The 57,671-nt window shown below is 60.4% G+C and carries 48 protein-coding genes and 3 pseudogenes (1 of these 51 running past the window's edge); 23 read left to right on the forward strand and 28 right to left on the reverse strand.

Annotated features, from left to right (window positions below):
- Positions 1-192 precede the first annotated feature (192 nt).
- From NKI35_RS25075 to NKI35_RS25125, 11 genes and pseudogenes are all read right to left on the reverse strand, one after another.
- Positions 193-1,449 (reverse strand): type II toxin-antitoxin system HipA family toxin, encoded by a 1,257-nt coding sequence (locus NKI35_RS25075; RefSeq protein ID WP_352741717.1) that lies wholly within the window; start codon positions 1,447-1,449, stop codon positions 193-195.
- Entirely contained in the window at positions 1,424-1,750 is a 327-nt protein-coding gene (locus tag NKI35_RS25080; protein ID WP_352500667.1) for a helix-turn-helix domain-containing protein, read from the reverse strand. The genes NKI35_RS25075 and NKI35_RS25080 overlap by 26 nt, the downstream gene beginning before the upstream one ends.
- Positions 1,751-2,329: 579 nt before the next feature.
- On the reverse strand, positions 2,330-3,433 hold the full coding sequence (gene fni, locus NKI35_RS25085; protein WP_502897170.1) for a type 2 isopentenyl-diphosphate Delta-isomerase: 1,104 nt from the start codon (positions 3,431-3,433) through the stop codon (positions 2,330-2,332).
- Between the two features lie 28 nt (positions 3,434-3,461).
- A complete protein-coding gene (locus NKI35_RS25090; protein ID WP_352463354.1) occupies positions 3,462-4,364 on the reverse strand; it encodes a terpene synthase family protein in 903 nt (300 codons plus the stop codon).
- Entirely contained in the window at positions 4,361-5,911 is a 1,551-nt protein-coding gene (locus NKI35_RS25095; RefSeq protein WP_352741718.1) for a hypothetical protein, read from the reverse strand. The genes NKI35_RS25090 and NKI35_RS25095 overlap by 4 nt, the downstream gene beginning before the upstream one ends.
- A 146-nt stretch (positions 5,912-6,057) precedes the next feature.
- Positions 6,058-7,059, reverse strand: a complete 1,002-nt coding sequence (locus NKI35_RS25100) for a polyprenyl synthetase family protein (protein WP_352741719.1) — start codon at positions 7,057-7,059, stop codon at positions 6,058-6,060.
- 121 nt (positions 7,060-7,180) lie between these two features.
- Positions 7,181-8,524, reverse strand: coding sequence for a cytochrome P450 (locus NKI35_RS25105; protein ID WP_023687321.1), 1,344 nt, complete (start codon positions 8,522-8,524; stop codon positions 7,181-7,183).
- The gene (locus NKI35_RS25110; protein WP_023687322.1) at positions 8,524-9,366 is read right to left on the reverse strand and encodes an SDR family oxidoreductase; all 843 of its coding nucleotides are present in this window, start codon (positions 9,364-9,366) and stop codon (positions 8,524-8,526) included. Before NKI35_RS25110 ends, NKI35_RS25105 begins: the two co-directional genes overlap by 1 nt.
- Positions 9,367-9,534: 168 nt before the next feature.
- Positions 9,535-9,660, reverse strand: a pseudogene (locus NKI35_RS25115) (ferredoxin); the annotation flags it as partial.
- A 1-nt stretch (position 9,661) separates the two neighbouring features.
- Positions 9,662-10,951, reverse strand: a complete 1,290-nt coding sequence (locus NKI35_RS25120; protein ID WP_352741720.1) for a cytochrome P450 — start codon at positions 10,949-10,951, stop codon at positions 9,662-9,664.
- Positions 10,952-11,042: 91 nt separating this feature from the next.
- A complete protein-coding gene (locus NKI35_RS25125; RefSeq protein WP_352741721.1) occupies positions 11,043-12,245 on the reverse strand; it encodes a cytochrome P450 in 1,203 nt (400 codons plus the stop codon).
- 1,654 nt (positions 12,246-13,899) lie between these two features.
- On the opposite strand from NKI35_RS25125, the gene NKI35_RS25130 reads away from it, so the two are divergent.
- From NKI35_RS25130 to NKI35_RS25140, 3 genes are all read left to right on the forward strand, one after another.
- On the forward strand, positions 13,900-14,433 hold the full coding sequence (locus NKI35_RS25130; protein ID WP_023698264.1) for a peroxiredoxin: 534 nt from the start codon (positions 13,900-13,902) through the stop codon (positions 14,431-14,433).
- 69 nt (positions 14,434-14,502) lie between these two features.
- On the forward strand, positions 14,503-15,939 hold the full coding sequence (gene rpoN, locus NKI35_RS25135) for an RNA polymerase factor sigma-54 (RefSeq protein WP_352741722.1): 1,437 nt from the start codon (positions 14,503-14,505) through the stop codon (positions 15,937-15,939).
- Positions 15,940-15,996: 57 nt separating this feature from the next.
- The gene (locus tag NKI35_RS25140) at positions 15,997-17,214 is read left to right on the forward strand and encodes an MFS transporter (RefSeq protein WP_352535966.1); all 1,218 of its coding nucleotides are present in this window, start codon (positions 15,997-15,999) and stop codon (positions 17,212-17,214) included.
- Between the two features lie 633 nt (positions 17,215-17,847).
- Here NKI35_RS25140 and NKI35_RS25145 read toward each other — a convergent pair.
- The 4 genes from NKI35_RS25145 to NKI35_RS25160 all read right to left on the reverse strand — a co-directional run bounded on the left by NKI35_RS25145 (position 17,848) and on the right by NKI35_RS25160 (position 28,235).
- Positions 17,848-21,318, reverse strand: a complete 3,471-nt coding sequence (locus tag NKI35_RS25145) for an ATP-binding protein (protein WP_352741723.1) — start codon at positions 21,316-21,318, stop codon at positions 17,848-17,850.
- Positions 21,315-22,574 carry a metallophosphoesterase family protein gene (locus NKI35_RS25150; RefSeq protein ID WP_023835175.1) on the reverse strand — a complete coding sequence of 420 codons (1,260 nt, stop codon included), beginning with the start codon at positions 22,572-22,574 and terminating at the stop codon, positions 21,315-21,317. Before NKI35_RS25150 ends, NKI35_RS25145 begins: the two co-directional genes overlap by 4 nt.
- A 71-nt stretch (positions 22,575-22,645) precedes the next feature.
- Entirely contained in the window at positions 22,646-25,081 is a 2,436-nt protein-coding gene (locus NKI35_RS25155) for a DUF3320 domain-containing protein (RefSeq protein ID WP_352741724.1), read from the reverse strand.
- Positions 25,053-28,235 carry a DUF4011 domain-containing protein gene (locus NKI35_RS25160; protein WP_352741725.1) on the reverse strand — a complete coding sequence of 1,061 codons (3,183 nt, stop codon included), beginning with the start codon at positions 28,233-28,235 and terminating at the stop codon, positions 25,053-25,055. The genes NKI35_RS25155 and NKI35_RS25160 overlap by 29 nt, the downstream gene beginning before the upstream one ends.
- A gap of 476 nt (positions 28,236-28,711) precedes the next feature.
- Between NKI35_RS25160 and NKI35_RS25165 the strand changes: the two genes are divergently transcribed.
- Positions 28,712-29,599 carry a thermonuclease family protein gene (locus tag NKI35_RS25165; RefSeq protein WP_352741726.1) on the forward strand — a complete coding sequence of 296 codons (888 nt, stop codon included), beginning with the start codon at positions 28,712-28,714 and terminating at the stop codon, positions 29,597-29,599.
- A gap of 33 nt (positions 29,600-29,632) precedes the next feature.
- Here the strand turns inward: NKI35_RS25165 and NKI35_RS25170 are convergent, their stop codons facing one another.
- From NKI35_RS25170 to NKI35_RS25195, 6 genes and pseudogenes are all read right to left on the reverse strand, one after another.
- Complete coding sequence (locus NKI35_RS25170) at positions 29,633-30,787, reverse strand: DUF4236 domain-containing protein (protein WP_352741727.1); 1,155 nt, start codon at positions 30,785-30,787, stop codon at positions 29,633-29,635.
- A gap of 59 nt (positions 30,788-30,846) precedes the next feature.
- On the reverse strand, positions 30,847-31,887 hold the full coding sequence (locus NKI35_RS25175) for an OmpA family protein (protein ID WP_031198374.1): 1,041 nt from the start codon (positions 31,885-31,887) through the stop codon (positions 30,847-30,849).
- Positions 31,884-33,197, reverse strand: a complete 1,314-nt coding sequence (locus NKI35_RS25180) for a hypothetical protein (protein ID WP_352741728.1) — start codon at positions 33,195-33,197, stop codon at positions 31,884-31,886. The genes NKI35_RS25175 and NKI35_RS25180 overlap by 4 nt, the downstream gene beginning before the upstream one ends.
- Positions 33,197-34,015 carry a hypothetical protein gene (locus NKI35_RS25185; protein ID WP_023687338.1) on the reverse strand — a complete coding sequence of 273 codons (819 nt, stop codon included), beginning with the start codon at positions 34,013-34,015 and terminating at the stop codon, positions 33,197-33,199. The genes NKI35_RS25180 and NKI35_RS25185 overlap by 1 nt, the downstream gene beginning before the upstream one ends.
- Complete coding sequence (locus tag NKI35_RS25190; protein ID WP_352741739.1) at positions 34,008-35,441, reverse strand: hypothetical protein; 1,434 nt, start codon at positions 35,439-35,441, stop codon at positions 34,008-34,010. The genes NKI35_RS25185 and NKI35_RS25190 overlap by 8 nt, the downstream gene beginning before the upstream one ends.
- Before the next feature lie 299 nt (positions 35,442-35,740).
- Positions 35,741-36,211, reverse strand: a pseudogene (locus NKI35_RS25195) (transposase); the annotation flags it as partial.
- 84 nt (positions 36,212-36,295) lie between these two features.
- Between NKI35_RS25195 and NKI35_RS25200 the strand changes: the two are divergent.
- Both NKI35_RS25200 and NKI35_RS25205 read left to right on the forward strand, forming a co-directional pair.
- Complete coding sequence (locus NKI35_RS25200) at positions 36,296-37,093, forward strand: DUF6471 domain-containing protein (RefSeq protein ID WP_352741729.1); 798 nt, start codon at positions 36,296-36,298, stop codon at positions 37,091-37,093.
- Positions 37,094-37,244: 151 nt separating this feature from the next.
- Positions 37,245-37,487 carry a hypothetical protein gene (locus tag NKI35_RS25205; RefSeq protein WP_023835180.1) on the forward strand — a complete coding sequence of 81 codons (243 nt, stop codon included), beginning with the start codon at positions 37,245-37,247 and terminating at the stop codon, positions 37,485-37,487.
- 269 nt (positions 37,488-37,756) lie between these two features.
- On the opposite strand, the gene NKI35_RS25210 is transcribed toward NKI35_RS25205, so the two are convergent.
- The 6 genes from NKI35_RS25210 to hemP form a co-directional block, all read right to left on the reverse strand.
- Positions 37,757-38,254, reverse strand: coding sequence for a hypothetical protein (locus NKI35_RS25210; RefSeq protein WP_352741730.1), 498 nt, complete (start codon positions 38,252-38,254; stop codon positions 37,757-37,759).
- Positions 38,255-39,256: 1,002 nt separating this feature from the next.
- A complete protein-coding gene (locus tag NKI35_RS25215; protein ID WP_023806333.1) occupies positions 39,257-39,868 on the reverse strand; it encodes a nitrogen fixation protein NifQ in 612 nt (203 codons plus the stop codon).
- A 324-nt stretch (positions 39,869-40,192) separates the two neighbouring features.
- On the reverse strand, positions 40,193-40,393 hold the full coding sequence (locus tag NKI35_RS25220) for a ferredoxin (protein WP_352461019.1): 201 nt from the start codon (positions 40,391-40,393) through the stop codon (positions 40,193-40,195).
- Positions 40,394-40,433: 40 nt separating this feature from the next.
- Positions 40,434-41,651: a cytochrome P450 gene (locus NKI35_RS25225; protein WP_023727121.1), complete on the reverse strand. Its 1,218-nt coding sequence runs from the start codon at positions 41,649-41,651 to the stop codon at positions 40,434-40,436.
- A gap of 843 nt (positions 41,652-42,494) precedes the next feature.
- Positions 42,495-43,586: a hemin-degrading factor gene (locus tag NKI35_RS25230; protein ID WP_023672205.1), complete on the reverse strand. Its 1,092-nt coding sequence runs from the start codon at positions 43,584-43,586 to the stop codon at positions 42,495-42,497.
- 30 nt (positions 43,587-43,616) lie between these two features.
- The gene (gene hemP / locus NKI35_RS25235; RefSeq protein ID WP_352741731.1) at positions 43,617-43,757 is read right to left on the reverse strand and encodes a hemin uptake protein HemP; all 141 of its coding nucleotides are present in this window, start codon (positions 43,755-43,757) and stop codon (positions 43,617-43,619) included.
- Positions 43,758-44,257: 500 nt separating this feature from the next.
- Between hemP and NKI35_RS25240 the strand changes: the two genes are divergently transcribed.
- The 5 genes from NKI35_RS25240 (at position 44,258) to nifW (ending at position 47,798) form a co-directional block, all read left to right on the forward strand.
- Positions 44,258-44,578 (forward strand): HesB/IscA family protein, encoded by a 321-nt coding sequence (locus tag NKI35_RS25240; protein WP_023672207.1) that lies wholly within the window; start codon positions 44,258-44,260, stop codon positions 44,576-44,578.
- A gap of 178 nt (positions 44,579-44,756) precedes the next feature.
- Entirely contained in the window at positions 44,757-44,984 is a 228-nt protein-coding gene (locus NKI35_RS25245; protein WP_023702839.1) for a hypothetical protein, read from the forward strand.
- A 36-nt stretch (positions 44,985-45,020) separates the two neighbouring features.
- Positions 45,021-46,187: a cysteine desulfurase NifS gene (gene nifS, locus NKI35_RS25250; RefSeq protein WP_023706367.1), complete on the forward strand. Its 1,167-nt coding sequence runs from the start codon at positions 45,021-45,023 to the stop codon at positions 46,185-46,187.
- Between the two features lie 25 nt (positions 46,188-46,212).
- A complete protein-coding gene (gene nifV, locus NKI35_RS25255; protein WP_023727119.1) occupies positions 46,213-47,421 on the forward strand; it encodes a homocitrate synthase in 1,209 nt (402 codons plus the stop codon).
- Positions 47,418-47,798 (forward strand): nitrogenase stabilizing/protective protein NifW, encoded by a 381-nt coding sequence (nifW, locus tag NKI35_RS25260; protein ID WP_023806338.1) that lies wholly within the window; start codon positions 47,418-47,420, stop codon positions 47,796-47,798. The genes nifV and nifW overlap by 4 nt, the downstream gene beginning before the upstream one ends.
- 52 nt (positions 47,799-47,850) lie before the next feature.
- Here the strand turns inward: nifW and NKI35_RS25265 are convergent, their stop codons facing one another.
- Positions 47,851-48,060, reverse strand: coding sequence for a hypothetical protein (locus tag NKI35_RS25265; protein ID WP_198029010.1), 210 nt, complete (start codon positions 48,058-48,060; stop codon positions 47,851-47,853).
- On the opposite strand from NKI35_RS25265, the gene NKI35_RS25270 reads away from it, so the two are divergent.
- The 12 genes and pseudogenes from NKI35_RS25270 to NKI35_RS25325 form a co-directional block, all read left to right on the forward strand.
- Positions 47,984-48,835, forward strand: a complete 852-nt coding sequence (locus NKI35_RS25270; RefSeq protein WP_023672212.1) for an electron transfer flavoprotein subunit beta/FixA family protein — start codon at positions 47,984-47,986, stop codon at positions 48,833-48,835. The genes NKI35_RS25265 and NKI35_RS25270 overlap by 77 nt on opposite strands.
- Positions 48,836-48,852: 17 nt before the next feature.
- Positions 48,853-49,962 carry an electron transfer flavoprotein subunit alpha/FixB family protein gene (locus tag NKI35_RS25275; RefSeq protein ID WP_023685019.1) on the forward strand — a complete coding sequence of 370 codons (1,110 nt, stop codon included), beginning with the start codon at positions 48,853-48,855 and terminating at the stop codon, positions 49,960-49,962.
- Positions 49,963-49,972: 10 nt separating this feature from the next.
- Positions 49,973-51,280 carry an FAD-binding protein gene (locus NKI35_RS25280; protein WP_023712672.1) on the forward strand — a complete coding sequence of 436 codons (1,308 nt, stop codon included), beginning with the start codon at positions 49,973-49,975 and terminating at the stop codon, positions 51,278-51,280.
- 11 nt (positions 51,281-51,291) lie between these two features.
- Entirely contained in the window at positions 51,292-51,591 is a 300-nt protein-coding gene (locus NKI35_RS25285) for a ferredoxin family protein (RefSeq protein ID WP_023750031.1), read from the forward strand.
- Between the two features lie 359 nt (positions 51,592-51,950).
- Positions 51,951-52,105 (forward strand): annotated as a pseudogene (locus NKI35_RS25290) (helix-turn-helix domain-containing protein); the annotation flags it as partial.
- A 226-nt stretch (positions 52,106-52,331) separates the two neighbouring features.
- A complete protein-coding gene (gene nifB / locus NKI35_RS25295) occupies positions 52,332-53,810 on the forward strand; it encodes a nitrogenase cofactor biosynthesis protein NifB (protein ID WP_352741732.1) in 1,479 nt (492 codons plus the stop codon).
- A 31-nt stretch (positions 53,811-53,841) separates the two neighbouring features.
- Positions 53,842-54,036 carry a 4Fe-4S dicluster domain-containing protein gene (locus tag NKI35_RS25300; RefSeq protein WP_023672218.1) on the forward strand — a complete coding sequence of 65 codons (195 nt, stop codon included), beginning with the start codon at positions 53,842-53,844 and terminating at the stop codon, positions 54,034-54,036.
- A gap of 98 nt (positions 54,037-54,134) precedes the next feature.
- On the forward strand, positions 54,135-54,455 hold the full coding sequence (locus tag NKI35_RS25305; RefSeq protein WP_352741733.1) for a nitrogen fixation protein NifZ: 321 nt from the start codon (positions 54,135-54,137) through the stop codon (positions 54,453-54,455).
- Positions 54,452-54,664: a putative nitrogen fixation protein NifT gene (nifT, locus tag NKI35_RS25310; RefSeq protein WP_023807985.1), complete on the forward strand. Its 213-nt coding sequence runs from the start codon at positions 54,452-54,454 to the stop codon at positions 54,662-54,664. The genes NKI35_RS25305 and nifT overlap by 4 nt, the downstream gene beginning before the upstream one ends.
- A gap of 32 nt (positions 54,665-54,696) precedes the next feature.
- Entirely contained in the window at positions 54,697-55,590 is an 894-nt protein-coding gene (locus tag NKI35_RS25315; RefSeq protein ID WP_352741734.1) for an SIR2 family NAD-dependent protein deacylase, read from the forward strand.
- 85 nt (positions 55,591-55,675) lie between these two features.
- Entirely contained in the window at positions 55,676-57,544 is a 1,869-nt protein-coding gene (locus NKI35_RS25320) for an ABC transporter ATP-binding protein (protein WP_352741735.1), read from the forward strand.
- On the forward strand, positions 57,544-57,671 hold the beginning of the coding sequence (locus NKI35_RS25325) for an ABC transporter ATP-binding protein (protein ID WP_352741736.1). The gene runs 1,765 nt beyond the window's last position; only the first 128 of its 1,893 coding nucleotides appear in the window; the start codon lies at positions 57,544-57,546; the stop codon falls past the right edge of the window. Before NKI35_RS25320 ends, NKI35_RS25325 begins: the two co-directional genes overlap by 1 nt.

The following is a 57,671-nucleotide window of genomic DNA, read 5'->3' on the forward strand; positions in this document are numbered from 1 at the left end:
TGAATACATCTGCAAAATCTGGACAAAAGAGCCCGAACGATTCAGGCTCGATCCAACCCATCAAACCTTGGGACTAAACATCTAGTGGACACTCCGCCGACTTTGCGCGCGATCCTGGCATACCACCGATCCACGGCCACTCATCGGGGGCCACGGGCGAATAGTTCCGCTATACAACCCGAGGGACTCGGTTCACTTCTCGGCGCAGGAGTTCAGTATCGGCGTCATCGCCTTCACATGTTCGTCGATCCGCTCGAGCACTTTCGCTGCGACAAGGTCGCGCTCAGGCAGATGCCACCAGTGTTCGTTGACGAGTTTGACTGTCTCGACCACTGCCTTCAGGACTGCCGGCTCCGGAAGCCTTGCACGGTTCGCAAATGCTCTCCATCTCGGTGCCGCTAGCGCCTTGAACGAGCGCTCCCCTCCAAGCGACAGCGCCATGGCGTCGGCGGGAATATACGGCACGGTGGACAGGACGTCGTAGATTGGTGCAAGCGCCGGCTTGTCGCCGTTACCGGGATAGATCAAAGACCAGTTCTTCAGGTGCATGTCGCCATTGCCGGTGATGACGGTCAGTGCCAGGCGGCGGACGAACTCGAGAGCCGCCTTAGGCGAGACGGCCACGCCAAGAGCCAGGGCTATGTCGTGATAAGCAGCCCCCTCATATTTGCGCGAGGGGTAGACACCGAAGACCTGAGCGAAATCCTCGATGTGTATCCTCTCGCCACCAGGGCCGCGATCGAAGCGTTTGACGAGAAGGACTTTGCCTTCCGACAGCGTGTTGAATTCTTCGGGAACGCCCTCAAAATCGGATTTCTCGACCAGTTCGCATTCAGGAACGTCCATGCCGATTGCTGCTGCCAGCGCCAGGTTGGCGAATTCGTTTTCGGAAACGCCCGGAAACGCCGTCGACGGGAACTTGGCGATGTACCGGCCCTGCTCGTCGTCCATCGGTAAGGTAAGGCCGCCGCCTTTTCCAATGTTCTTCATGACCGACAGCTTCATCTGCACGCCGGCAAGCGAGAACCGTGCCTTGGGCTGATCCTTTGAAGCACCCTGTGAAACCGCTATCGCGCCGTCACTGGGCAACGCCCGTACGGCTCCCGGCAGATCGGCGCCCAGCGCCGTTAAAAGGTCGAAATCATTGGCTGGCCGCACATTGCCTTCGTGGTGCCTTTCCATCGCCTCGCGCAATTTCTCCTCCGGCAGGAGGTTCGCGAAGAAAGCGGGCAAGGCGCTTGCCAGAGGCTTCGGATCTTTCCGCAATCCTCCCGTCGCTGCCCGGAACGACAGGCTGAGAACCGGAAAGCCGCCCGTCGCGCGGTAGGCCTCATCGAAGTTGAATGCATTGAAATCGCCCGGCGTCCTGACGATTGTGCCGATCTTCACTGCGTTCAAGAGCACGTCCAGCGACGGGATCGTCTTAGGTGCGCGAAAGACTGGGGCCATGATCGTCATCGTCAGGTTGAGAAACAAAGGCGGGCCGATCGTTATCATCATGCGGACGCAATAGAGCCTGGACAGCCGGCACCATGACTTGCGGAACCAGCATCATTTCCAGACCGAGCGCGCGAGCGATATTCATGAGCGTCGTTGCACGCGCGGCCGCGGCTCCCTTTTCGATGTCGCGATATCGGGGACGGGATATACCCGCCAAGTCAGCGACCTGCTCCTGCGTCATGGCAGCGGCCAGCCTCGCCTGCCTGAAAAGCCCACCGATTTCGCGCAGAATTTCCGATTGAGAGTCCATATGATACGTAAACGATCCATTCCAATGCTAGATGATATGGCAGAGTACCTTATCCAGCGATCGAGTCAACACGTCATGATCTGTTCGCGTATCATGCATCAGCTTTATGATACGAAAAGAGATCAATTATCCTGCATTTGGCGCCGCCCGACGATGGCGCCGTCCGAAACGGACGCCCGATCAGCGCTCCGAAATCATCGGACGTTAAATCAAGGCGGTCCGGCAGCTGAAATCGCTCGTCTCTTCTCGTTCATACGGCCGGCCGCGCTGACTGGGGGTCAATGTGGATCGCCACTCCTTCATTGTAATGGATTGCACCATCCGCTCCTGCCGGTCTCCGCCGCAGCTGGTGTTCCGACGCTTTTAGGGGCTCTTCTTCGGCGTGACCGGTCACCCTGATCGAGCATCGAGATAGCCGTCGAATACGCTTTACTCGCGGCTGTCCATATGGCGGAACGCCTCCTTGATCACGAAGCAGCACCCGAAAAACCCCGCGACGAGCGCGAATGGCCCGGCGGTCGGCGATCTTCTCACTCGGCAAGGCTAGGCGCCCGCCGCCACGTGCGGGCTACGCCGGCATCAACCGGCGGGCAGATGCGTCGAGGGCAACAAGCGCGCCTGACGCAACGCCGCCAGATCAGCCGAGCCGGTGCAGAAGCAGGCGACGGCCAACTGGCGGATGACGATCTCGAAATGCGCGACAACCGCCTCGGTGGATACGGTGGCCGCGCGCAGCACGCCGGCTGCCTGCCCCGCGATGTCCGCGCCCAGGCGGATAGCCTTGGCCACGTCGACGCCGTCGCTGACCCCGCCCGACGCGATCAGCTTCACCGCTGGCAGCGCCCGACGTACCGCCTGCACGCTGGCCGGGGTCGGGATCCCCCAATCGGCGAACGCCATCGCAACTGTACGGTCGGCGGCATCGGGGGCCCGCTCGCCCTCCACCGCGGCCCAACTGGTGCCGCCGGCGCCGGCGACATCGATCACCGCCACGCCCGCCTGAACGAGCGCACAAGCCACCGAAGCAGAGAGGCCCGACCCCACTTCCTTGGCCACGATCGGCACCCCCATGCTGCGCGCGGCGCGAGCGATCTGGGCCAGGACGCCGCGCCAGTCGCGGTCGCCCTCCGGCTGTACCGCTTCCTGCAGCGGATTGAGATGGACGATGAGTCCATCGGCCTCCAGTGCATCCACCGCCCGGCGCGCCAGGTCCAGGCCGTCGGCCTCACGCAGTTGCGCGGCGCCGATATTGGCCAGCAAGGGAATGTCTGGGGCCTGGCGGCGCAGCGCGCGCGTCAGCCCTTGGGAGTTGCGGGATTGCAGGCTCACGCGCTGCGAACCGACGCACATGGCGATTCCCAAGGCTTGCGCTGCCTCGCTTAGATGCCGGTTGATGGCCTCGGCGCGTGGCATGCCGCCGGTCATGGAGCTGATCAGCAGAGGCGCGCGCATGGTCTTGCCCAGCAGCGAGGCGCTGAGGTCGATCTGCGTCAGATCCAACTCGGGCAATGCGCAGTGTTCGAAACGGATGTACTCCCAGCCGGCGGCCTTGGCCCGTGCCGTTCGCCGATTCAGCACGATGTCCAGGTGGTCGTCCTTGCGCCGGCTCAACTTGGTGTCGCTGATGCTCGCTCCATCCGCGTCATCGGGCGACGGCGTTGCGTCGGGTCGGACCGACGGCAGCGCGCGCACGCCATCGTTTCCCCCGCGTTCAGGCCGGCGCACGCTGGCCTCCGCCTGCAGCGTCGCTGCGGTAGCGGCTGGTCGAGGTCTCGTAGTACTGCGCGCGGACTGCCGCCATGGCCTCGATCAACGGTCCCCACGGCGCGGGAAAACGTTCTTCCGCCATCACCCGGTGCAGCATGCGTGTGTGGCCGGCCAACTCGTCCTTGAGGAACTCCACCACAGGCATGGCGGGATAGCGCTGCAGCAGCAGGATCGCCGCGTTGTCGGCCTCGCCGGCCGATCTATCCTTTTCGCGTCCATGCAGATCGTTCTGCAAGCGCCCTATTGCGGATATGAGCCGCAGGGCCTGGCGAAACGCCGGACGCGCGCGCAAGGTCGCCATGTCCAGCCCCCACAGCAACGACAGGCAACAGAACACGTTCGTGTAGGCGATCGAATCCACGCCGTTCTGCAAGTACTCGGCGAAGGACCAGCGCTCCTCCCCTGCCGCCTGCGCGTGTCCGGCGCGCAGCGCCGCGCAGTAGCACTGGGTATCCTCGAGAAGCTGGGCATAGTCGCGACGATCGTAGGCGAGCGCGGCGAGCGAAGCGCGCAGCACAGCACAGCCCTCGAATCCTGGTAGCGCGCACGCCACGCCCTGCCCCAGCGCCTGCTCCACCGCGGCGAGCTGCTCCGGCGCGATCAGGTCAAGGTCGTTGCAATCGTCCAGCCAGAACAGCAGCGCCAGTTCGCGATAGAACGCCACGATCAGCGTTTCGTCCAGCGGATCGCGGCCGGTGCGGGCGCTGGTGTCGCGCAGGCTCGGCTGGATGCGCTGCAGGATGTACTGGCCGCCCCGGACTGCTTCCACGGCATGCTCGTCGGCGAACCCGGTCAGGGAACGCCCCCACTCTAGCACCTGCTGCAGCGCGCGATCGGTCGGGATCATGGCCCGGCTCCTGCTCCCTCGGCCGAGACGCGCCGCCCCCAACGAAGCGCCAGCCACAACCCGGCGAGTTCGGCCACGCGCACCACCCGGGTGGGGCAATACAGTTCCTTGCCGATCCACAGCGGCGTCTGGGGCAGTGAATGCGCCGCGTGGCGGGCGAGCATCCACTTCAGCGCCCGCGCCACCGCCTGCGCGATGCCCCGGCGCCGGGTCGGCTCTTCGCTCCCGTCCATCACGTGCAACGCGAACAGCGCATAGGCGGTTTCCTCGAATGTGGACGCGCGACCAGCGCCCCAGCCGCCGTCGTCGCGCTGCGCCTTCAGCAGCCCCGCCAGCGCGCGCTCGTCGCGCCACTGGGGGTTGCCTTGCGCGAGCGCAGCGACCGCATGCGCGGTTGGATACAGCCACGAAACGTGCCATTTTTCGTTGTCCCACAGACCGTGCGGGTTGCGATTGGCCTCGACGTAGGCGCTGGTGCCGGCGGCGGGTTTTCCCAACATTCGCAAAGCATGCAGGGCATGGATGTTGGTCGACACCGAGGCATTGCGCTCACCGGGAAAGGTGACGAAGAGTTCGCCGGTTTCGAACTGGCGCAACGCGTCGGCCGCCGGGTCGCGGCCTGCAAGGCGAAGGACGCACAACGCAACGGCGGTGTCGTCCGCATCGGCCGCGAAGTGCAAGGCAGGGCCCAGACCGCGCACCCCGAGGCGGGCGTCGAGCTGCGCGATGATCACTTGCACCGCCTCGGCGAGCGCGGGATGCGCGAACAGGCCGGCCAGATGCAGGGTGTACAGCGACCAGCATGGCTCGAACACATTGATTGGCCAGACGTTTGGAAGGACACCTTCGATGCCGGTGCGCGTAGCCCGCGATGCCGCCTGCAGATACCCGCCCGTGCGCCCGACGTGCGGCGTTCTTCTCTGTGTCACGGCGTGCGCACGCCACGCGACGGTGGCCGCCGGACTGATGCCGATGCTGCCGTCGTCGTCCGGGCATGCGGTGGCCGGCGACGTCCCCCAGGCTTCCCAGGAGTGCAGCAACGGATGGCCGCTCGGCAACGTCGCCACAGCCCCCAGCTTGACCAGGCGTGCTTGCCGCAACGGCAACAGCGCCGGGTGGCGCGGAAACGACAAGCCGCCCAGCAAGGATGCGGCCTCGTCGCACAACTGCGGCAGGATCAGCTCCGCGCCGATGGGCGCGTCTTCCGGCACCGCATGCGCATAGGGATCGGGCTGGCGCTCGATGAACCGGGTTGCAGCCTGGACTGCGTCGGCAGCCCCGGGAAGAGGATCGGCACGCTGCAACGCCAGCAGCGCCGCCCAGGTAGGCGCATGGCGAAACAGCGGGAAGTCCGCACTTCCCCATCCGCCATCGGCCTGTTGCTGCGCGATGAGCCACGCGTATGCGTCGTGCCGACCGGTGACTTTGCCGTCGAACTGCAGAGCTCGCGCCGTGTCGTATACGGACGGACCCACGCTGCCGCCATCGCTCATCTCGCTCAGCAGGTGGCCCAATTCGGAAAGGATCTGTTCGGACAGCGCGTTCACGCGGGATGTTCCTTCTGCAGAGGGCTAACGAGAACAGAAACGGGCAGACGCCGCGCACGTCACCGCCGACACGGACACAGTGCAGCATGCAGCGCCCGCCGGCCGATCGCAGCAGCACAGCGGCAAGTCCTTACGGCTGGGCACGCTCATGCGTATGGCGCGGACAGATAGACGTTGGCCCGCTGCAGCATCTGCGCCAACCCTTCCGCACGCGCCCCCAGAGGGGCGATGGCCTCCCCGGCGTCGTGCAACAAATACAGGGCGAACTGGCGCGCTGCCTGCAGCCCCATGATCGACGCGCAGGTCGGCTTCTGCGCGGCCGCGTCCTTGCCGGGGGTCTTGCCAAGAGTCGCGGTATTCGCCGTCGCGTCGAGAATGTCGTCCGCCACCTGCAACGCCAGGCCAAAACAGGCGGTGTAGCGATCGAGCGCAGCATACAGCGCAGCGTGCGCGGCATCCTCCGCGATGGAGTATAGCGCGCCCATGCGAACCGACGCGCGCACTAGCGCTCCGGTTTTCATCCGGTGCATCGCCAGGATGCTGTCCAGCCCGGCGTGCTTTCCGACCAGCGACAGATCCATGGCCTGCCCGCCTGCGGCACCCTCGGCGGACACCGCCTGCGCCAGTTCACGCACGAGCGCAATACGATTGTCTCCCGGCGCATCCAGGCTCGCCAGCGTCAGGAAGGCGTGGGCCTGCAGCGCATCGCCGACCAGGATCGCAGTGGCTTCGCCGAACTTTACGTGCACGGTCGGAAGGCCGCGGCGAAGCACGTCGTCGTCCATCGCCGGCAGGTCGTCGTGGACCAGGGTACAGGCGTGCATCATCTCGATGGCGGCGCCGACGTCGTCGAGCATGTGCGCCGGCGTGCCCGCCAGTGCGCCGGCAGCCAGACAGAGCAAGGCTCTGGTGCGCTTCCCGCCACGCAAGGTGGCGTAGCGCATGGCTGCCATCAGCTCTGTCTTACCGTCGTCTTCGGCGCAGAGCAGACGCGCCAGCGCCTGTTCGACCCGCTTTGCGCCGTCCTGCATCCAGATCTCCGGGAGCAGCCCGCCAGATGCGCCGCGCGCCTGCGCGCCCAACCCGCCGAATGCGGAAACGCCAGTTCGGTCGTCGTGTATTGTGGAACCGGTTTGCATGTTGTTCATGTCCTTGTAGCTGAGACGGCCACGGCGAGCGCAAGTCGTCACACGAGTGCGTGCGCCGAGTGCAGCAATGCCGCGCCCCGCCGGCGCCGCTGCCTTGCCACACAGGGCGTCCGACACCAGCTCATGAGAAGCCTATGCGGATTGCCATGGACGGATGTGCGGTCGGGTAATAGCGCCGGCCTTTTTCGACGTCGCTCAGCAACTGCGGCCGCACCCCGGCCTTGTGCATGGTCAGCGCCAAGGCGATGCAGAACTGCACCATTTCCAGCCATACCAGGTGGTAGCCGATGCAGACGTGTGGGCCGGTACCGAACTGCAGCATGTCCACGGGCCGGACCGGTTCTGTGCGTAGCAGCCACCGCGCCAGGCGGAACTGATCAGGCGCCTCGTGCAGCAGCGCCGAGGTCGAGAAATGCAGCAGCGGGATGCATAAGTGGGTGCCCGCGGGAATGCGCCTTTGGCCGAGTTGCAATTCCTGCAGCGCGCGACGCGGCAGGAGCGTGGTCGCCGGATGCAGGCGCAGTGTCTCGCGGAACAGGGCCTCGGCGACCGGACACTGCGCCAGGTCCGCGTGCCGGGTCGGCACCGCGCCCACGCGTTGCGCCTCCTCGACCAGGGCGTCCCACAGCACAGGCTGCCTCGCCAGCTCGATCACGATCCAGGCCATCGTCGAGGCAGTGGTGTCGTGACCGGCAAGCAGCAGCAAGCGAATGTTCGCGACCAGGACGTCATCGGAGAGCGGACCGTCGCTGCTGTCAAAAGCGCTCACCATGTCGTTGATGAACCCGGTGCGCGCGGCATGCGCGCGCGCATCGCGGACGAACCGGCGCAACTGCGCGTCGATCCAGTCGCGGGCGGAGCGGCCGCGCCGCAAAGGCAATCCGGGCAGGTCGACCGGTGGCGCGATGATCAACTGCAGCAATTGCCGGTACTTGCGATGCCATCCCGGCAGGTCCTGCGCGGGGATTCCCATGAGGCTGAAGATGAGCTTCAGCATCAGGTCGCCGGTCTCGCGCAGGATAGTTACCTCGCCGCGGGCGCGCCACGCCTGCACCCGCGCCTGGATGACCGGCGCGAACAGGTCGCCGATCCCGGCCTGGGTCAGCCCCTTGGGCAAGAACGCTGCCTTGATGGCATCGCGCGCCTGCCGGTGCGCGCCGCCGTCCAGGGCAACCAACGTTCCGCCAAGCAATTCGGGCGCGATCTCTTCGATCAGCGCCGAGGACACGTCCTTGTGCTTGAGCAGAGAGAATGCGTCCGGATCCACACAGGTCATCAGATGTCCGGCAGGGCCGAAATCCAGCCAGAAGTGGCTGCCCAGCGTCCGTTCTGCGCGTTGCAGCAGGCGCGGCAGGTCGCAGACAATGGCGGGAAGATGCCCGACCAGGGGGAAAGCGCCGGGCATGACCGGGATGTCGGATCGCAGCCGGTGCCGACGGTTGAGTGGGTTGAGCAGTATGTCCATCAGCAGCGCGCCGCCGTCGCCGATTCGGTGTCGCCGGCAGGGCGCGCGGCGCAGCTGTTGCCACCGTCGGCGTATGTCGGCACATGCGCCAGCATGCCGCCATCGATGCACACGACCTGGCCGGTGATGAACGCAGCATCGGCGGAGAGCAGGAACGCCACGAGCGCGGCCACGTCCTCGGGGCGGCCGACGCGCTGCAGGAGCTGGTGCCGGCGCAGATGCCGTTGCATGCACTCGTCCAGCTTGGCGAGGAGACGCTCGGTCATGATAAGACCCGGCGCAACCGCGTTGCAGCGAATCTGCGCATGACCGTACTGGGTGGCGAGCGAAGCCGAGAGCATGTTCATCGCCGCCTTCGACGCGCCGTAGGACGTCTGCCCCTTGTCACCGCTGAGCCCTTGGCACGACGACATGTTGACGATCGCGCCACCGCCGCGGTCGATCATCCGTGGGATGGCCTGCCGGCAGCAGAGCAGCGTGCCGCGCAGATTGGTCGCCATGGTCTGGTCCCAGACTGCCAGGTCCAGGTCGAGGATCGCGCAGTCGCGCGGGGTCAGATGCATGGCGCTCGCATTGTTCACCAGCAGGTCGACCCCCCCGAAGTGCCGCTCCGCCGTCTCGAACAGCGCTGCCACCGCCTGCTCATCGGCGATATCCATGGCTATGGGCAGCGCGTGGCCTGCTTCGGCCGCGATCTGCGCGGTGCAGGCGATGGCCGCCGAGCCATCAATGTCGGCCACCACCACTCTGCCGCCCCCGCGCGCGATGGCGAGAGCGCATGCCTTGCCGATGCCGGCGCCGGCGCCGGTCACCACGGCCACCTTGCCTTCAAACCTTGCCATCGTGTCTCCTGAATTGCATTGGTCTTTCGCAGCATGCCGCTCGGCCTGCGCCGGAGAAGGCGCAGGGTCCGCGCTTGCGCGCTCGTCATGGCCAGCATCGCTTTCGATGACCCGAATGGCGGCGACCGGGCACTGGTTGGCCGCAAGCCGCACGGCGGCGTGCAGCGCCTGCGGGACCGTCGCCACGCACACTTCGGCCACCCCGTCCGGTTCGCGCTGGCGAAAGGCGCCCGGCAGCGTCAGCACGCACTGCCCGGTAGTTCCGCACAGATCCTGATCGACCACGACGCGCATCTCAGCCCTCCTGCCGATGCAGCCGCACCGGCAGCGCGCGGAACGTCCTAAGGAACGCGGAGGGCTCCCGGGTCGGCTGCTCGGCCAATGCCAGCGTGGGGAAGCGCGCCTGGATCCGCGGCAGGCTCTCGGCCAACTGCACCCGGGCCAGTTGCGCACCAAGGCAGAAGTGGATGCCGTGGCCGAAGGCCAGCATGATCTTCCCGTCGATCGATATGCCAGGACTGGTGCCGTAGAACCGCACGGGATCGAAGCGGTCCGGATCGGCGAAGGCGTCCGGGTCACGATTGCCGGCCGCGATCAGAACGCGCACGTCCGCGTTCTTCGGGATCACCACGCCACCCAGTTCGATGTCGCGCTGGGCGATACGCGGAATGGAGCTGAACATGGCGGGCGCGTCGTAGCGCAGGGCTTCTTCGACGAATGCCTTTACCCCCATGGCATCTCCTTTCAGCCAGTGCCGCTGTTCGGGATACGCCAGCATCGCCAGGACAGCATGGCCGATGGCCGCGGCAGTGGTGGCGAAGCCGCCCAGCAACATGCCCCAGAGCATGCTGATCAATTCCGTATCCGACAGCATCTCGGCATCGCCGTCGTGTGCGCCGACCAGCATTGACAAGATGTCGTGGCTGGAATCGGAGCGCTTGCGCTGTATGAGGTCGCCGAAGTAGGCCTGAACCTTGGCGCTGGCCGAGTCCGCCGCGGCGAGCTGGGGATCGCTGGCGTGCGGGCTCAGGCCTTCCAGAATGGCGCTGATGCCGGTGACGAGCCCGAGAATGTCGTCCGGGGGCATGCCGAACAGTTCGCCGAAAACCAGCATGGGCAAGGCCAGCGCGAATTCCTGATGCAGGTCCACTGCCTCCCCGCGCTCCAGTGCGGGCGCCATGCCGTCCAGGCGCGCTGCGACAATGCGAGCGATGGCCGGCCTCAGCTTGTCGATCTGGCCGATGGTGAAATCGCGCGAGATCAGCCGGCGCAGACGCGTATGCGTTGGAGGTTCCTTCATCGCCAAAGTGGACGCCAGCAGACTTAGCGACAGGCTGGTCGCCGCACGCGGGAAATAGCGCGCCAGTTCGCCTGGCGCCGGCCCCCGAAAAGCATCGCCCGTGGCCTTGAGCGCCCAGTAGATGTCGGCGTGGCGGCTCAACAGAAAGAGGCCCGACGCCGCGCGATGTACCGGATCGTGCTCGCGCAACCACCGCATGAATGGATACGGGTCCTGAATGCACGCTGGCGACGCCAGTTCGGCGAAGGCGTCCCGGCATGCTGCCGTGGTTTCTTGCACGTCCATCTTGGTCACCTGTTGGTTGGCTGATCTGATCGGCGCGCGGCAGTCGCGCGGGCAATTCGAGGACATCGCGATTCCTCGTGGCGTCCGCGGATCACCAGAGCACCGGGAACTCCTCGAACCCGCCAGTGATGATCTCCTTGCGCAACTTCAGTTCTTCGGGCGCCACGGCCAGGCGCAGCGCGGGAAAGCGCTGGAAGATCGAACCGAACACCGCCTTGAGTTCCAGCCTGGCCAGCGCCAAGCCGACGCAGTTGTGGGGTCCGTAGGAGAACGCCAGGTGCGGGTTTTCGTCACGTCCGATGTCGAAGATTTCCGGGTCGTCGAAATGGCGCGGATCGAACGACGTCGCCGGCAGGCCGACCAGCACCTTGCTCTCTGCGGGAACATGCACGCCCGCGATGGTCACGTCGGTCCTCGGATAGCGCATGATGCCGTCCCAGCCCGCGCCCGGCGGGTACATGCGCAGGATTTCCTCCACGACCTTGTCCACCAGGGATGGATCGCCCACCAGGCGTTCGCGCTGTTGCGGATGGCGGAACATGGCCAGCAGGCCAAATTCGATCTGTGCCACGGTGCTCTCGTGCCCCGCCACCAGCATGCCTGCCGCCAGGCCGATCGCCTCTTCCTCGGTCGCCTTGCCCTGGTCGACCGCCGCGAGCAGATCCGTCAGCACGTTGTCGCCCGGATCCTGGCGCTTGTCCCGCATCTTGCCGCGAATGTAGGCGCGGAGTTCTTCCCAGGCCAAGCGCGACGCGCTTCGCGGGCCGCTTTCATGCTGGTGCGTCATCACCTCGTCGGACAGCCCGGCGAAAAAGGCGTGATCCTCGTAGAGCACGCCCATCAGCGCGCCAATGACCATCGCAGGAAGCGGAAAGGAGAGGTGGCGCCGCAGATCGGCGGGCTGGGGCTGGGCCGCCAGCGTCTCGAACAACTGCGCGGCGATCGCCTCCACTTGCTGCGCGAGCTGCTTCACCCTGCCGTTGCTGAAGGCCGGCGCCACGATCGTGCGTAGCCGCGTATGCTCGCCCCCCTCGTGCGAGACCAGCCATCCTGGCGAACCGAGAATCACCGAATCCGGGGTGAATGCCGCCGGCGGCATTCCCGCGGGCCGGAACGCCGCGTCGGTCAACACCGCCTTGGCCTCGTCATAGCCTGTGACCCACCAGCCTTCGTGCCCGGACGGGAAGCGCACGTGGTGGATCGGACCATTGGCCCGTAGCGCCAACATCTCAGGCGAGGGCTCGATGTGATCGACGCGCCACATCGGCAGCGTCGGCAAAGGTTGTTCGGACATGGTGGCACTTCACTCAATAGCGAGGGCGGAAGGTGACCGGCGGGCGCTGCGGCAGCGAAGACCTAAGACGGCATATAGATGACGTCCTCCGAAGGCAGACCGATTATCAAGAACGGCTAACGCGTAACTGTCTAGGCACATCGCGCGGCGAGATGCGGAACGTTATCTTGCACCTTCGAGGTCAGGACAAAGTCGGCGCGGTGGGCATTTGAGCCGCCGCCGGCCAAGCTTTCCTGCGCAAGGGTCGACAAAGGCGGCGAGCTGTTGGGTAAGGGCGGTTTCGCCGAGCACACCATGCCCATAGACGCTATCCGACGCGGATTTGACATTTTGCTTTTCTTTCTTCGTTCCATTCGTGCCATCCACGAAATGAAAGTCGGTCGGCGGCTCCCGGCCCGCAACGAAGAGGCTTCAAAACTCGTGCCAATTTGGCCGACCGAAGAAAAAAATCTGTGATGCTTTTAGGGGCTTAGCCTGAGGCCAGAGAAGAGCTAGGCGAAATAGACCGGTGTCGCGGGCCAACAAAGGCGACCGAACAGTGTCGGACAGAACGCCTCGGCGACCTTTAGGTCGGGCTTGCGACATTCTGGTCCAGTTTCGAACATAAGAGGGCGGCAAACAGACACGATTGGGGAATTCGATCCTCACGGGGCCAAGGCGCTTGCCCAAGAGCGCGCGCTCATGTTGCCGCGAAAGGCGCGTGTTCGCGGTGCCTGCGCACCCATGAATGCTAGCGGCACACGCTACGCAATGACTGGAGTGCCCGCCAGCCTCAGGTAGTGCATCGGCTCGGCTTCCGGTCTTCTTTGCCCAGCCGGGGCCGAAGCGCCGAATATCCGCACCACACAGCATCGTTGTTGCCTGTGTGACGAGGCGGTTATAGCGCGCGCCCGATCTTCCAAGACACGGCCTCCGAGAAGGAGGGGCGGTCCAACGGCACCTCTATTCCAAATGGCACGCCGCTTGCTGCTCCTGGTTAGAGCACCATCAAATCACGATGAAAGCGACTTGTGCCATGCCCGATACGCGAAGCTCTAGACCGTGGCCTGAGGAGACGGTGCCCCTTGCAGCTGAACATCGGGGCATCGTCTCCTCCGGAAGTCCGTTCTGGATGGCCGCTTTGCGCATGGCTGGTCCGATGCCGGCACGCCAACACGGGCAGCGCGCGCAAATGCGGTTTGCCGGTTCTGTTCAGCATGTGAGTGCCGAAAAGCCTTGTCAAAGGGTCGTCACCCAAGCCAAAGCCGGCGGGTCACTGCCACATATCGACAACATGCTGAACCAGTCCAGTGACGCGGAATCCAGTGAAGCGGGTCTGTTGCGTGAAGTGACATTTCAGGCCCCCACATGCTTTGCGATATTGGCTCCTTCCGGCCGCTATCCTTTTTCCCCGGGCACGATCGCGGGTGACCGATCCCGCTTCCGGCGCCATAGCCGTGGAAAGCAAGCGGCTCGACGGTCTCCAGCTCGCTCAGATCGATTGCGTTCGCGTGGCCAAGACCAGCCGCCAAGACGTTCCCATACGTCGGGATGGAAAAGGAAGTTGCGAGCCGCCGAGGCCCTCATTCCGTGCCCGAGCATACGAGCCTTTGCTCGGAATTGCGCCAGCCTATGCCAGAATTCAACGGCAGTTTTCTTCTTTAGGAGCAACTTGATGACAGTTCAAAAGAAAGTTCCCTTCGTCACCTTTCTCACGCGTGTTCACGATAAGTCGGTCGAGGGGCCAAATCCATATCGCTGGGAAGAAAAGACATCTGACGACTACTTTGCCGGCAAGCGCGTCATCCTGTTCTCGCTGCCTGGCGCCTTCACGCCGACCTGCTCGACCTACCAGTTGCCCAAGTTCGAAGAGCTCTATGATGAGTTTGAGAAGGAGGGAATTGACGCGATTTACTGCCTCTCAGTCAACGACGCCTTCGTCATGAATGCGTGGGGGAAGTCCTTGGGCCTGAAGCAGGTCGAGCTCATCCCCGATGGCTCAGGCGAGTTCACACGCAAGATGGGCATGCTGGTTGCCAAGGACAATCTCGGATTCGGGATGCGCTCATGGCGTTACGCCGCCCTGATCAACAATGGCGTGGTGGAGCACTGGTTCGAGGAGGAAGGTTTCTCCGACAACTGCGAGGCCGACCCGTATGGCGTCTCATCCCCGCAAAACGTCCTTGAAACGCTGAAAGCCGCCGCATGACCTAGAAAACGTCTCACTGGCGCCATTGCAGGCCCCAAGAGGCTCCTCGACAGGATTATCGCACTCACCATGCAATCTTCAGCAAGCCTGTTTCAGCGCCAGAAGCAATCCATCGTCGCATCGCCTCAACTCATTGAGTCGATTCGCTTACTGCAACTGGCGCATACCGAACTGCATCAGTTCGTGGAGCGGGAAATCGAGAAGAACCCGCTCTTGGAATCTGCGTCAAACGATGGCGGGCCTTTTGACGATGCTTCGATTTCGGGAGCGGATCAGCCTCTCGGCCCTGGTGCAAACGCGGTTGAAGGACTGACCGGGGCAGGGTCGCCTGAACGGCTCGGGCAATGGAAATCACTTCGCAACACGACCAACAACCCGCCGGGCAATGGCCCTTCCCTCGACGAGTTTGCCACCCTCGCCGAAACATTGCACGACCATGTCGCTCGTCAGATCGCCCTCACTGCGTTCACACCACAGGAGCGGCTGATCGCTGGCCAGCTTGCCGCCGATCTGGAAGACACTGGCTATCTTCGGGCAAACCTTTTGGAGCTGGCCGAGAGCCTAAATGTCCATGAGGCTGTTGTGGAACGGGTTCTCGGAACCTTGCAACAATTTGATCCACCGGGAGTTTTTGCGCGAAGTCTCAGAGAATGCCTCGAGATTCAGTTGCGCCAGCGAAACCGGCTCGACCCGGCAATGGCAGCTTTGGTTGCCCATCTTGAAATGCTTGCGCGACGCGATTTTGAGGCGCTGAAGCAGCATTGCGGCGTCGATGAAGAAGACCTTCTCGACATGATGCATGAGGTTCGTGCGCTCGATCCAAAGCCTGGGAACAGATTCGAATCCGGTGCCTCTGAATCAATCATACCCGACGTCTGGGTCACACCCTCGCCGCAAGGCGGGTGGCAGATCGAACTTGATCCCGCCACGCTGCCGAAGCTGCTGATCAACCAAACCTACTATGCCGAAGTCACGCGTCAGACTGCCCAAAATTCGAAAGATCAAGCATTTCTCGAAGAATGCTTGCAAAACGCGAACTGGCTAATCCGCAGCCTCGATCAGCGCGCCAAGACGATTGTTAAGGTTGCGGCTGAAATCGTGCGTCAGCAGGATGCCTTTTTGGAACATGGCGTCGCCCACCTGCGGCCTCTCAATCTTAGAACCGTCGCTGACGCGATCGGCGTGCACGAGTCGACGGTAAGCCGGGTGACCTCGAACAAGTACATGCTTACCCCGCGCGGCGTCTTTGAACTGAAGTATTTTTTCACCGTCGCGATCGCGTCCTGCCAAGGCGGCGATGCGCACTCCGCCGAAGCTGTCCGGCATCGGATCAAAACGATCATTGCCGCAGAATCTCCCGGCGACGTGCTTTCCGACGAGGACATCGCTGTCCGGCTGAAGGAAACCGGCATTGATGTTGCGCGCCGCACCGTCACAAAGTATCGCGAAGCAATGAACATCCCCTCCTCCGTACAACGCCGCCGGGAAATGCGCTTGTGTTTTTAGATTTGGGTCAAGGCAGCCAACATCACGTTGCATTGCATCAAAGTGGAGACTTCGTTCATGACCCGATCCGCAGCAGGCGTTATGAACGCTGTTCTGCACGACCCAGAAAAGCCAGTCCCACCGTCTGGCCCGGCATGGGGTGCCGTCATTTCGCTTTCCTTGGGCACCTTCGGGCTGGTCACGGCAGAGTTTCTGCCTGTCAGCCTGCTCACGCCCCTCGCGCATGATCTCGGTATCAGCGAGGGAGCGGCTGGACAGGCGATGACGGCGACAGCTATCGTCGGGGCGATCTCGGCGCCGACGGTGGCCATCATCACAAAGCGCCTGGACCGCAGGACCGTCATGTGGACCATGACGGTCCTGCTGATCCTGTCGGACGTTCTGGCGGCCGGCGCGTGGTCGCTGGCGGTTCTCCTGACTGCACGCGTCGTGCTCGGCATAGCGCTCGGAGGCTTCTGGTCGATGTCGGCAGCACTGGCGATGCGGCTCGTTCCAAGCCACCTCCTGCCTCGCGCTATGTCGACCATCCTCACCGGCGTTTCCGTAGCTACCGTCTGCGCAGCTCCAATCGGCGCTTATGTCGGCGATATCTGGGGATGGCGAAGCGCCTTCATGCTCGCCGCAGCCGGCGGCGTCGCTACACTGCTCGTGCAGCTCATAACCATTCCGAGACTGCCTCCGATTGGAGTGACTAGCGTCCGCAGCCTGCTGGATGTGGCAAAGATTCCGATGGTCAAGGTTGCGCTTTTTGTCATCCTGCTGGTCGCTTCCGGCCACTTCGCCGGAATCACCTATATCCGCGCCTTCCTCGAAAAGATTCCCGCGCTTGACGTCGAGACGATCTCGCTTGTGTTGCTTGCTTTTGGCATCGGCGGATTCTTCGGCAATTTGGCCGGCGGGCTTCTGGCCGAGTACAGTCTCAAGGCAGTCGCGGCCCTTGCACCGCTGCTCATAGGGATAGCGGCTGTTTCGCTACTGACGGCGGGAGCATCGGCCTTCGCCTCGGGGATTGCGGTTGGCGCGTGGGGCTTTGCCTTCGGCGCGGTGCCGGTGGGATTACAGACGTGGATGGTGCGGCGGGCCGTTCCCGAGCAGGCCGAAAGCGCCGGTGTGCTGATGGTCGTAGCATTCCAAGTGGCAATCGCAGCCGGCGCGATTTTCGGCGGGCTATTGGTGGAGAATGCGGGGATCGCCAGCGCCATTGCCTACAGTGCTGTTGCCACGTTCGTCGCTGCCCTCATAGTTTTCCTGCTCGGCCCGAAGCGCGGAACCTAGACCGCCTGACAGGAGAGATCTCAGCAGCGCAGCGGGACGAGAGGTCCAATCGCATGCACGGCGCGGCGCGATCCTCCGCTTGCGAGCGATGCCCCGACGGGAGCGACTGGCTCGCCTTCGATAATGCCTTTACTCTCTTGACGAATGCTCTGGCGGATCGATCTGTCGTATCGTTCGCATACCATCAGCTTGCCTGGCCACTCCACCCTTTTGACGCGGTGCCTATCCCTCCGGGGCAGCACGAATGCATTTTCGGCGAGCGTCCTAGCCCTGAACGACCTGATCTTATCCTTGTAGTGCTGGGCGGGTTACGCCCCTTGAACTGAACCCATATTGTGGGCGCACCTGCCGATCCAATTCGCCCTTAATCGTCTCGAAGCGACGTAAACGTACCCGTCGTTGGCTGCAACAAAGTTGCATTCTTCGGCGCAATAACCCTGCTTACTCGAAATGCCCCGCCACCGAGAGGCGGGCATCCGCGCTCCGCCCGGCGTAGTCGTTCATCCACGCAACATTGCAGAACAAAATAGGCATTTCTCAGCCTCTATGGGACGTCATGACGGATTCGATCGAAGGTTCCTATGTCAGACGAGTTGGTTAGTTGAACCGTTTTGACGCGAATTCTAATCGGGCCTAATCCAGCTGGTGAATGGTAGATTGTGGCACAACAGCCTTGGCGATTTCACATAGGTGCTTGTGGTGCGTGAGATAGATGACCTGACCTGTGTTCGCCATCTCCCCAAACAATCTAAAAACTTCCTCCGAGCGAATATGGTCAAAGGTTTCCATGATGTCGTCGGCGATGAAGGGAACCGAGGGCCGGAATTGGGCGAACTCGTAATAACCGGCGAGCCTCAGTGCTAGGTAGAGCTGAAAGCGCGCGCCCTTCGAAAGCGCTTCAGCGAGCTTGGATTGCCCGTCGCGCTGCACCGCGATGAGAACCTCCTCGCCTTTGACGGGCTGGGTTGTAAGGCCTGAATACTGCCCACGGGTCATTAGCTTGAATGCGTCTGATGCACGCGCCATCATCCCCGAACGGTGGTTCTCACGGTAGATCCGCAAAGCATTTCCAGCCGACATGATACCAAGCTTCAGCTCAATGTAGCGAACGGCCTTCTCCTCGATTTCCAACAGGGTTGTGCGCCGTTCGGCATCCAGGCGGGCAACCGCGCTGTCACCGCCGATGGCGTCCAACTTGTCTGCCGCGCGGGTCTGTCGGATCAGCTGTTGCTGGATGATTTCATCGAACTGGCGAAGCCGCTGCTCGCCCTCAGCCTTCTCGACCGCGAGGCTGTCGAAATCGATCGCGTCCAGGATCGAGCGTGCCTGGTCGAATCCATCGACTGCGAGTTCCGCCACTATCCGCTCCTCAAGTTCGGCGACGGTAGTGCGCAAGCCATCGCGCTCACGCAGCAGCTCGTCGCGTTCGACTACCTCGGACAGAGTGGCGACGCCAAAGACGCCCAGCACTTCATTCTTGCGGCGTTCGTGTGCCGAAATCTCGGTGTCGAGGATTTCGCGCGCCTCCTTGAGGCGCTTCAGCTCGTTGCCGAGGCTTGCCTTCGTTTCACGTGTCCGCTCGGCACGCTCCAGGCGCTCGGCAAGGCGGGTGGCCAACTGCTCCGGCTCGCCATCCTTCGTCGGCTCGTCGGCTTCGACCGCAACGGCGATGACCTCGACCAGAAAATTGGCCCTGTCGGCCTCCATCTTGTCGATACGCAGCTGCAGATCCTCCCGTTCCTGCAGGCTTCTTGACAGTTCGGCCAATTGATCGAGCACAGCGCCAACGCCTGACGCGGACAGACCGCTTTCGAGCCACGTTCCCTTGAGCGCTTCGGTAATGCCGGCCAGCCATTCCTCCTCGCGACGCTCCGCCACCCCTACCGCAACCCGTCGGGCAGCTAGATTCTCTTCTTTGGAACTCACCATCCTGAGCGCCTCGGCATACTCGGCGTCCACCTTGCGCTGCCGGTCCAGAAACAGCTCCGCGATGGCCATGATTGCTTCGAGGGTGTCGCCGGGCTCTGATACTATGCCGACACTTTCCAGCGCCGCTCTCATTTCCAAGTGTATCTGCTCGCCTGCGTCAGCGGCTCGCTCGGCTTTCAAGCGAGCAAGTTCGATCTGCTCCCAGGCAGCGAGCGCATCGCTGCGCGCCTCGATCTGATCCTCGATCCTTTCGATCAGGCGCTCAGACGAAGGTTCCAGGGCTTCTCCGAGGAGGTCGCTGGCGGCCACACGGATTTCCAACAATTGGGTATCCGCATCCTTGACGAGCTGTTGGCTTTGGATGCCGTTTCGTGACAGGTTGGCCGTGGCCTCGGCCAGGGCACGCGTCATTGCCCGGATCTCGGCCAGATCCGCCGCGCCGGCCAGCCGGCCTGCGCTGGCAACGTCATCGCGCGTCAGTGCCACGGCGAAATCGTCAGCGGTGTCACCAGTCAACACTGCGCGGTGCGTTGCCCACGCATCATCGCGGAGACGGCGGATGGCGGCAGCCGCTTCATCGTCGACAACGTCGACCGAGGCTCGAAGGGCATCCAATCGTGCGGCGAGCATTGCATGGTGGCCCTCGTATTCGGCGAGGCGTTCGGCAAGTACCGCGGTGTTCCTTGCCAGTACTGACGCTACTGTCTTCCAGGCGGCAATCTGCCCGGCGCTCGGAACCGCAACGTTGACGAGAGCGAGGGCATCTCCGTTCCATGGACGCAAGCGAGCCAGCGATGCCTTCCATCGGATTGTTCCCGCATCTCCCGCCTCGCGAGCCGTCTTGATCTCTGCCTTGTGTCCGCTTGCTCGCGCTTTCGACAAAGCCGAGCCCAGCCTTGCCCTGGCGGGTTCGGGCACCGCCCTTTCCTCGCCGACCCGCTGCCTTGCCACCTGCAACGCATCGAGTGCTGCCGCCGCCTCGTCGCGGGCGGCGCGCGCGCCCGTAGCAATACCGGACCTCTGCTCGACCATAGCGCGAACGACGCCAACTGTGACGGCAGGCAGAAGCAGTGCGGCAGGATCCGGCTCGGAAGACCGGCCCAAGGCGGCAAGGCAGCTTGCCACGGTGTTGTTGAGGATTTGCAGCCCCATCCTGCGAGTGGGCAAGTCAAAGCCAGCCGCGGTATGGCGCACCTTGCCCTCCGCCAGGCTGCGAATGCGTTCGGAAATCGACAGGATCCGTTCGTCCTCGTCGACCGCAGTGACTTTTGCCGACAGCCGCTCGACCTCATCGATGTTTGCGGACAGTCGCGTTCTGAGGCTGGCATCGTCATCGATTAGTTCGGTGACACTTCCCGTCCATGTCCGGGCTGGGGAGGTGATGTCCGGCAGCTGATCCAGCCGGGCAATCTTGCGGCGCATATCCGCCAGCATCGGCGCAGCACGTACGTGACGAGCAATGGTATCCAGCCTGGCCACCAGCACCGCCCGATCGCTGATGGTTCGGCCGTACTGCTGCGATGCATCGAGACGTTCGGCCTCCAGCCCCTCATAGGTCGATGCAAGTGTGTCGATCGCATCCCTGCGCGACTTCACGTCAACAAGGCGCTTCTTCAGCAGCGCCAGTTCGGTGCCATGCGCCTGCTTCCGATACAGCGCGTCTGCTTCGGCCTCGAGGGCGTTCAACGTATCGCTTGCGTTCCGAAGACCGGCGCTGGCCGTGAAGAGGAGCTTGCCGAGGTCGCCCCGCGATTCCAGGATCGATTTTCCGCCGGCTTCCAGCGTCTCGTCATCGAGTGAAAACATAGTCGTGTAAGCGTCACGCGACAGTCCGGCGAGATGCGCCGTGATCGCCACCTCGCTCATCGATTGGCCCGTCGCGTTCAATAGCGAATTAGTACGCTGTTTCGTACGCGTGAACGTGTGCTCGGAGCCGGCCAGTTCCAGAACCCCACCGATGCGCATGGCGCTGTACTCATGCAGGAAGTTGTAGCGGCTCCGTTCCTCGATGCCGAACAGCAAATCTAGATAGGCGGAAAGCGCTGTCGATTTGCCGGCCTCATTCAGGCCAAACATGATATGCAGATCAGGTCCGGATTCCGGTTTGGGTCCGAAGTCGATCGTACCATCGGTGAACTTTCCATAGCGAATGAGGTCAAGGCGCTGCAGCCTCATGACGCTCCACCGGACTTAAGGCGGGAAGTCACCAAGTCTGCGCCCTTGGAAAGCACCTGATCGAGGAACCGTTCCAGCCCGGCTTCGTCCTTCCCAGCAAAATCCCGTCCGTCGGCCGGAAGGTCGGCGACCATCCTTTGGACGAACGCCCTCGCCTCGGCGCGGAAGGCATCCGAGGTGGCATCGGCGCGCATGGATTGCTCGAGTTCGAAAATCGGATCAGCAATATCCTCGGCCGTCTCCGCCCGAGGTGGAGCGAGGTCAAGCTCGAGCTTCTCCACCCACGTATGGCCTAGCTGTTCCGCAGCCTGTTCGGCTTCGGCAAGAAGGAGATCTCTGTCGCGGATCAGCGCCCATAACAATGGTGATGTTCCTGTTAGGCCAACGCGGGCCACAGCATGACGCGACCGGACGGCGGCCCGCATCTCTTCGAGTGCGTTTCGAACACGCGCGACGGCCTCGGACCACTCCACTGCTCCCGTAAGGTCGACGCTGACCCTTTCGAACTGCGCAACGCTGGTCAGCCTTTCCTCGATCTGCACCGAACGGTCGTCTCGCACCGTCACAAGGGTGACTGATTTCTCGCCGGCCTCGTTGATATCCCTCCCCTGCGGTATTCCCGGCATCACCACCGTGCTTGCGCCGGAATGGACTTGGCGAAGATGAATGTGGCCAAGCCCCCAATAGTCGAAACCGTGGGCGTGCAGGTCAGCGATGCTGCAGGGCGCGTAAACGTCGTGACCGGGCGATCCGGCCAGACTGGTATGCATGATGCCAATATTGACGGCTCCTTCGCGAGCAGCCGGATATTTGGGCAGCAGGCTGTCCGGCGCCTTAGGGTTCGCAAAGCTCAAACCATGGAAAACGACGTCCACACCGCCGGCTGTCTGCAATACCGACTGAGCACGACCGCCAAAAATGGTCACGGTGTCAGGAAACACCAGCTGTTTGGAAATCCGCGACAGGGCGTCATGATTGCCGCGGATCTTGAAAACCCTGATGCCGGCCTGGTGCAGGCGTGTCATCTGCGCTGCCAGGAACCGCGCCGTCTTCATCGAGGTTTGATCACCATCGTATAGGTCGCCGGCTATTACCAACGCATCCACGCGTTCCTCTAGGCAGAGATCCACTATCGAAACGAATGCCTGGCGGCTGGCGTCGCCCACGAGCCCGGCAAGATCGGGATTACGCATCGCGAGCGAACGCAGCGGCGAGTCGAGATGAATATCGGCCGTGTGTACGAATCGAAATGCCATTCGGCCTCCGCCAGCAAAAGAGGTGTTCCGAGCTTCAACAGAGATTGCAACGAGGGCTCTACAATGCCCGGTCACACTTCAGCTAATGCCTCGCTCGCGGACTCGCCGGCCACCAACAAACCGTCTTGGGGCCGCAGCAAGCCCTTGGCAATCAAATCGGCGACCCCAGCTGAAATCAACTGCCGCAATTGTGCACTTGTGACTTTGAAGCCCAGCATTCTCGCAACGGTTATTGCGATTTCTTCCTCCGTCGCACCGAGGTTGGATTTCACGACTTCCATGGCGCCTTGGGCGACTTCGTCCTGCGCAATCATTTCGGGCTTGCGCAATCCAGCGGACACGACGCCGCTGCGATCCCTGAGACGAACAGGAGCACCTGGCTTGAAGCAGAAGCTGCCTCGACGGGCTACTGCACCACCTCTCTGCGCTAGGCCTACCCCTCGCTCGATTGCATCCTGAATCCTGCCACCGGCCCGCTGCAGACCCCACGCGCCCCGAATACGCGAAACTATTTCGTCGACATGGATTGGTGTTTCTATAGCCACCACCTGCTCGACCAGTCCGGCCATGATTCCGCTGGGCGTCTCGTGGAGTTCGAACGATCCCGGTCGGTTTAGTTCGGCCTCTTCGTAGGCTCGATTGGGTATCTCGGATCCCTTTGTGCTTTCGAGACCGATTTCCGTCACGTTGCCTCTGTCGACCGTAACAACCTGCACGGCTACAGCACGATTTCTCTGGACCCCCAATTCGGCCCGCTCATCGAGCTCTTTTCTCGCAGCCTCAATCGCTAATATGGTTCGCTCCAGCTGCTCGCGTGGCCTCTGAAACCAGTCAGCGTTCCAGATGCGATGGATTATCCAACCATGGTCTTCCAGAACAGACTGCCGTAGCCGGTCTCGATCTCGGGCCGAGCGCGATGAATGATATTCTGCGCCATCACATTCGATGCCAAGAATATAGCGGCCTGGCCTCTCCGGATCAGCAACCGCGAGATCGATGAAGAAGCCTGCAATGCCAACCTGAGCATGAACCTGGTAACCCTTTCCGATCAGCGCGTTGGCTACCTGCTCTTCAAAGATTGAATCCATTTCGCGAACCGTGGCCTGGGCAAGCGAAATTCGCCCTGTTCTCGCGTAGTGCAAGAAGAGCTTGAAGGCGAAGATGCCTTTCCCTTTGCCACGCTCCAGGTCTATGTCCTCGTCTGTGATGGACGCGAATACTTCGCAGCTGCGCTTGGCGCGGCTTATGAGGACGTTGAGCCGACGCTCGCCGCCTTCCGCACCAAGAGGGCCGAAACGCATGGCCATGTACCCCTGCGCATTCTTGGCATACCCCACTGAGATCATGATCACGTCGCGCTCATCGCCTTGAACATTTTCAAGGCTCTTGACGAAGAATGGCTCGCTGGGGTGCGCGTGAAAGAACTCCTCCGTATCGGGATTTAGTCGCCGCAGCCCTTCGAGTTCATCCTGGATCGCGCGGCGTTGGCTAACCGAAAATGTTGCAACGCCTAGAGTCTCTCGCGGGTTCACCTTCGCATGACGGATGATCGCTTCGGCTACTGCTCTCGCCTCTACCGGATTGGTTCCTGTGCCACCGGAATCGAAGACCCCCTCTGGCACATGATGAAACCGCAACCCCATGCCTGCCTCTTGGGTATAGGGGCTTGGCACGATGAAAAGCCGGTTCTCGTAGAACTGGGTGTTCGATACAGCGATCAGAGATTGGTGACGGCTACGGTAGTGCCAGCGGAGCATACGCTGCGGCAAGCCGCGGGCCGTGAACAGGCCGAGGATGCTTTCGATGTCGGCGACCTGCGCGCCCTCACCCTCGTCATCTTCAGACTGCGAGCCTGTCACCTTGGCGAAGAATGTCGTGGGTGGCAGTTGGCGTTCGTCGCCAACAACGACCACCTGATTGGCCCTGGCGATCGAGCCGAGCGCGTCCACAGGCTGTATCTGAGACGCCTCGTCCATCACAAGAAGATCGAAGGACATCCTGCCGGGCGACAGGAATTGGGCCACCGAAAGCGGGCTCATCATGAACACTGGCTTGAGTGCCTGGATGGCAGGCCCTGCCTTCTGCATCAACTGCCGGATAGGCATGTGGCCCCGTCTGCGCGCCATCTCAGAACGAAGCAGTCCGACTGGTCCAGCTCCGCCGTCTCTTGAAGGAATTTTTCGGTGATGAGCCGTCACAACTTCGATCGCACCGGCCTTGATCCTCTGTCGGTCCAGATCCGCGAAGTCACGTACAGCCCTGGAATGCAATTCCCCGTCGAACCTTGCCAGCTCCGGCTCATCGGTCGCCATCGCTAGAAACATTCGTTCGTAGTAGGCCATATCGAAGACTGATCGCGCCGATCCTGTTGTAATCTGGCCGTCGGCCAGGCCGTCTATCAACTGTCCCAGTCCAGCCTTTCGGGCTGTTTCGGATCGCTCTCCATAGGCAACCCATTTTGAGAGCTGTTCCTGATGATCAAGCCACCCCTCCCAGTCGAGAAACAACCTCGACTATCGCGACGTCTGGAAAATCGTCTACTCCAAACAAGGAGGGAGCATCGGCTTTCAAATCCCCTGCAAGCGCCTTCAATTCCCGCGCTGCCGCTTGGGCCGCTTCACGCGCTGAACGCGCCAAGTTTGCGATCTCTTTTCTTTCAGGCAACCGCGCAGCCAAATGCCGGATTGAGCCATTTTCTCTCAGCCAAAGTTCGGCTTGCGCGAGAGCGGCCCAATCGGATCCTCGACCGAGCCACGACGAGCCGAATGCGAACTTGCCAAGGCTTTCCCCGTCCTCGATCTCTTGATCAAGCGCTTGTAGTCTGCCTAGTCGGCGTAGTATCTCCACCCGCTCACTGATCAGATCTGGAACGTCAGTCAGAACCTGTCGTGACGCGTCATCGGCTTGAGCTACAGTGCTTGCCTTCGCTTCCATCATTTGCAGCGAGGCCCGCTCGGCGGAAGCCACGTCACCTTGCAGGGATGACGCAAGGTGGCCTAAATCGTTCCAAAACCCCTCGATAATCGGCTGACCGATGTCGATCACCTTACGAACTCGGACCGCACGCGCGCCCGCTTCAGAGCGCTCCGCCATCCGCCCGGCTATAATTCGCGGTTCCGAGCCAAGTCCCCTCAGCGTGCGCATCCACTCCACTAGGGCCTGGAGTGGTGCCGAAGACGATCTCTCACCGCGCCAATCGGCTCCGAAGGCGGAACCGCCAAAGGCGTCGCCTTCGCGCACTTTTGCTGCGGCCGCTTGGCCCTTCATTAGAATGTCGAGGAGACCCACTATCTCCGCCGCAGGCGCGCTAGGGGCCACCAAAATAGTCCGCACAAGTGCAGTGGCACGACGGTAGTCGCCATTCAATGCTTTCAATATTCCCGTGTGCTCGGCGAGCGCTTGCCGCGCCGCGGCCACGTTGGTACTCCACGCGGCATCAACAACTTTGCCCTGAAGCTCGGCTCTAGCAGTCTCTAGCGTTGCTACGCTGTCGGCAAGGTCACCAGCCTGTTCCAGCCCGGAGTCCCAAACTGTGGCTGCGAATGCCTCAGGGCTCGCATCGGGGGCTGCCGCAACTCTCTCGCCGGTCATCACTAACCTGAGGAGTCCTGCAAGCGTGTCCGGTAAAACCGTAGACCCCAGTTCTTGATTTAGCCGCTCAGCTTCTTCTCTTAAGCGCGGGAGCAACACGGTTAGCTGGCGCGCACGAACGAAACCATCTTTCGGAAAGTCTGAAGGAAGCTTAGCAAGCTCTGTCTCGAGACCTTCAATTGGCGTGTCGATAGCCGTCGCCACCAACTGCTCCGACAGTTCCTCGGATTTGCGGTTGAAATCTGTTCCTGTCCAGAGAAGCGATGCAATGTCCTTTGGACGCTCATCCCAAACCGGCGAGACTAGCGCCTCGGCAGGAAGTCCAGGTGCGGACGCGAGAAGCTCAGCGCGATCTTCTACCTCGCCGCTGTCGCTGAGGATTTGCGGAGGCTTCGCCTCGATCCGCTCAGCAATATCGGCCAGTTTGGCGTGCAGAGCCTTTGCTTGATCCAGCGACGACGCAATGCGTGGGACGAGCCTCTCAATGGTCGTTGGTAGGACGACATCCAGGCCAACTCCCCGCCATGGGTGGTGGATCGGCAAGCCGATCTCGTTGATCCGCTGAGACACGTCATCGAGAAGTTTGCGACGTTGCGAGACACCGTCATTCGTCCAAGCGGTGGCATCCTCAAGTTCAATATCAACTGTCTTTTGCCCGTTCTGCCTTAGTCGGGTTAGCTGGCCAAGAACCTGGTATGGAGTGAGTTCGGACGTTCCAAATGGAACATGCATCCTTGTAGCATGTGCATTGAGTTTATCCCTAGCCTCCAGCAGGCGTTCAGTAAGGGAAGAAGCAAGCTGTCCGCGAGGCGATCCGAGTTGCCAGGTGCGCCGCAACTCCTCCAGCATCATGCGCTTGTTTGCCTTGTTGCTATGGAGCTCAAGGCAGGCGTCCCCCACCCCCGCAGTGTCAAGCCGTCGCTTTACGACCTCAAGTGCGGCCATTTTTTCCGCAACGAACAACACGGTCTTTCCATCGGCAACGGCCGACCCGATAATGTTTGCGATCGTCTGCGATTTTCCTGTCCCGGGAGGACCTTGGATAACGAGGTCGCGACCCTTTCTTGCATCATGGATCGCCAGCGTCTGAGAACTGTCACTGTCGACGATATGCAACATTTCGGCAGGCGCGATATGCGGATCAATCGCAATGTCGTCCGACATCAGCGGTTCGCGTGTTTCGAAACCATCTGAAAGAAGCGAGCGGATCTTCGGTTGTTCGATAATCTTTGCGCCATCCGGCCAGAGATCCGGATCCAGGTCACGGTACATCAAGAACTTAGCGAACGAGAAGAAGCCGAGCACCATATCATCGGCAAGAACCTGCCAACCCTCTTTGGTCGACACTGCTTCGGCAACGGCTTCGAGATAGGCCGAGACGTCGAAGTCGTCTCCTACTTCAAAACGCGGCAGGGCGAGCTTGTGAATGCGGTCGAGATAGAGTTCCAAGGAGAGGTTTGCGGTAAGATCTTCCGTACGAGCTCGCAGCCGAAACTTTTCTCCAGCGGCCCCTCGCTCCAGCCGTACCGGGACCAAAATGAGAGGAGCCTGACGGATGTTTTCTTTGTTGCTCGGGTCAATCCACTTCAGCATGCCAAGGGCCAGAAAGAGGATATTGACGCCCTGCTCTTCCTCAAGTGTGCGGGCATCGTGGTAGAGATCAAGGAGCCGGCGCTGCAGCCCCGTTGGGGTCATCCTCGTCTGAAGCTTGGTGTCAGAGTGTCGCGCAGATACCCCTCTGTCGTCGAATCCTTCGTCCTCAGGCTGAGCAAGAGCAACGGGGGAATAGTCGATTTCCTCGTCTGGAGGGCTGCTTTCAACCTGGCCTGCCTTCGGCCGATCCGGCTTGCCGGCCAGGAAGGTAAAAGCCTTTCCTTCGCTCACCAGCAATCGATAGATCTCAGACGACCTCTCGTCGACAATATCGATCGTCTTCGCGCTCTTTGAAAACCGTGGCACATTCAAAAGTCGGTTGCGAGCAGAAAGGTCGAGCAATTCCATCCTGGCTCGCTCGAGCTTTTCCTTTAAAGGCAGATCGCTTTGGAAGACCGATTTTTCAACTTCCGACACTCACACCCCCCTGATAGGCTGGACACATAGAGCCTAGACAAGGGCTGTCCGCAACATAAAATGCTGGTTTTTCAACCTCGAATGGCTGCCACCAACACTTCAATCGTTTAGTATTGTGAGCACTGCGGCTTGGTGGAAAAATTGCGGATGTTTGTTTAATGTTCCGGACACTTCGCATCCCCACCTTGATCTCGAGGTTCCCTTTCAGACAAAATGCCATCATACGTGTGGACGAGGTGTTGGCAGCTCTGGCATCCGCCTCACCGGCCACGACCAACTGGCGCACAAGCCGACTTCTTTTTGAATCGGCCTCCTAATTTCATTCCGAGAAAACTTGTAGGCTCCAGCGCGGAAAGATGGTCGTGTTTACGGAAAAGGTAACTACAAAGTCGTGACTTCGGGCTGATCTGCGAAGGCACCATGGTGTTCAAAGCGCCGAACTACAAGGCAAACCAGCGCCAAGGAAAAAGGCGCCTATGAATGGTGCAGAGGCACGTTACAAATCATGCAGCTTGCGTTTCGCAAAGGATCGGAAATTGAATAACAATCGCTATTCTCATCGTCGCCGCGCGCGACCAAGGCGCGGCGCTGAACCAATCGTCCGCAGACGTTTCTCTCCAGATGTGCGCTTGCCTCTGATCCTGGTGATCGTGGTGGCCTTGGCTGCTTACGCGACCCACTATTTTACAGGCTCGGGTGACCAGTTACGTGGTCTCGACATAGCAAACTCGGCCGGGTCGAGACGGGCGCCGATAGTAGGCATAGCATCGGTGATTGATGGAGACACGATAGAGATCCACGGGCAGCGCGTCCGCTTCAACGGCATCGATGCACCCGAAAGCCGCCAATACTGCAATGACGCTAGCGCACATCAATACCCCTGCGGGCGCCGGGCGGCCGAAGCATTGGCGAATTTCCTTGCGGCTTCGCAGCCTGTCCAATGCACATTTGTTTCATGGGATCGGTACCGTCGCTTCGTCAGTGATTGTCGGCGCGCGGACGGTGTCAGCGCCGCGTCCTGGATGGTCGAACATGGCCAAGCCTTGGACTGGCCCCGCTATAGCCACGGCGCCTATGCGCAACAGCAAACTAATGCTGAAACCGCAAAGGTTGGAATCTGGATTGGGACGTTTGACAACCCTTGGGATTGGCGCGAACAACATGCCGAATCTGCGAGCCCAACCAAAAGCCCCCTTGGGCTTGTCAGCCGTCGCCAAGTAGCACAGAGCTACTCATGCCAACCTCGCCGCTTGTGCACGCAGATTTCATCTTGCGAAGAAGCACGTTGGTATCTCGCCAACTGCTCATGGGGGAGCAAGTTGGATCGAGATAGCGACGGGATTCCGTGCGAAGGCGTTTGCTGACCTGGGCTCACGCTTTGAGCCCATCCCCAACCATCACTCCCTAGTGTGCGCATTTAGCGTTATGAATTGGCGGTCGGAGCTTCGATGCAATTGCGCGAGTGCCGATAGAGCCCGGCAAAAGGGCTGGCTGACGTTTGTCTTGGAAAATTCCACCAGCTCGTTAAGTCCGGACGGGCTAGAAAACCGCAACGCTTCGTAGCGGCATACAGGGATCTGCCGATTGTCTTTGAAGCGCTTGTCAGGCCCGCCGTTTTTGTTTGGGTGAGCCCAGGTGTAGCTCACGATCTCCGCATCAGATGGAACTTTGCCGGTCTCGATAAAATTACTCGGGGCGAATTGGGTCTGCAGATCGGCATATCCGACTGCGCCGTATCGGTTTCCGTCCTTCACCAGCACTAGGTCAGGCATGAAGAAGAGCACCTGCCGACCCACATGGATTGAAGGAGGAGTAACGTTGCTGCGTACAACCTTCGGCAAGGAGCTTGTAAGTGTCGTGGGCTTTTTGTCGACCAGCATGCTGGCCCCGGCATTTCGCTTCCAAGCAGTCAGATCCTCTATCTTGCCGCCGGCAGCGACATGCCATCTCCCTGCGCAGCCGGTGAGAGTTTCGAACGCGCCGACAAGTCGCCCGTAGGCGGCCTCCGCGTCTTTTTCCAGATCGTAATAGAGCACGCTCACCCGGCGGTAACTGTCAAACCATTTGCCAATGAGCATACCCGGCACAAAGGCACCGATGCCCAGCACCGGTGCGGCACCTCCGAGCTTGGTCCCCACAAGGAAACCTGCAATCCCGAACAAAACCGCGAGTGCTACGGACAGCCGCGTCTGCGATTGCCTGGCATTGATTTCATCGAGCACATTGGCGAATGTCTCGTCACGCATTTCCACCACATCGCGGGACTCGATTTCTCTCATCACGACGCCGTCAGAGACGTATTCCGGGCGCGAGGATTGTGGACGGGGTTGCGGCGCAGATGGGGTCTGAGAGAGCTGAACTACCTTCTTCGCGCTGGCCTTGCCTAAAGTGCCACGATAGTAGAGCCCACCCACGCCGGCGTGGATGTAGTGACCTCTTGGCCCAGTGCCGATGCGGAGGCCCTTCACGCCAACGGAAGCGCCAACCCCACCGGACGAAAAGTTAAAGCGGAATGGTCCCGCACTGATCGATTTTCGAACGTAAAACCCCATAGCCCAATCCCCCCAACTCAACTGCCGTACCGACTAAGGCGCCAGTCTCTCGTCCCCATTCATGGCTTGGCGCCACCAACCGGCGCCAATTTTGATCGCTGCCTCACCCTAATCTCGATGCGCCTTCGAGCCCGTACATCGCCAATCTGCGCTCCGTCGGTGAGATGATCGCCGGGCAGGATGAGCTGACCACCAGACATCGGCAAAATCGTAAACCCCTTTAATGCGGGCATGTCACTGAGCACACTTGTAACTGAAATCGCGCGGGCCAGCCCAAGACCGGCATTGTCGGCGGGATGGAGTGAGCCGATTTCCACTTTCCCTGACAGGACCGGTTGGAGCCCCTTGTCCATGTTGGAGGATTCGCCCGCCATTGCCTGTTCGTCCGTGTGTCCAATTACCTCAATCACGTCGACACCGTACGAGGTCGCAGTCCCGGCGATGGTCTTCGCAAGATCGCGCAACTTTGTTTTGAAGGCATTCGAAAGCTCTGCGCTTCCGGTATCGAAATTATAGCCATCCAGTTCGCTGAGACTGATGATCGGCGGCCAATCGTGAGGTTTTGCTGCTTGCGTCGGCTCTGCAGCCTCCTTGAGCACATCAGCCAGATCCTGCAGCCCTTTGTCGGTGCCGGCGTAACCAAATTCTCTCAAGACCTTCGCCGCATCTATCATGGCCTTGGTCTGATCAATGCTTATGTCGTTGTCCGCAAGGACTTTCGCGACAGGGGCATTTCGCACGACCTCCTCCAGAGAAATACCTGCTTCCTTGACCGACTTAACAGCATCCTTGGCCAGGACCAGCTCGCGCCATTGTTCGTCGGGAACGGTTCCTCCCCTCGTGGGCTGAAACACCGCTTTTATCTGAGCCAGAAGCCGCTTGTTCTCGGCTTCGAGCCTCTGCACGTTTTCCTTGTTTGATTGAGTGGCTCGCAGTGCCTCATCGGTCTCTTTCTGCTTTTTCGTGATGATAGCACCGGCTGCTAGCAACAGGCAGAACACCAAAAGCAGCATCGTCTCGGCCATGGTCAGGCCCAGTATCAAACCGCGGCCAAAACCCTTGCGCTCGAAGGCGACCGAAGTCCCGCCAGCGTCACTCACCTGCCCCACCAACTGGTTCGCTTAGGCGATTCCGTTCGTTCGGCGGGAGGCTCGCTTCCCAGAGTTTGGAAAGCGTCTGGTTGGGGCTCAGGCTCGACCCGAATTGGTGCGCTCTCGACGGTGTCATTTGCGGCCAGATCTGCCAGCGGCTGTTCAATCGCGATAGGAGCGTTGAGAGGGGGAACAGGCCTCGGCGCGTGAAGGGTTCTTCCTGCCAAGGTTGCGACAAGGTCTCCGGTGTCCTTGCTTTGCTTTTGCACCACTGCGGCAAGCGCCTGCGTCAAGCGTTGTTGCGCTTGGACGCTCTCCGCTGTTTGCTCTGCGGCTGCCACAGCCTTTTCCACACCTGCTGCCACTTTAGCCACAGCATCAACGATGCCCGCCATGCGGGCTTGCTGTTCCTGCGAAGCCGTCTCTGTTTTGACAGCATACTGAGCGACCGCGCTGCCAAGAAGTTTCACCATCGGCGCCAGATCGTTCTTAAGGACCTCATCAGGGACGACAACCTTCTCCAACTTGGTGGCTACGCTTTCGGCCTGTTCACCCAGTCTGCCAACTGAAGAGGACATTGAGCTGTTGGCTTTGTCGAGCAGATCGGCTGCCGCCTCGACGCGCTGTGCGATCGACGAGAACTGACTTTCGATCTGCCCAAAATTGTGGCTCAAAGCATTGCTGAGCTTTCCCGAGGCCTCTTGAACTGGTCTGATCGATTCCATCGCGATTTTATCCAGGGCCGATCTTATGTGCTCTCCGTTCCGCTCCGCTTGAACGGCGATTTCGGCAAAACCCTCCTCCAACATCTGATTGCTTACGCGGCGAAAGTCAGCGAATTCCCTGGTTACACTTTCCATCTCGGCTCTTACACGCCGCGTCATATCCGCCAGTTCGTGCCTGACCGTCCGTTCGATGTCGGCAGGATCGCGGCGCATCTGATTGTAAAAGATCCGCAAAGCAATGCCCGTGATCGTCGACGTCACCGCGATACCAAAGTTCCTCACGATTGTGTCGGTGGATCCTTCGGAACCAAACTGAAACAGCGATACGCCGAGACTCGTCAACGTAAACAGGAAACCCATGTAGTAGAGATTGTCGCCTGTTTGCTCATCGTGGAGCCGTAGCTTGCCGGTGAAGACGGACGCGGCAAGATAGATGAGCATCAGGCACACCGGTGCGCTCGCCGCCATTATAGGGTCTACGCCCGACAGCTTGGCTATTGCGATGAACACGCAGCCACCCAGGGTTAGCGTCGCAAAGACGAAAAGGGGCAGGCTCGGATGTCCTAAGAACGACTCCCCTCGCTTCTTGGCCATTAGTTTAACCCCTCCAACCCTACCAGCTTCTCAAAATCACCATGATGGCTTTGAACCCACCGGGTCCAGAACTCTGCATGTTCGAAAGAGCCAAATGGCTTCTTCGCCCTATCGACGTAGAGTATCGTAAACCCGACGCCATCGAGCGATGTCCCGTAAGTCCTGTCAGCCGCGCTATCAAGGTACTTCTGATAATCGAGACCCGAACGATATTGTGAGTACAGCGCCGTATGTTCGATCATATCTGACGCGACTATTATTCGCTTAGCGGTCTTCTCTTTCGCCAAACTGCTATCGAATAGCGACAGCTTGATTTTCTGAATTCCGGCCATGATCGGAGATTGGCTCGCGGATTCTCCATTGGGAATCTGGTCGGGAAGGTTCGTCAAAGGGTCCTCGAACGCATCTTCCCATTTCTTCTGCCGCCGAGACGGATTGTTCGTCCAGCTGTCGACCGTCGAGCCGTCGCCCGGATTGCATCCATCAAACATCACAGTCAGGTCGCCGGGCCTCGCGCCCAGCGTCAATATCTTGAGATAGCCGCCAGGCTCGACGCGCCCAATGGTCTTGCGGAATTCATTCTTCAGATCCGCCATGGTTATCGGCGAAATCGGGTCGGTGGCGTCGATCAAGACCGCTGTCAGGCTCACAGGTCCGTTCAGTGGGCAATTCGTGCTGATGTCGATTTGGTCCTTCCCGGATCTCGACCACATCCAAACAAAACCGGCCAGCATCACAGCCGACAGCACGGCCAATCCGGCTGCTGCGACAATTGTGCCGCCACTGCCTTTCTTTCTTCTGCGACCCCGCCTAGCCATTCACGCTATCCGGATGAAGCTTGTCGAGATCTCGGTACTGTTCGATCCCGCGCTCGCATTCCAGCCCGATGAGCCGCACCTGAGCGTTGAGTTCTTCCTGCGCGTCACGAATTGAGGCGCCCAGGTCCTTCTCGCTCCATTCATCGTCGGACGATATCAGGGGTTTTATGCGCTCAAGTTTGTAGGGTGTGGCAAAATGTTTTGGCGCTGGCTCTGTGCGGGCCTGGAAATTGGCCTCCCTGTACTTTGAGAGAAGCTGGTTGCAGGCTCGCTCCAGCTGGTCTTGATGCTGCGCAAAGAGCGTCAGCAGCCTCGACCGATGGTCGATGATCGCTCGATGCTCCCTGCGTCTGCTCCCCAGCCGCTTGACGATGTCCTCCACCTTCTCGTTGTGCTCATCGCGCACCTCTTGCAGAGCCTCGATGAGCTCGCTCTTGCGCTCGATGTAGTCTTCCCGGCGAGCCACCAATCTGTTTTCGACACCCGCATAGCCCGGGTATGGGTCGAGAACGAACCAGCCGTCGATAAACGCAAAGATCGAAAACATGAGACCAATGCCGAACAGAAGCCAGGATTTCACGTCCATAAGGCCAGCCGGATTGGCGAGCATGCTGCGCACGACCTCGACGCCGGCTCCGTCCACAAAGGACCCGCTAACCTCGCGGTAATGCGCAAGCGCTAGGTTTATGGTCAATGCCAAGCCGATATAGGCCACTATCGACAGCGCGCCGATCAACTTCACAAAAAGCGATCTGTGAGTCACCAGGCGTGCACAGAATATTGCGAACAGCAGAGCGGCGCCGATGTTCAAAAACGAGAAAGCGGCGGCCTCGAGGAGCCCGCCAAAGAATCCCTGTTCATTTCCCTTTGCGAGGAAATTTCCGTTCATCGCCGTTTCAATGAGGAACAGGAAGATTAGCAGGGACACTCGGAAAACATGGGCCGCTCCGTGTTGAACCCTCACAGCCCGGACAAGCCCGTGCTTCTGTTTGAACCAGTCGTGTTCTTTCTCCGCATCGTTGAGCGATTTGCGCAATCCGTGAAGTTCGTCCAGGCCCACCGCGATCGAGGCCTTGAAATCGGAAACACTGGCGGCGTTCGCCTGACGGATCAGACCAAACTGCTCTTCAAAGTCGAGGCCAGCCAAACGGCCGGAGAGTAGCTGTAGGCTGTCTTCGAGTGTGTGATGTGCGGCCTTCTTTTCGTCCTCGACCCTCTCGATAACTGTGTGCTCCATATCGTCGAAATTCTTGGCCGTTTTCGGGGGCTGGTTAGCCTCGCCTCGCTGCGTTCCACGACCTTCAAGATCCATTTCGCGATCAATTTTCGCGACATCCAAGCTATTGAACAATTGGGTGCTGGCGCGGAAATCGTGATTTGCCTCTAGTAGAGAATCCCGCAGTTTATTTAGCTTTTCGAATTTTATTCCCACAGCACCGCACCCATTTTTGTACCTCTGCCCGCACAAATGGCTTCTATGCACAGTAGAAGCAAAGGGCAACTGCGTCTTCGCAACTTTGCGGTCCACTGCTCACGAGACGATCGTCTGATGTAAAAATGACAACGATAGCTGCCGTGGCAAGCGGACTTGGGCCAATGAATAGGCCAGGCAGCATACTCTTCTCCGCCGGGCTTTGTGGCGAAGGAACTGAAGATCACGCCAATGAGCTGCTAAAAATCGACTCCAGAGGCGTTCGCGCAGTAGCAGAAGCGCGCGCCCAGGGCGCGCACCACGCCACCAAAGTAAGCGCCGTCAATCTCGACCTCGCCTTCAAGGGTTTCGTTCTTGGTTTCAGCCGACAGGCTTCGCGCAGCTTGTGAGCCAGCGCAAAGGCGGTCTTGTACTGCACGTCCAGATCGCGAGAGAACTGGACCGCCGACATGCCCTTCGCGCCGTTAACAAACAGGCAGATCGCGGCGAGCAGATCGACAAACGACAGCTTGCGCCAAGGCGAAGATCGTGCCCTCGTAACCGAGAACTGCGCCCCCGCAAGCGGCGCACTTGAACTTGCGACGGGTCGGAATGTCGTAATGATCCAGGCACCCGCATTTCCGGCAAACAGGCTCGCCTTGAGTCGAAGCCCAGCGAAGGCGCTTGAACGCGTCGTAAGCCTTTTCCTCGCCACCCTTGTAAATCTCTTTCAGAGAAAGGGAGCGGCTTTCGGCGGAAAGGAGGAAGTGTTGGGCTCTTGTCATCATATCCGGTTATATGCGGGACTTGTATCGCCAAATACAGGGGCCTGTACCACCGACTGTGATGATATTTTTTGAGGCGAGGCGATGGCAGGCAAGGACGACCCGCAGACCGTCGAATACGAGACGAAAGCCAAGAACCTTTTGAAGTCAGAGTTGAAGCGGAAGGGCGTTACCTATGCCCAACTCGCCGAAAAATTGGCGACTATGGACATTCACGAAACCGAGCGTAATTTGAACAACAAAATAAGCCGGGGGGCTTTAGCGCTGCGTCTTACTGCAATGCTTAGACGCTATCGGGGCATCCTCATTGCGGCTTTCGGAGTAGTTTTACTCGGGGCGGCTTTACCGCCAGACGAGCGCAAGAGCACTCAGCCCCAACATTCCGAACAGCATCAAGAGACCATAGGCAACCCTGTTGCCACAAGCCCTCCGCCAGTCCAACAGGCAAATGAACCCCCAAGTTACACTAACCCATGCCAAGCAGGTCACGATGATCGCAGTTCCGATCTGTGTGCCCAGTGGAACGCTGCCGACGCTGCCCAACAGTCGGCGAACTGGACCACCATTGGCGCTATCGTGGGTGCTTTCACGCTCGCCGCTGCTATGGCCGCTGCTTACTACGCCAAAGAGGCTGCTAGGCACACCCAGCGCAGCGCCGACATTGCCGAAAAGGCTTTGCTCGATATCGAGCGCTCGTATTTGTTCGTCACCGCCACCAAACCGTTGGTGGGGGTGACGCACGATTGGGCTGACAAGCCCGACAACAAAAGACCAATTCCGGAAGCGGCATACTCGATCAAGAATTTCGGACGCACTCCTGCCATCATAAACGAGATTCGGGCGAGCCTCCGGCTTTGCAACTTGCCGCCAACTCCGCATTAGCATCCCGGAGAAATCAATGACGTTGAACGGGTGCTCGGGGCAGACGATGCTCTTAGCCCTGCAGCTTTTGATCGCGGCGGCCCTATCACAAACAATGTGCTGAATGAGCTTTTCCTGTCCGATACTCACATAGGGGCGGGTTCCCTTCGATATGTATCTGTATGGCGAGATCACTTATACGAGCGTCAACGGGATCTCCGACCAATTCGGATTTATCTACCGCTACTCGCCTCCCGGCAATACGTTCCATTTGCAGGACATTCCCGGCTACACCTACCGCCACCGTGAGGTGAAGAAACATAAGCAAAACGATGACTTATCGGCCTTAGACTTGCTCCGAACGCGTAAAAGCGGCCTCGGGCGGTTGCAAGATCGCTACAATGTTTATTTTTGATATCCGCTCGGTAAGGCGCTTTTCGCTTAAGCAACTAGGCGTTCTCACATTTTTTGTTCAAGAACAAGGCGTTACACAACTTGCCTACGAGGCGAAAGCGCCTTAAGTGTCAACGTTTACATACGCGAAAGTGCCTAAACATCCTGCCTGCTGCGGATGGAAAACCGCTGACTGTAAAAGCCCGCCAACCTTTCGGCGGGCGGGCTTCCACTGCCGGAACTGGAGAGTGTCATGTCGACAGCCCCGACAGGTCGGAAAGGGGTCGCTGGTTAGCGGCGCGAGATCAGCAAGCAGAGCCGGCGCAGCTCACGATCATAGGTATCTTCGTTGCTAAGCACTTCGACGCAGCGCTTCTTCATCCGAGTGACCTGGGCGTTCGACATATCGCCGACAACGCTAGCCAGATTCGGGTTGCTCGAAGCGGTCGGGTTGCTGGGGTTGGCGGCTGGATTGGTTCCAACGCCGACATTTACGTCGGTACCGACCCCGGTGACGACACCGACATTGGCGCGGCCGGTGCCAATGGAAGCAGTCGCTCTGCCAGTGCCGCCGACGGAGGCTGCGGCATTTGCCCCAGAACCGCCTAGGGATACGCTAGCCGTAGCGCCGCTGTTGCCGCCCACATTAGCGCTGGCGCCTCCGCTGCCGACGGATACCCCGCCGACGCCTCCGACATTAATTCCAGCTGCAGTCGCTGGCATGCAAAGAATTACGAGAACACATCCGGCAGTCAGACTGCCCGTAAGAATTTCAAAAATTCTTGCCATAGTACGCCTCCTTGTTGCCCTGCAAAGGATGGGACATTTTTTGGGACCTACGGACCCCATAGTGACGCACTAGAGTTTAAAAACAAGCTAACGACCCGCGAAAGATGCGTTCTTGGATCATTACTTGGCAATTCTCAGGAGTCAGATATAATAAAATTTTACTTTGGCTCCTACGTGATTTTTCCATTTGTCAGATAATATCATTCCCTAAGCACCCCAGGTGCGGGTGCAACAAGGTTCAGGGATCGACCGTCCGGCGATCAGTAAGCGGCTACTACCGCCGATCGGACATACAACGCTATATTAGCACCTTTTGACGAACCCGACCGGCGGGCAGAGCCAGAATCCCGTCTGCGCAAAACCTGCAAAATCGCTTCCGATGCTCGCCATTGACTAGCACGGAGGAAGTCCTGAGCGCCAAACACGGTGACCATCAACCTACGGCCGCTGGTAACTGTCGACGTCGAGCATTTCGCCTGGTTGAAAGCTATGTGGCGCCGAAGCGGAAGAAACACTGCAGACCCCGTTTCCTAAAATCGTATCAGGGCATTAGCAGTGACGCCGAGCGGCCGCCGACCTATCGATTAACTCGATCCGGAGCCAGAGCGTTATAAAGGAGCAAACACGCCAGAAGTGAGATGACGCTGCCTAGCAGTTGGTCTGCCGTCAGGCCGGAAAAATAAACGAGATCGAACGCCAGTACAGCCATCGCTCTAGCCACTCATGAATTGGAAACCCTAACGAGCTGGTCACCAAGTCCGGCCTGCTCAAGATCGCGCAACGTGTCCTTCAACTCCTTGCGCTTGTAGCGATTGATGATGCCGGCTTAGGTTGTGGCGGCATCTAACAAACATTCGACTCGCGCCTGCCATGACGACGACCCGCCGAAGCGAGCATCGCGAGCGCACAGTATTCAAATCCCCCAAGGCCTCCGTCGAGATTTGACAACAGACATATGGCGTGGCGCGAGCTCTGACGCTGTACGACTGACGCAAGCGGCTCTCAATCCTGGGCGTTGTCCTTGGTCCGTGTGAGCCGGCTTTCGCCTTCCTCCGGGCCGAAGCAGCTTTCGAAATCATTACAGTCCCGGCAACTGGGGGAGCTGCACAGCGAAAAACCTTCGGCCTCGCAGAGCTTTCGGTAAAAGTATTTTTTCCATTTCATGTTTTGGGTGTTGCCGGCCGCCAGCGTCGGAAAATGCGAGGCGAGCAGGCGGCCGAGGTCGCTTCGACTAAAGAGGCCAAGGTCTTGCCAGAGGTGGTCATTGCGCATGGCACGCCGGGCGATGATCTTGGCGAAGCGGGCGCCTGCCTTGTCGTCGGGCCGGGCATGCGCCAGCAGCAGTCCGCGCAGAAGTTCTTCTTCCAGATCCGGCTCGGGCTCGCTCCCCTCTTCCAAGGCAAACGCGTTGATCGGAAAAGCAGGGAAACAGCGGACCAGGACATCGCGCAACTCGGCGCGTGAAAGTCCGGTTGCCTCCGTCGCCGTCGCCTCGCCGGCCTCGATCTCCTCGAGCGCACGTGAAAGCACACAGGCAAGCACATGCTGGTCGAACCTCCTCTCCAGCTGCGGCCATTGGCCGGTGCTGAGCCGGGCATAATGTTGGGCAAATATGGTGCGTTCTCCTGCTATGGTCCTATCAAATCATGCACAGACCCGGCCTGCCGCAACATGGGTCGGGCAGTTCTTCGGTGTGGCACTCCGGTCGCCTCGCGTCGAGTAGTCCGGCAATTCTCGTCTGGTCCATCGGCTCTGACGCAAATTGTGTGATTGGAAGAGTTGTTCGCGAACCCCTGCCCTGCCGTTTGCGCCTCACGGGGAACACTGGCGCCGGAAATGCCCCTGCAGAGTTGGACGTGAACCGTGCGGGACAGAGGTCGCGTGCTGAGTGCGGCCACATGGTTCAAGCCGCCAGACTCACGGTTGAATGAGGCCGATTCAAAACGCGCAGCGGGTGAGTTCCAGCGCACGTTCAGGACAGGATCGCGCGCCTCGTGATGCAGGCAGTTCCTCCCCTTCCGCAACTTCAATGTCACCAGGCAGGATGTAACCGTCATTATCGAGTTTAAAGATGTCCGGCGCTTGCGCCGCGCATCGCGCGTGGCCCTGGCATTTGGCCTTTTGGACGATGATGCGCATGGCGCTGCCTCCATTGTCTGTGCCCGGGCTCGGGGCGGGCCTAAGACCAGTCCAGGATCAAATTTTCGATCCCGAACACATGGCCGCCAGAAGTTATCGGCGCCGTACCCTGCTTGATCCTGAAAGCCGGGATGCGCGCCAGCCACTCCTCCAGGCCAATGACAATCTCGCGCCGGGCAAGGTGTGAGCCAAGGCAACGGTGGGGACCATAGCCAAACGCTGCGTGGCGGTTGTCCTCCCGCTCCAAATCAATCGTGTTGGGGCATTCGAATTCCGCCGGGTCACGATTGGCAATCATCGTGGCGCAGGAAACATAGTCCCCCTTCCGGATCGGCGCGCCTTCGAAGTCGATATCTTTCGTGGCCACGCGGATCAACTGAATGGGCGGATAGGCCCGCAGCAATTCTTCGGTTGCGAGCGGGATGCGGTCCGGTTCGCTCCGCAGCAATTGCTGATCTTTGAGGTTGCGTGCGAGGTACGCCAAGTCAAAGCCTATAGCTGCTGCGACCGTGTCGAGCCCAGCGACGAAGACAAGCACGCCGATGCCGCGGACTTGGGTGTCAGTCAGCCGGCGGCCCTCGACCTGTGCCTGCACTATAAAGGTCATGAAATCGTCAACCGCCTCATCGCGGCGCATGGCTGCAAGTTCGTCGATGAATGCCACGATCGTCCGGGCAGCCACAGGTCGTTCCTTATCGTCGCCGTGGAGCAGATCTTTCCCCCAGCCGACGAATGTATCGAGTCGGTCATCAGGCAACCCCAGAAAGCGAAGAAAGGTGCTCACCGCGAAAGGAAAGGCAAAATCCTTCATCACGTCGCAGCTTGTGCGCGACGCGGCGATCCTTTCGATCAGCTCGACCGCCCGTTCGCGGACAGCCGGTTCCAAAGCCAACACCCGCTTTGGCGAAAGCAGCGGATTAAGCAGTGAGCGAAAGACGCCATGGGCCGGTGGATCGAGCTCAAGCGGGATCGTCGGCCAGTTCTCACCCAGTATGGAGGAGAAGATGCTGCGATGGCTGGAAAAAGTCTCTGCGTCCTGCAGCACCTTCCGCTGGTCCGCGGCACGGGTGATGACCCAGGTACCCCGGCCATCTTGCGTGTTGTAGCGGGAGTAAAAGATCGGAGGCCCGTCATGTACGCAAGCGACAGCTGCGTGTGGATCCCCGTTGGGTGTTGGTGGCATCCCTGGCGATGTAAACAGGCTGAAGTCCCTCACCATTTCGGGCGGGACATGATCTGGAACGGGGTTGGTCGCCATTTTGTTTTCTCTACATTGGCGTTCATGGCTCAATTGAGATTGCACCGCTGTTCATAAAGTCGATTCCAGCATGGGCACGTCTCTTGTCGGGCGCCTTCTAGATTCTGTCGCCTGATACAGCCCACCTGCACCAGCGCGGATGAGATGGGTTGCGAAGTCGATCAGAGGGGCATCTCCGCCGCGCTCCGGTCGTGAAGCAAAGCGGCCGCTTCCCCGTTAGGGTTGAGAGACTGGTCAATCACCTCTGCCCTGCTGATCAAATTGTCGAAGCAAGTCGCGTGCCGGATAGGGTAGCCATGGCGGTGCACCAAGCAATGCCAGCCTGCGCTGGGTCTGCCGCTGATGATCACCTGTCCATCATTCTTATGACAACGTCCGACAACCGACATCCGTGGTCGGTTTTGTCGAGCCCGCGACATCGGGCTGTTCGGCTTGGCTGTTGCTGCACAGCCTGCCGGTCGACGAGCGAGTAGATCGCTCGCACGGCCCGGATTGAGCAATGACGCGATCCAGCGCAAGGATCGGGTGCGGTCCGAGAAGACCCGACGGCGCTTGCGCGAGACGATCGGAAATATCAAAAAGGTCAAGCCGCGCTTCGGTTCGGCGCTGATGGCGTATGCGTTTTATCGCTCGCAGGCGCTGCAAGGCTTTTCCGGCAGACGGCGATGCACTCGTGCGCACCGGTGCCGACCGGCGACCAGCTTGACTGTATAGATGCGGTCCATTCCGGCGTGCATCACCTGACCATGCGCATGCGCTACGACGGCATCCTTTCCGCTCATGGACCTAGATTTGCTCGCGAGCCGCTGTCGGAACGTGGTGCTGAGTCCTATCGCGGCCAATTCAATCCGAGGACCTGTCGGCAGTCAACACACCCCTGGAGGTCGGACCGGGAACGCGTGGCAGACTCTCGGCCAGAAACCGCCAGTCGCTGCCCTCGCGTTCGCCTTCCTTGCGCGTGCCGAAGAACTGGATGATCATCTTGCCGTCCGCGCCATAGGCTTCAATGGACGTAACGTGACCATCCCTCGTCGGCTTGCGCACGGCCCAGACCTCGCGGATGCGATGGGTCCTAAGATGCAGATGGAAGGTCTCTTCGAGCACATTGATCCGCGGCCCGATCTGCTTGACCGACCTGATCGGGCCGGAATGGATCTGAATGCAACCACGATTGCCGACAAAGCACATGATCGGCATCTCGTCTTCGGCCGCCTGTTGGAACAGGGCGCCAATGGCATCATTGTCGAGTAGCCAGGCGTCATCCTCGTCGGCCATACGCATCGCCTGGCAGCGGCTGAGCTTCAGTGTCTTCAACATATGGTAGAACTGATGCACGTCGCTTAGCCGGCCCCAGTGCTCGCGTAGGTCGTCGACCGTGGTGGCGTGGTCTGGACTCACTGCGTTATCGCGCGCCCCGCTCGCCTCGAGCGATATGATCGGCTCCTGGTCGGGGGATACAAGCTCTGCCGTCAGATCCTGATAGGCCTGCAGGTTCGAGGCGGGCGTGAGATGAGCTTTGTGCATCGCCTCGCCGGTGGCATCAAAGAATTGCAGGCTGCGGCGGATCTCGGCCCCCTCGCGCTTCTCGACGGCGAAGCCATACGCCCACGCTTTCGGGAAGATGCGCAGGTCGATCTCGTCGCCGAGCAGTATGGCATGCTGGTTGCCGGTGACCACTTTGCCGTAGACGCCAATCTTTTGGTGCACGGCACTTTCGTTGCTGGTGACCGCCATCACCTCGCCGACCGCTTCGAGGCCGGTCAGCAGATCATCGACGCGCGGCTCGATGCGCACCGCGCCGTGACCACAATGCGCCGCGACCAACTCGGCTTCCGAAATGCCCAATCGAGCGGCGAGATCATGCTCCCGGATCTTCGGATTGTCTTTGCACGCCCGCCGGATTTCGTCGGGCGACGGTTTCTCGCGTTGGTCCATGCTTACCCCTGTTTCTACGACGTGTGAGGATCATCTGCCCTGCCCGGGAATCTTCAGCCGATAAGGCGCGCCGAAATGCTCGATCCTGATCTGCTGCTGGCCCATGAACAAGGTGTCGCTGGACAGCGTGCGCACGGCGTCGCACCGATGCGAAAACTGGCGAGCAGCCACATGCCGATGGCATCCCATCGAGCCGGTCGGCGGCTACTGGGCGGTGGTGAGCCAGTATGGATGTTGTCGCAATCGGCCAAGCGGGCATTCGGATGCCACGAGCGGCGCTGCTTTGCCAACAACGCGTATCTGACCACGGTCCTGACATGTTACTCCCTTGCTTCGCCCCATCCATCGCGATGGCACCCACGGCATGGTTGTGGATCGGCATGCTCTTGCCGTCTCGCCAAACGGAGCTTCAAAAACCGTGCCAATTGCGCCGAGGCAAGCTCAGAAGAAGTTCTGTCCTTGGTGATGTGAGTTCACCCAAGAACTCAGGCCAACATCCCTCGTGCCGGACCCGACAAACCCGACAGCACGTGTCGATTGGCCGACACCTTATCAGCAATCAAGAGGCACCAGTGCGAGAGATGCCGCGCTGTGTTGAAACGTTTTTTGGCTTTGGCACGGTGCATGCAACGTGATGGGCAAGCAGGTCGCGGACTGAGGAGAATGGAGCCATGATTACGCTCACCGACAACGCTGTTGCCGCCTTCAAGACTGCTCTTTGCCGTGCCAGCGAGCCGGCGGAAGGCTTTCGCATTATGGTCGAGGCCGGCGGCTGCGCAGGCTTCAAATACTTAATGGGCCTGGAGAGCGTGTCGCGCGAGGGCGACGCGATCACTGACACAGATGGGGTCAAGCTGTTCGTGGACGCGGGCTCCCAACCCCATGTAGCCGGCATGACCGTCGACTTCCTCACCGGGCTCCAATCTTCCGGTTTTGTCTTCGATAACCCCAATGCGCGCGAAAAGTGCGGCTGCGGCAAGTCCTTCAGTTAAACGCCCGAAGCGCCTGTGCGGCCGACAGAGTGATTTTGCGGCAGAGGAGACTTATATGGCCGGCACAACAGATGCCCCCGTCCTAAAAAACAAGACAAGGTCAAAGCCGATCTCGGGACCGCCATTCGCTCCCAGTAGGATTCAAAGAACGTCGCCTCCCGAAGCAGCTCGGTTCCTGGTGGCACCCGAGCTGCTTGCGGACAAATCGCGCCGCTGCGCCAAATTCGGCTCATCGGTAGCGTTATCGCGTTCGGGCGTCCTTACCTGCCGGCTGACCTACGGCCACTGCGAACATGTCCATATCGACGGAGATCCGGTTTACGTCAAACACTCCGGGCGCCTGCGCGCGCTGCCAGTTCAAATGATCATCAACGGCATGCGCCAGAGGCTCAACGAGTCGGTCTAGCGCTCGCGTCATTCTGTTTAACTGAGGATCGCACCTATGAAGCCTGTCTACCTCGACAACAACGCAACCACACGGGTCGATCCTGAGGTCGTGCAAGCGATGTTGCCGTTCTTTAGGGATCAATTCGGCAACCCTTCGTCGGCACACGCTCTTGGCGCCTCAGTCAGTGCGGCGGTGAGAAAGGCGCGGAGGCAGTTGCAAGCTCTGATCGGCGCGGAGTTCGAGGATGAGATCACTTTCACCTCGGGTGGGACAGAAAGCGACAATGCAGCGCTTCTTTCAGCGCTCGAGGCGGCGCCCAACCGGACCGAGATCGTGACGTCCGCGGTCGAGCATCCCGCCGTGCTGACGCTCTGCGCGCATCTTGAGAAGACCCGCCGCCTCAAGGTGCACAGGATCCCGGTGGATTGCCGTGGTCGGCTCGATCTCGACGCCTATATGGCCGCCCTAACCCCACAGGTTGCAATCGTGTCAATAATGTGGGCGAACAACGAGACTGGTGTGATCTTCCCCGTGACAAGGCTTTCCGAGTTGGCCAAGGAAGTGGGCGCCCTATTCCATACCGATGCTGTGCAGGCGGTCGGCAAGCTTCCGATGGACCTGAAGTCGACCGCAATCGACATGCTGTCGCTCTCCGGCCACAAGCTGCACGGGCCGAAAGGGATCGGTGCGCTTTTCGTAAAACGTGGCGTCGATTTCCATTCGCTGATCAAGGGGGGTCACCAAGAGCACAACCGGCGTGCTGGCACCGAGAATACGCCCGGCATAGCCGGGCTCGGCACGGCGGCCGAACTCGCCTTGAAATTCATGGACGACGAGACCACACGGGTAAAGTCGCTCCGCGATCGCCTGGAGGGCGGGATCCTCCAGCGCATCCCAAGCACCTGTGTCACTGGTGATCCCTTGCAACGGTTGCCCAACACCGCAAACATCTCCTTCGAACATGTCGAAAGTGATGGAATTCCACTTCTCCTCAGCCGCATTGGCATCGCGTGTTCCTCTGGCTCGGCCTGCACCTCCGGGTCTCTGGAACCAAGCCATGTCCTAAGCGCGATGAAAACGCCACACGCGGCAGTCCGCTTCTCCTTGGCGCGGGACAACAGCGAAGAGGACATCGACCGGGTGCTCGAGGTCATGCCGGGAATCGTGGGGAAGCTGCGCAGCTTTTCCGGTTCTGGGCCGGGTAGTCCGGTCTATGCGTGAGCCGCAGAAGAACAGGCTGCCTGTCATGACCGGTCATGTCTCCCTCAACGATACGACCTTGCGCGATGGCGAGCAGGCGCCGGGCGTCGCCTTCACCACGACGGAAAAGCTGGAGATCGCTGAGTCTCTTGCGGCGGCCGGCGTGACAGAGATCGAGATCGGCACGCCGGTCATGGGCGTCGACGAGATGGAAACAATTCGCGCCGTGGTAGCGCGGCGTCTTCCGGTTCGGCTCATGGCCTGGTGCCGGATGACGTCGTTGGATCTCGATGCAGCGATCGAGAGCGGCGTCCAAGCGGTCAATTTGTCGCTGCCTGCGTCGGACATCCAACTTGCCGCCAAGCTCGGCCTCGACAAGGCGGGAGCGCTCCAGGTCATCGATCATATGGTCAGGCGCGCCGCCGATGCCGGCTTCTTCGTCGCGGTGGGCTGCGAGGATGCCTCGCGGGCCAATCGGGATCATCTCGCCCGCGTCATCGAGACGGCCGCACGCGCCGGCGCAAGCCGCGTGAGGCTGGCCGACACAGTCGGTGTTCTCGACCCGTTTTCGACCTTCGAACTTGTCGCCCAGCTCGTGGTGCAGTCTCCAATCGACCTTGAATTTCATGCGCACAACGATCTCGGACTTGCTGGCGCCAACACGCTGGCTGCGATCCGCGCAGGCGCGCGCCATGCCTCCGTCACCGTCCTGGGGCTCGGCGAGCGTGCGGGCAATGCCGCGCTGGAGGAGGTGGCCGCCGCAATGGCAGTCTTCGACGGCGCAGACACCGGCATTGAGCTGACCGCATTGCCCGGCCTCGCCGCCCAGGTGGCTTGGGCCGCCCGCCGGCAGACCGCAGCCACTAAGCCGGTCGTCGGCGCCGATGTTTTCACCCACGAATCCGGCATTCACGTCGCAGGGCTGCTGAAGGACTCGCGTACTTATCAGGGGCTCGATCCGACTCTCGTGGGCCGCTGCCGGCGGATCGTCATCGGCAAGCATTCCGGCGCCACTGCGATTGCCCATGTGCTGAGCGAAAGCGGTCGCGATCTCGACCCGGATCTGGCAGCCGCGATGGTGGCCCGCGTCCGACGCGAGGCGGCCGAGACCAAATCGACCGTCACTGCAACTCGACTGGTCGAGCTCTACGATGGAATGTGCAGCGAGGCATCTCTCATCGAGCTGTGCGGGTCCAAGTCAGCCGTGCGCGAGCGCACAGAGGCCACAGTTTTGCGACCAGGAAGAATGCAATGAATTGTTCCGCTGACAGCCGCCCCATGGATGTCACCGACATCCTCGCACGACTGAAGCGCTTGTCGGCTGCAGAGGAATTCTTCTCAGTCCTAGGCGTCGCCTATGACCCGAAGGTACTGAATGTCTCGCGGCTCCATATCCTGAAGCGTGTGGGCCAATACCTCGCCGAAGAAGATTTCTCCGGTCTGCCCGACCAGGTGATTGCCGCGAGGGTGCGCGCAACGCTCGAACGAGCTTACGAGGACTTTGCGATTTCCTCGCCGCTCACGCATCGGATTTTCAAGGTGCTCAAGGACCACGATCCGAACAAACCTGCCGCGCCGGGTCACACCTTTGTTCCGTTCGACTCGGTACTGAAGCGGTTCGGACGGGAATGATCGGCGACAAGGGTGCGACGCGACAATGTCGAGCAGCCGCCAAATCCGGTCATCACCACAGCGCCGTCAGAAGCAACCAGCCGAAGTTGTAGGAAAGGGGGAGCGCAAGAGACTTGGCACGAATAATGCGGACAAAGGAGATAACCGCAATGCCGGACCCGGACACGAGCCTAGAGAAACCGCCAATGCACATCGTAATCTGCATCAAGCAGGTGCCGGACTCGGCACAGATAAGGGTCCATCCGGTCACGAACACGATCATGCGCCAGGGTGTTCCGACCATCATCAACCCTTACGACCTGTTCGCCCTCGAAGAAGCGCTCAGACTGCGCGACGCCCATGGTGGCGAAGTCACTGTGCTCACCATGGGTCCGCCCATGGCAGAGGACGCGCTGCGCAAGGCGCTCGGTTACGGCGCCGACCGAGCGGTGCTCTTGACCGACCGCTATTTTGCCGGCTCCGACACGCTGGCAACCTCGTTCGCCCTTTCCCAGGCAATCGCGAAGATTGGCGAGACGTTCGGCACGCCAGACCTCGTCTTCACCGGCAAGCAGACGATCGATGGCGACACCGCCCAGGTCGGGCCCGGCATCGCCAAGCGCCTCGGACTCCTGCAACTGACCTATGTCGCGAAGATCCCTTCTGTCGACCTTGCTGCACGCGAGATCAAGGTCGAGCGCCGTTCCGAAGGCGGCACACAGATGCTGAAGAGCAGGCTCCCTTGCCTCATCACCATGCTGGAAGGCACAAACGAGATCCGCCGGGGCTCGATCCAGGACGCCTTGTGCGCCGCGCGCAGCCAGGTCTTGAAATGGAGCGCGGCCGACGCCGGCATTGAGGATCTCACCAAATGCGGCCTGCGCGGTTCACCGACCGTCGTCAAACGTGTTTTCGCCCCTCCTGCTCGAGCTGAAAAGGCGGCACAAATCGACACCGCCGAGAAGGCCTTGCGCGATGTCGCTGACGAACTCATCACCGCAATCTTCACCCGCCAGCCGGCGCTGGAACATGAGCTCGCCTTTAACGGCGGCGCGTGACGGCAAGGAGCAAAACGATGTCGACCGCGAACGGAGAAACCCCTCGCCCTGCCGCCGGCCGCGCCGGCATAAAGAAGGAGTTGCCCGCCCATTTCAAGGACTATCGGCACGTTTGGGTTTTCATCGAGCTCGAACGTGGCGAGGTCCATCCGGTATCATTCGAACTGCTCGGCGAAGGCCGGAACTTAGCAGACAAGCTTCAGGTCCAGCTTGCAGGCGTCGTGCTTGGACCGCCGGGAGAGGCCGTCGGGAACGCCGTTGCCGAAGCATTCGCGTATGGCGCTGACCTTGTCTACATCGCCGAGGCGCCCCTGCTCGCCGACTATCGGAATGAACCTTTCACCAAGGCGCTGACGGATCTGGTCGATACCCACAAACCCGAAATCCTTCTTCTCGGTGCCACCACACTGGGCAGGGATCTTGCCGGCTCCGTGGCGACGACCTTGCAGACGGGGCTCACGGCCGACTGCACCGAACTCGATGTGGATACCGACAGTTCGCTCGCCGCCACGCGTCCGACTTTCGGCGGTTCCTTGTTGTGCACGATCTATACGCTCAATTTCCGCCCGCAGATGGCGACCGTGCGGCCGAGGGTCATGCCCATGCCGCAGCGGACGGATAAACCGGTCGGGCGTGTCATCCGGCACAAGCTTTCGCTTGCCGAGGACGAGATCGCTACCAAAGTCCTCGGCTTCCTGCCGGACAATCAGTCGGCGAAGGCAAACCTTGCCTATGCCGACGTCGTGGTTGCGGGAGGCCTTGGTCTTGGCGCGGCGGAGAACCTGCAGCTTGTGAAGAACCTCGCACGAGCAATCGGCGCCGAGCACGGCTGTTCGCGTCCGTTGGTCCAGAAGAGCTGGATGCCAGCTGATCGGCAGATCGGCCAAACTGGCAAGACGATCCGGCCGAAGCTTTACATAGCGGCCGGGATTTCCGGCGCCGTCCAGCATCGGGTTGGCGTGGAGGGGGCGGATCTCATCGTGGCCATCAACACCGACCCGAACGCGCCGATTTTCGATTTCGCTCACCTCGGAATCGTCACCGACGCGATCCGCTTCCTGCCCGCACTGACGGAAGCCTTCACCCGGCGGCTGTCGCCCCACAGTCGCGATAAGCTTTCGAGCTAAGGGGATGGACATGATCGAGGAAAACTTCGACGCCATTGTTGTTGGGGCAGGCATGTCCGGAAACGCAGCTGCTTACACCATGGCCAGCCATGGCCTGAAGGTGCTGCAGTTGGAGCGGGGTGAATATCCGGGCTCCAAAAATGTCCAGGGTGCCATCATGTACGCGAACATGCTGGAGAAGATCATCCCGGATTTCCGGGATGATGCGCCTCTCGAGCGGCATTTGGTTGAACAGCGGCTTTGGGTCATGGACGACACATCCCATACCGGGATTCACTATAGGTCGGACGACTTCAATGAGGCGAAGCCCAACCGATACACGATCATCCGTGCCCAGTTCGATAAATGGTTTTCGCGTAAGGTGCGCGCCGCCGGCGCGACCGTTCTGTGCGAGACGACCGTGACGGAACTCATCCGTGATGCCAATGACAGGGTGATCGGCGTCCGCACAGACCGGGCGGGCGGAGCCATCTACGCGGACGTGGTCGTTCTCGCAGAAGGTGTCTGCGGACTGCTTGGCACTCGAGCCGGCCTGCGCGAGATGCCAAAGCCGCAAACCGTGGCCCTCGCCGTCAAGGAAATGCATTTCTTGCCCGAAGAGGTCATTGAGCAGCGGTTCGGCGTAAAGGGCGATGAGGGCTGCGTGATCGAGGCGGTGGGCACGACCTCCCGCAGCATGGCCGGGCTCGGCTTCCTCTATACCAACAAGGAGTCCATCTCACTGGGCATTGGCTGCCTCGTCTCCGATTTTGCCGCGATGGTCGAGAGCCCCTACGTTCTCCTTGATGCCTTGAAGAGCCATCCTTCGATCCGTCCGCTGATCGCCGGCTCGGAAGTGAAAGAATATTCCGCACACCTCATTCCCGAAGGCGGCTACAAGGCTATTCCGCAGCTCTTTGGCGATGGTTGGGTCGTGGTCGGCGATGCCGCGCAACTGAACAACGCCATTCACCGCGAGGGTTCGAACCTCGCCATGACCTCCGGCCGCATTGCGGCTGAGGCAATCGTCGAGGTCAAGAGCCGCAACGGTCCGATGAACAAACGGAATCTCGCCCTTTACAAAGCCATGCTGGACAAGTCCTTCGTGGTCAAGGACCTGAGGAAATACAAAGACATGCCGGCCTTGCTCCACACCAATTCATGCAATTATTTCACGACTTATCCGCGGTTGATGTCGCAAGCTGCGCAGAACTTCATGCGTGTCGACGGCACGCCGAAGATCGAGAAGGAAAAGGCGACCACGGCGGCCTTCATCAAGGCGCGCTCGCGCTGGGGGCTGGTCAGCGACGCGGTCCGCCTTGCATTGGCGTGGCGCTGAGGGGAGACGAAATGACCAGCGCAGCGACGAAGTCACGTGTCGAGGACAAGCTTTACCAGAACCGCTACTTGGTGGATTCCGGCCGCCCGCACATCAAAGTGCGACCGCACCAGAAGCCGAGCGCGAATTTGCTCGCGCTGACCCACGTCTGCCCGGCGAAATGTTATGAGTTGAACGACAAGGGTCAAGTGGAGATCACTGCCGACGGCTGCATGGAGTGCGGCACCTGCCGGATTTTGTGCGGGACGAGTGGTGAGATCGAGTGGAACTATCCACGCGGCGGTTTCGGAATCCTCTTTAAATTCGGATGACCGGCGCACGCATGCCCTAAGCAGATACCGCGCTCAGGGACTCTACGATATGTGAAGGTGCTGACCGCCCCAAGCGAGCTGGAGATTACGCTCGCCATACGCTGGCCAATTGTCGTGAACGTCCTGCCCACGTTTCTGCAGACGCGTGATGGAGAAGTCGTCGTCTGGACGCTGAAGGAGAGCCGGAGATTGCCGCCACTGCCGGCAATACCCTCGCACCTCAATCAGGCACTCGCCGCCTCATACCACAGGCTGTAACAGATCGAGCGGATTGCGGCTGCCGGCCAGTCGCATCGGCGCCTCCGCAGCAAGGTATCTCCCCTTACGGCCAGCGTCCGAACCATGCCGCTTGTCGCCCGCATCTGACGGAACGCTAGTCGCTGATCGACGCGATTGACAAGGCCGGTTGGGTTTTGCCAGGGCGGCTCGTATCCTTGGCCTCACGCCCTGGAAAATCGGCTACGCCCTGCGCCGGCATGGTATCAAGGTTAAGAAATTCGGGACGTCGCGATGACGTCAAGCGTAAGCAGCCCGGAGTGGTCTCGCTCACACTCTGCGCGCCCGAGGCTGCTAGCCTCGCGACCCTATTTGCTTGTCCACTGTCGTAAGCCCGACAGGTGTGTCGGAGCAATCCGAAGGAATCTGACACGGGAACCCTATTCATGAACCGAAACAGCTCTTTGGGCTGGGCATAGCTCTTGCGCTTTGAACTGCGACATCACGCAGCAACGGAGCCGTTCATGTCCGCACCGGCAATTTCGCTTGAGAGCCTCAGCACGACATTCGGTGACCAGTTGCTTGGCACCATGAAACCCGGGGGCTGCGCGTCTTCGTCCTGCGGCTCGTCGACAAAGCCCGACGACACGGATCCGGCTGTCTGGGAGAAGATCAAGGATCACCCCTGCTTTTCAGAAGAGGCGCATCATTATTTCGCCCGCATGCACGTCGCGGTCGCGCCGGGCTGCAACATCCAGTGCAACTACTGCAATCGCAAATATGACTGCGCCAACGAAAGCCGGCCTGGGGTGGCCTCTGAAAAGCTGACGCCCGACCAGGCGCTACGCAAGGTGATCGCGGTCGCCAACGAGGTGCCGCAGCTTTCCGTGCTCGGCATCGCCGGACCGGGCGACGCCTGCTACGACTGGAAGAAGACCAAGGAGACCTTCGCCCGGGTCGCCAGGGAAATCCCAGACATCAAGTTTTGCATATCCACGAATGGGCTGGCGCTGCCCGACCATGTCGATGAGCTTGCTGACATGAATGTCGATCACGTGACGATCACGATCAACATGGTCGACCCTGAGGTCGGTGCAAAGATCTATCCTTGGATCTTTCACGATCATCGCCGCTACGTCGGCATTGAAGCCACCCGGATCCTGCACCAGCGGCAGATGTTGGGCCTGGAGATGCTTACCGCGCGGGGCATCCTCACCAAAATCAACTCGGTGGTGATCCCGGGCGTGAACGATGAGCATCTGATCGAGGTGAATAGATGGGTTAAGGAGCGAGGCGCGTTCCTGCACAACCTTATGTCGCTGATTTCGGACCCGGCACACGGCACGCATTACGGACTGAGCGGGCAGCGCGGCCCAAACGCAATGGAGATGAAGGCTCTTCAGGATCGTGTCGAAGGTGGCGCCCAGTTGATGCGGCACTGCCGGCAGTGCCGGGCAGATGCCGTGGGCCTGCTCGGAGAAGATCGTGGCCAGGAATTCACAGTCGACCGGATTCCCGGCGAGGTCACCTACGATGCCAGCAAACGCAAGGCCTATCGGGAGCTGGTCGCGGAGGAGCGCCGTGATCACGTCGAGGCTAGGAGAGAAGCGATCGGATTGGTCAAGGCAGCGAGCCGCGGCAAGTCCCTTCTCTTCGCGGTGGCGACCAAGGGCGGCGGCCGCGTCAATGAGCATTTCGGCCATGCGAAGGAATTCCAGGTTTATCAAGCCTCGCTGAAAGGGATCAGCTTCGTCGGGCATCGGAAGGTGGACAAGTATTGCCTCGGCGGCTGGGGCGCAGAAGCCGCCCTCGATGGCGTCATCGCAGCGCTTCAAGGCATAGATATCGTGCTGTGCGCCAAGATCGGAAATTGCCCGCAGGATCAGCTCGCGGAGGCTGGAATCAGAGCCACCGACGCCTGTGCCCATGACTATATCGACACAGCAATCAGCGCGATTTACATCGCCGCGTCTGGGACCCCCACACTCGCGGCGACGGCCTGAGCTGTCTCATTCATTCGGACCAGGAGTTAAAATGGCTTTCAAGATCATCGCATCCCAATGCACCCAATGCGGCGCCTGCGAATTCGAATGTCCTTCCGGCGCGATCAAGTTCAAAGGCGAGAGCTACGTGATCGAGTCACAGAAGTGCACCGAATGCGAGGGGGTCTTCGATGCGCAGCAATGTGCCTCGGTATGTCCGGTGCCGAAGACCTGCGTTCCTGCGTAACGGACATTGGACTGCCGACATGGTTGGGGGCTGCCTACGCAGGACGCCTGGAACGCCTTGTTCGCAATCTCAGCCGCAAGAGAAATGAGGGAACGGACATGTCGCTCGGACCCGAAGAGGAGATCGAAATCCGCAGGCCTCCACGATTCATGCCGGGAGAGCGGGTACGTGCCACTCGCCACATAAAGAATGACGGCACCTATCCTGGCAGGGAGATCGGCGAAAATCTCGTGCGGAAGGGGGACGAGGGATATGTGCGCGACATTGGCACCTTTCTCCAGCAGTTCTTCATCTATGCGGTCGAGTGGATCGACCGTGGCACCGTCGTCGGTATGCGAGCGCGTGAACTGATGAGCCTCGACAAGGCCGAGGCGCCCTGCAGTGCTGAAGGCAATACCAATGAAGGGACGGCCAGATGAAAGTCATGATCCGCAGGACCGATGCTGGTTTGTCGGCGTATGTCCCCAAAAAGGACCTCGAAGAGCCGATCATCAAACTCGAGAAGGAAGAGTTGTGGGGCGGAACGGTCACGCTCAGGAACGGGTGGCGGCTCCTCCTACCCGATCTCCCACGTGATACGCGTCTGCCGATCACCGTCGAGGCAAGGAAGATTTCCGAAGAGGGCTGATGCTGCCCCTAGGTGCGTCGCGAGGAAACGAGATGAACACGATCCAGACATCGGGCCACCTCGTCATTGTGCGGGACAGTTTTGCTGAAAAGCTGCTTGACCTGGCGAAGGGAGCGCTCGCCGCCGATGAGGTGATCCCCTATCTCGGTCCGGGTCTTCTTGAGTTGAACTGTGTGGAACCGCCTGTGCCGCATACCCCGGAGGTTGTTGCCGCGGCACTCAACGCACGGGCTCCTGCCCCTTCCAGGATCCGCACCAATATGTGGTCGGTTGCGCAGTTCATCGAACAGCGCCGGCATCGCCGGACCCTTCAAGCTTGGATGACCGACATATTCGCAGCGCCGGTGGGGCCGACCCCCTTCCACGCCTGGCTCGCAAGGCTGCCACTCTCCCTCATCATCGACAGCTGGTATGACAGCGCGATGCGCACGGCTCTGGTAGAGACGGGCCGAACGGACGTCGTTGAGATACAAGGCGTCACGCGCGCGAATGAAATCGGCAACATTTGGACGAAAACCTACGATTTGTCCGGGAGGGAGCTCGACCGCCGATTGGGGGCCAAGACGGTTCTCTATTCACCTCACGGGAGTATTACGCCCGCGCAAAACTTTCTCGTCGCAGATTCCGACTACGTCGAAGTCCTGTCCGAAATTGATATCCAGACACCGATCCCAGACGCTGTGAAGGAACGGCGCATTACCCGTGGATTTTTCTTCGTTGGCTGCCGCTTCAACGATCAGATGCTGCGCACCTACGCCAGACAGATCATGAAGCGCTCCCGCGGTCCCTATTGCACCGTAATGGACGCGGAAACCCTGACCAGAAACGAAGCGCGTTTCCTTGCGGCAAGCGGAATCACGGTGATCGACATGCCACTAAGTAAAGCGGCGGCTCGGCTTGTGGGAACGGGCACGGCTGCAGGTTGAGGACGGGATTAACAATGGCGGATGCCTTTGATGATGTCTGCTTCGGCTTTCCTCGAAGGCACAAAATGCAGTCGGGAATACACCCGTGAACAGTGATGCTGTCAGCAGCGCAACGAACGCACTGAATTCGTTGACCCATGTTGAAGCGGCGCGCTGGGGCCGGGATTTGAGTACGCTGTTGCGCATCACGCGTATGAATCTGCGCCATCCGTGGCAGGTTGCCCTCGCTATGGGCTCGACGATCATGGCGGCAATCCTCCAGTTGCTCATTCCCCAGCTTCTCGGCCGGGCTGTCGACCAGACTCAGACAGCTATCGGGGGCGGTGTCGCGGGGGCCGCGGCAGGACAAGCGCTCTGGGCCCCGGCTCTCCTGCTGCTCGCCGTCAGCGCGCTACGCGGCGTTTTCACGATGGCGCAGAACTATTTTGCCGAAGCCGTCGGGCATCATGTCGCGTACGAATTGCGGCTCGCCTACTACGACAAGATCCAGCGTCTCAGCTTTTCCTTTCACGACCGGGTCCATTCAGGCGATCTGATAACCGCCGGAATGCTCGATCTCGAAGGCGTGCGGATGTATTTTTCCACCGGGCTCATGCGGGTGCTCCTGCTGACCATGCTGATCGGGATTGGCGCTTACATGATGATCTCGACCGATCCCATGCTCGGCTTGGCCGCGCTCAGCTTCGTGCCTTTTGTCGCTTGGCGCTCATCGACCACACAGCTCAGGCTGCGCGCCACCTGGCTCGACCTCTATGAGCGCCTTTCGGTACTAAGCCGCGTGATGAAGGAAAATCTCGCAGGTATCCGTGTGGTCCGCGCTTTTGCGGCTCAATCCTATGAGATGCTGAAGTTCGACGGCGCTTCCAAGAACGCGCTCGACCTCGCCAACGATCTCGTTGACATCTACGTACCAAACACGTCGGCGATGACCTTGTCCTACTTTTTCGCAATGGGATTGGTGCTTGGGATCGGTGGCAACAAGCTCGTCGCTGGCGAGATCAGCGTCGGAACCATGGCGACCTTCCTGACCTTCATGACCATGCTGCAAATGCCAGTCCGCCAGATCGGTCTCATGGTCAATGCGTTTGCCCGCGCTTCTAGCTGCGGTTCGCGGCTTTTCGGTCTCCTCGATCAGGAGATCACAATCAGGGATGCTCTCGAGGCCAGACCGCTTGAGATAAGTGACGGCACTCTGCGCTTCCACAATGTCTCATTTGCCTACCCCAACGCCGAAAACCGCGCCATTCTGAAGAACCTCAGCTTTGAGGCCCGGAGAGGCGAGACGATCGCGATCGTCGGTCCGCCGGGTTCCGGCAAATCGACGATGGCTCATCTGGTCCCCCGCTTTTACGACGTGACTGGTGGCGCCATCACGTTGGACGGCCAGGACATACGCAATGTCACCCTCGAGAGCCTTCGCAAGGCGGTCGCGGTTGTACAGCAGGATGCGTTCCTATTCACCACAACGATCGAGAACAACATCGCTTATGGCGATCCCTGGGCGAAGAGACAGCGAATTGAACGCGCTGGAGAATTCGCCCAGCTCCACGACTACATCCTCGGGCTCCCGGCAGGGTATGAGACGGTCGTGGGCGAACGCGGCGTTTCTCTCTCTGGCGGCCAGCGCCAGCGTCTGACGATTGCTCGCACCATGATGCTGCGCCCCTCCGTCATCATTTTCGACGACTCGATGGCCGCGATCGATGCCGGCACCGAGCTGCGCATTCGCGCGGCGATGCGGCGCTTCGCAAAGGATCGGGTGACGATCATCATCGCGCACCGGCTGAGTGCGCTTAAGCATGCCGATCAAATCCTTTTTGTCGATAAAGGCGAAATCGTAGAACGCGGCACGCATGAAGAGCTTCTGGCGAAGCGGGGACGCTACAGGGCCCTTTACGATCTCCAGACGCGCCCGGGTGATAGCATTATTAGCCAGGATGGGGGCGCCCGCTGATGGACCAGGGCCGCGGCGAACTCGAAGCCGAACGTGACGACGGGAGACGCCCTCCGCGCGCGGTCGTCGGCTCGCACCGGATCGAGGAGGAGATGTTCGGCCGGGCTTTCGACAAGAGCATCCTCCG

The organism is Mesorhizobium sp. M0676 (genome assembly GCF_040320535.1).
Classification (GTDB): domain Bacteria; phylum Pseudomonadota; class Alphaproteobacteria; order Rhizobiales; family Rhizobiaceae; genus Mesorhizobium.

Coding starts and splice junctions, on each gene's coding strand:
- NKI35_RS25205 (WP_023835180.1), top strand. CDS start 37,245: ATGTATCTGTATGGCGAGATCACTTATACGAGCGTCAACGGGATCTCC.
- NKI35_RS25210 (WP_352741730.1), bottom strand. CDS start 38,254: ATGGCAAGAATTTTTGAAATTCTTACGGGCAGTCTGACTGCCGGATGT.
- NKI35_RS25265 (WP_198029010.1), bottom strand. CDS start 48,060: ATGATCGTGTTCGTGACCGGATGGACCCTTATCTGTGCCGAGTCCGGC.
- nifV (WP_023727119.1), top strand. CDS start 46,213: ATGACCGGTCATGTCTCCCTCAACGATACGACCTTGCGCGATGGCGAG.
- NKI35_RS25305 (WP_352741733.1), top strand. CDS start 54,135: ATGTCGCTCGGACCCGAAGAGGAGATCGAAATCCGCAGGCCTCCACGA.
- NKI35_RS25240 (WP_023672207.1), top strand. CDS start 44,258: ATGATTACGCTCACCGACAACGCTGTTGCCGCCTTCAAGACTGCTCTT.
- NKI35_RS25275 (WP_023685019.1), top strand. CDS start 48,853: ATGTCGACCGCGAACGGAGAAACCCCTCGCCCTGCCGCCGGCCGCGCC.
- NKI35_RS25120 (WP_352741720.1), bottom strand. CDS start 10,951: ATGGACGTGCAAGAAACCACGGCAGCATGCCGGGACGCCTTCGCCGAA.
- NKI35_RS25105 (WP_023687321.1), bottom strand. CDS start 8,524: ATGGACATACTGCTCAACCCACTCAACCGTCGGCACCGGCTGCGATCC.
- NKI35_RS25180 (WP_352741728.1), bottom strand. CDS start 33,197: ATGGCCAAGAAGCGAGGGGAGTCGTTCTTAGGACATCCGAGCCTGCCC.
- NKI35_RS25140 (WP_352535966.1), top strand. CDS start 15,997: ATGACCCGATCCGCAGCAGGCGTTATGAACGCTGTTCTGCACGACCCA.
- nifB (WP_352741732.1), top strand. CDS start 52,332: ATGTCCGCACCGGCAATTTCGCTTGAGAGCCTCAGCACGACATTCGGT.
- nifT (WP_023807985.1), top strand. CDS start 54,452: ATGAAAGTCATGATCCGCAGGACCGATGCTGGTTTGTCGGCGTATGTC.
- NKI35_RS25130 (WP_023698264.1), top strand. CDS start 13,900: ATGACAGTTCAAAAGAAAGTTCCCTTCGTCACCTTTCTCACGCGTGTT.
- nifS (WP_023706367.1), top strand. CDS start 45,021: ATGAAGCCTGTCTACCTCGACAACAACGCAACCACACGGGTCGATCCT.
- NKI35_RS25280 (WP_023712672.1), top strand. CDS start 49,973: ATGATCGAGGAAAACTTCGACGCCATTGTTGTTGGGGCAGGCATGTCC.
- NKI35_RS25110 (WP_023687322.1), bottom strand. CDS start 9,366: ATGGCAAGGTTTGAAGGCAAGGTGGCCGTGGTGACCGGCGCCGGCGCC.
- NKI35_RS25100 (WP_352741719.1), bottom strand. CDS start 7,059: ATGAACAACATGCAAACCGGTTCCACAATACACGACGACCGAACTGGC.
- NKI35_RS25285 (WP_023750031.1), top strand. CDS start 51,292: ATGACCAGCGCAGCGACGAAGTCACGTGTCGAGGACAAGCTTTACCAG.
- NKI35_RS25125 (WP_352741721.1), bottom strand. CDS start 12,245: ATGTCCGAACAACCTTTGCCGACGCTGCCGATGTGGCGCGTCGATCAC.
- NKI35_RS25300 (WP_023672218.1), top strand. CDS start 53,842: ATGGCTTTCAAGATCATCGCATCCCAATGCACCCAATGCGGCGCCTGC.
- NKI35_RS25225 (WP_023727121.1), bottom strand. CDS start 41,651: ATGGCGACCAACCCCGTTCCAGATCATGTCCCGCCCGAAATGGTGAGG.
- NKI35_RS25145 (WP_352741723.1), bottom strand. CDS start 21,318: ATGAGGCTGCAGCGCCTTGACCTCATTCGCTATGGAAAGTTCACCGAT.
- NKI35_RS25165 (WP_352741726.1), top strand. CDS start 28,712: ATGAATGGTGCAGAGGCACGTTACAAATCATGCAGCTTGCGTTTCGCA.
- rpoN (WP_352741722.1), top strand. CDS start 14,503: ATGCAATCTTCAGCAAGCCTGTTTCAGCGCCAGAAGCAATCCATCGTC.
- NKI35_RS25200 (WP_352741729.1), top strand. CDS start 36,296: ATGGCAGGCAAGGACGACCCGCAGACCGTCGAATACGAGACGAAAGCC.
- NKI35_RS25230 (WP_023672205.1), bottom strand. CDS start 43,586: ATGGACCAACGCGAGAAACCGTCGCCCGACGAAATCCGGCGGGCGTGC.
- NKI35_RS25075 (WP_352741717.1), bottom strand. CDS start 1,449: ATGGCCCCAGTCTTTCGCGCACCTAAGACGATCCCGTCGCTGGACGTG.
- NKI35_RS25315 (WP_352741734.1), top strand. CDS start 54,697: ATGAACACGATCCAGACATCGGGCCACCTCGTCATTGTGCGGGACAGT.
- NKI35_RS25080 (WP_352500667.1), bottom strand. CDS start 1,750: ATGGACTCTCAATCGGAAATTCTGCGCGAAATCGGTGGGCTTTTCAGG.
- NKI35_RS25150 (WP_023835175.1), bottom strand. CDS start 22,574: ATGGCATTTCGATTCGTACACACGGCCGATATTCATCTCGACTCGCCG.
- NKI35_RS25090 (WP_352463354.1), bottom strand. CDS start 4,364: ATGATCCCGACCGATCGCGCGCTGCAGCAGGTGCTAGAGTGGGGGCGT.
- NKI35_RS25220 (WP_352461019.1), bottom strand. CDS start 40,393: ATGCGCATCATCGTCCAAAAGGCCAAATGCCAGGGCCACGCGCGATGC.
- NKI35_RS25270 (WP_023672212.1), top strand. CDS start 47,984: ATGCACATCGTAATCTGCATCAAGCAGGTGCCGGACTCGGCACAGATA.
- nifW (WP_023806338.1), top strand. CDS start 47,418: ATGAATTGTTCCGCTGACAGCCGCCCCATGGATGTCACCGACATCCTC.
- NKI35_RS25170 (WP_352741727.1), bottom strand. CDS start 30,787: ATGGGGTTTTACGTTCGAAAATCGATCAGTGCGGGACCATTCCGCTTT.
- NKI35_RS25185 (WP_023687338.1), bottom strand. CDS start 34,015: ATGGCTAGGCGGGGTCGCAGAAGAAAGAAAGGCAGTGGCGGCACAATT.